We start from the raw sequence: 55,346 nt of genomic DNA on the forward strand, positions 1-55,346 counted from the left end.
GGGCGCCCATGCGATTCCCGTGTGCGACCACTACAGCGGCGTGGAAGTGCGCATGCGCAAGAGCCTGCAACTGCAGCAGGAGCTGCTTGCCGAGTTTGGCCATTGCGTGTTTGACGTGACGCTCGACTGCGAGGACGGCGCGCCCGTGGGGCAAGAGCGCGAGCACGCCATGCTGGTGGCACGCCTGGCGCGCGAAGCCGGGGCCGGCGCGCGTGTGGCGGCACGTGTGCACACGGTTGACCACCCCGCCTTCGCGCAGGACATGGCCATCATCGCCGGTGAGGCGGGGCAGCGCCTGTGCCACATCATGCTGCCCAAGGTGGAAACCGTGGACGAAGTGCTCGCGGCAGAGCGAGCGCTGGAGGCCGCAGGCGCCAGCCATCTGCCGCTGCACGCCCTTATCGAGTCCCCCGCTGCCGTGCACCGGGCCTTCGAGATCGCCGCGCACCCGCGCATCCAGAGCCTCAGCTTCGGCCTGATGGACTTCGTTTCCGCCCATGGCGGTGCGATTCCCGCCTCGGGCATGACGTCCACCGGGCAGTTCGAGCATCCGCTCGTCGTGCGTGCCAAGCTGGAGATCTCCGCCGCCTGCCATGCCAATGGCAAGGTGCCATCGCACTGCGTGGTCACTGAATTCAGCGATCCCGACGCCATGCAGGCCGCGGCCGGCAGGGCCGCGCGCCAGTTCGGCTACACGCGCATGTGGAGCATCCACCCCGCGCAGATCCGGCCCATCCTGGCGGCTTTCGCACCGGAAGGTGCGGAAATCGCGCGGGCCAGCCGCATCATTTCTGCCGCCATCCAGGCTGACTGGGCTCCCATCAGCGAGGAGGGCGTACTGCACGACCGCGCAAGCTACCGCTATTTCTGGCAGGTGCTCGAGCGTGCACACCAGACCGGCCGCATGCTGCCCGCCGAGGCGCAGGGCTGGTTTGCCAAGGCTGAGACCACGTTCACCTGATACGGGTATTCTTGTCGCCCCATCTGCCTTCCATTCATTCTTTCCCCGCAGGAGTCACCATGAAGACCCTCATCGCTTCCGCATTGATACTGTTGGCGCCCGCCCTCACCACGGCGCAGACGGCGACCAAGCCCGCCGCCCCCGCCGAGGCCAAGAAGAGCAGCGCCAAGCCTGCGGCGAAGAGTACCTCCGCCAAGGCGACCAAGCCCAAGGCCGAGAAGAAGAGCGACACCGTCGCCAAGGCGTCGCCCACCAGCAGCCGCACGCGCCTGCACAGCGGTGCCGTGCAGGTGGCGTCGGGCCTGGCCGCAGCCGAGGCGGCGCTCACTCCCGAAGAACTGCAGATCGCCGAGCGCGTGTACACGGGCCGCATGGCGTGCGAACTGGGCGCGTTCGTGAGCATCGAGGCCGATACGCAGTCGCCCGGGCGCTTCCATGTGGAAGGCAAGGGCTTCAAGTACCACATGGCCCCGGTGGCCACCACCACCGGCGCGGTGCGCCTGGAAGACCAGCGCGCGGGTGCCGTGTGGGTGCAGATCGCCAACAAATCCATGCTCATGAACCAGAAGCTGGGCCAGCGCATGGCTGACGAATGCATGAGCCCGCAGCAGGTGGTGGTGGCCGAGGCCATCAAGAAGAACCCGCCGCAAAGCCTGCTGGACAACCCGGCCGCCAAGTAAACCTAAAGCCGCCTGCCGGCGGGGCCACGCAGTGCACGCCTGCCGTGTGCGCTACTGTGGCCGGCCGGTTGTCGCCCCACTTTGAAAACCTAGACTATCCCGGAGAAAGAAGACATGTTGAAAGCCTACCGCGACCATGTGGCCGAGCGCGCTGCATTGGGCATCCCGCCGCTGCCGCTCGATGCCAAGCAGACGGCCGAACTGATCGAGCTGATCAAGAACCCGCCCGCTGGCGAGGAGGCTTTCCTGGTGGACCTGCTGACCCACCGCGTGCCGCCAGGGGTGGACGACGCTGCCAAGGTCAAGGCGTCCTTCCTCGCGGCCGTCGCCCATGGCGACATCACGGTCGGCCTGATTTCCAAGGCCAAGGCCACCGAGCTGCTGGGCACTATGGTGGGTGGCTACAACGTGCACCCGCTGATCGAGCTGCTGGACGACGCCGAAGTCGCTTCCGTGGCTGCCGAAGCGTTGAAGAAGACGCTGCTGATGTTCGACTTCTTCAACGACGTGGCCGCCAAGGCCAAGGCCGGCAACGCCAAGGCCCAGGAAGTCATGCAAAGCTGGGCCAATGCCGAGTGGTTCACCAGCCGCCCCAAGGTCGAGCAAAAGATCACCGTCACCGTGTTCAAGGTGCCCGGCGAGACCAACACCGACGACCTGTCGCCCGCGCCTGACGCCTGGAGCCGCCCCGACATCCCGCTGCACTACCTGGCGATGCTGAAGAACACGCGCCCCGACGCAGCCTTCAAGCCCGAGGAAGACGGCAAGCGCGGCCCGATGCAGTTCATCGAGGACCTGAAGAAGAAGGGCCATCTGGTCGCCTACGTGGGTGACGTGGTGGGTACCGGCTCGTCGCGCAAGTCCGCCACCAACTCCATCATCTGGGGCACGGGCGTGGACATTCCCTTCGTGCCCAACAAGCGCTTTGGTGGCGTGACGCTGGGCGGCAAGATCGCTCCCATCTTCTTCAACACGCAGGAAGACTCCGGCGCTCTGCCGATCGAAGTGGACGTTTCCAAGCTGGAGATGGGCGACGTAATCGATGTGCTGCCCTACGACGGCAAGATCGTGAAGAACGGCGAGACCGTGGCCGAGTTCGCGCTCAAGTCCGACGTGCTGCTGGACGAGGTGCAGGCCGGCGGCCGCATCAACCTGATCATCGGCCGCTCGCTCACCGCCAAGGCGCGTGAGTTCCTGGGCCTGCCCGCCTCGACCGCGTTCCGCCTGCCCCAGGCACCTGCGGCGTCCAATGCCGGTTTCACACTGGCCCAGAAGATGGTCGGCCGCGCCTGCGGCCTGCCCGAAGGCCAGGGCATCCGCCCGGGCACGTACTGTGAGCCCAAGATGACCACCGTGGGTAGCCAGGACACCACCGGCCCCATGACGCGTGACGAACTGAAGGACCTGGCCTGCCTGGGCTTCTCGGCCGATCTGGTGATGCAGTCCTTCTGCCACACCGCTGCCTACCCCAAGCCCGTGGACGTGAAGACGCACCGCGAACTGCCGGCCTTCATCAGCAACCGCGGCGGCGTGGCTCTGCGCCCCGGCGACGGCGTGATCCACAGCTGGCTCAACCGCCTGCTGCTGCCTGACACCGTGGGCACCGGCGGTGACTCGCACACCCGCTTCCCCATCGGCATTTCCTTCCCCGCAGGCTCGGGCCTCGTGGCTTTCGGCGCCGCCACCGGCGTGATGCCGCTGGACATGCCCGAGTCGGTGCTGGTGCGCTTCAAGGGTGAGATGCAGCCCGGCGTGACGCTGCGCGACCTGGTGCACGCGATCCCGCTGTACGCCATCAAGGCGGGCCTGCTGACCGTGGCCAAGGCCGGCAAGAAGAACATCTTCTCGGGCAAGATCCTCGAAATCGAGGGCCTGCCGGACCTGAAGGTGGAGCAAGCCTTCGAGCTGTCCGACGCCTCGGCCGAGCGTTCCGCCGCCGGCTGCACGATCAAGCTCAACCCCGAGCCGATCAAGGAGTACCTGCGCTCCAACATCGTGCTGATGAAGAACATGATCGCCGATGGTTACCAGGACGCGAAGACGCTGCAGCGCCGCATCGAGAAGGTGGAAGCCTGGCTCGCCAAGCCCGACCTGCTCGAAGCCGACAAGGACGCCGAATACGCCGCCGTGATCGAGATCGATCTGGCCGACATCAAGGAGCCCATCGTCTGCTGCCCGAACGATCCGGACGATGCCAAGTTCCTGTCCGAAGTGGCCGGCACCAAGATCGACGAGGCCTTCATCGGCTCGTGCATGACCAATATCGGCCACTTCCGCGCAGCGGCCAAGCTGCTGGGCGGCCAGCGCGACATTCCGGTCAAGCTGTGGGTGGCTCCGCCCACCAAGATGGACCAGAACGAGCTGATCAAGGAAGGCCACTACGCTGCCTTCGGCACGGCCGGCGCGCGCACCGAAATGCCCGGCTGCTCGCTGTGCATGGGCAACCAGGCGCAGGTGCGCGAGGGTGCGACGGTCATCTCGACCAGCACCCGCAACTTCCCCAACCGCCTGGGCAAGAACACTAACGTGTTCCTGGGCTCGGCCGAGCTGGCCGCCATCGCCTCGCGCCTGGGCAAGCTGCCCACCAAGGAGGAATACCTCCAGGAAATGGGCGTGATCGATGCCGACAAGGCCAGCGTGTACCGCTACATGAACTTCGACCAGATCGAGGAGTATGCAGAGGTCGCCAAGGGCGTGACGGCCTGATCGCCGGCTGAGGCCCGGGCCGCGGCGCGGCCCCTCCCGTCAACCCCCGCAGGGCGCATGCCTGGCGGGGGTTTTCTTTTGCTCATTAATTGATAGCTGCTAGCGCTTGCTGGTGCTGCGCTAGCGGTCAATTTCACTTAAATACTCGCGCCCCGTGTGCCGCGCGTCGGGGGATGTCGCACGCCGAGACCGTGGTCACGATCCGGGAGACGGTGCCGTTCAGGCCGCGGCCAGCGCGCGCAGTGCGGCGGCGCTGGCGTCGTCGGCGGGGAAGAACGTTTCCAGCGCCAGCTCCTGCAGCGTCACGTCGACGGGCGAGCCGAACACCGTGGTGGTGCTCACCAGCTGGAGCGTGCCGGCCGGCGTGCGGAACTCGAACGGCATGAGCACGCCCAGGTGCTCGCCCGGCAGCGGCGGGCTGGCAGGCGGCAAAGGGTAGGCCTGCAGTTCCTGCAGCAGGGCGGCCAGCACCGGGTCGCTGCTCTCGTGGATCTGCTGGCGCAACCGCTCCAGCAGGTGCGCGCGCCATTGCTCCAGGTTGGCGATGCGCGGTGCCAGGCCCCCGGGTGCAGGCTGAGGCGCAGCACGTTCACGGGCGGCTGCAGCAGCTCGGCGTCCACGCCGGACAGCAGCAGGGGCACGATGCGGTTGGCCATGAGCAGGTTCCAGTGCCGGTCCATCGCCAGCGCCGGCCAGGGTTCGTGGCAGTCCAGGATGCGCTGCACCGCCGCGCGCGCATCGGCCATCTCGGGCGCATCGAGCGGGCGTTCGCGGTACATCGGGGCATAGCCCGCGGCCACCAGCAGCGCGTTGCGCTCGCGCAGGGGCACGTCCAGGCGATGGGCCAGGCGCAGCACCATGTCGCGGCTGGGGCTGGCGCGGCCCGTTTCCACGCAGCTCAGGTGGCGCGTAGACACCTCGGCCGCGTGTGCCAGGTCCAGTTGGCTCAACCGCCGGTGCTGGCGCCAGTGGCGCAGGCGTTCTCCAAAAGGCGCGGGTGTCGATAGGGCGGGAGCATGGTGCATGGCCTGCATGGTAGGGCCGGCCGCGCGGCGTGGGCATGACCTGCCAGGTCATGGACGCGCAGCCGCCGCGTGCCGACGATGCAGGCCATGTTCAACCCCTCAGGAGATCACACCATGGCCTTCATCGATGCTTTCACGTCCTCCGGCGGCCTGCGCCGCGTGCTCTGGGCCGATGCCGCCGCAGGCGCCGGCATGGCGGCGCTGCACCTGGCGGCGGCAGCGCCGCTGGCTGAATGGCTGGGCATGTCGCCCCGGTTGCTGTTGGCCAGCGGCTGGCTGCTGCTGCCTTTCGTGCTGCTGGCCGGGTCGCTGGCCCTGCGGCGCGAGGCAGCCGGCGGTGCGCTGGCGCTGCTGGTGGCGGGCAATTTCCTGTGGGTGCTGGCCAGCGCAGTGGTGCTGTGGGGCACGACGTGGGTGACCGGCGGCTGGGGCCAGGCCTATGTGGCCGTGCAGGCGGTGGCCGTGCTGGCCCTGGCGGAACTGCAGTGGATGGCGCTGCGCCGCGCACACGTGGCGGTGCAGGGCGTGCGCGCGGCAGTCTCCTGACGGGCGCTCAGCCCTGCTCGGCCAGCAGGTCTTGCAGGGCCTTGACCTGTTGGCGCAGGCGCTCGTTTTCGGCCTCCAGTTCCGCCACGCGCTGCTGCAGCTTTGCGGCGTCGGGGGCGGCCGTCGATTCCGGCACGGCGGTACCGTCTGCCTCCGTTGCGGCGACGTCGGCCTTTGGTTTTTTCTTGCCGTCGCGCACGCGCTTGGCGGCCTGCTTGAGTTCCTGCGCGCCGCCGGCCGCGGCGCTCTTTTGCTCGTCCACCGGCAGGGTGGCCACCACGGCTGCGGCGTTCAAGGACAGTTCGCCCGACTTGACGGCAGCCACCACTTCCGGCGCTGCGTTCTGGTGGATGGTCTCGATGGCCTTGACCTGGGCGGCCGTCAGGCGGGCGGCGCGGGCCAGGGCCTCGCGCGTGTCCAGCGCGTCTTCGGGCACCTTGGGCACGCTGGCCAGCGCCTGGGCGACGACCGGGTCGGTGTCACCCTCCCAGGGGGCCTGCTCGGGTGCCTGGGCGGCCTCGGCCTTGGCAGCCACCACGGCGGCAGCGGCCGCGGCGCGGCGCTCGGCAATGATCTCGCGTTTGCGCAGTGCCAGCACGCCCCGCTGGAACTCCGATACGCTGCGCCGCCCCAGGTGCTGGTCGATCATCCACAGGTGCACGTCCTCCATGTTCTGAAAGCGGGTGTTCTGCACCGTCTGGAAGGGCAGGCCGTGCTTATGGCAGATGCCGAAGCGGTTGTGGCCGTCCACGAGGATGTTGCCCCACAGCACCAGCGCGTCGCGGCAGCCCTCTGCGAGGATGCTGCGCTCCAGCGCGTCGTGCTCTTCGGGCGTGAGCGGGTCGATGTAGGCCTTGAGTTCGGGCAGGACGACGATGTCTTCAGGATTCATGGGTTCTTGGTATGGGGCGGGGCAAGAAATGGGCAAAGGCCCCGCCGGGGCCTTTGCAAAAAGAGGAGCTGCGCGCGCTTGATGGCTGGGCGTTTCGGTATCAAATCTACCTGAAACGCCCTGTGGACGGGCGCTGCCAGCTATGGTTTCAGGAAGGCTGCAGCAGCCGCGCGATGAGCGCGCCTTCCACCGGGCCGTCGATCGGGATGCGCACACGCAGCGGATTGCCCGGCGCCACCTGCACGCTTTCGCCGTCCAGGTTGAACATCTGCGTGAGCTGCACCGTGCGGTTGCCGCTGGGGTGGATCACCTCCAGCGTGTCGCCCACGGCGAAGCGGTTCATGGTCTCGACCTCGGCCATGCCGTCGGCGTAGCCGCGCACCTGGCCGACGAAGTGGGCGCGCTGCAGCACGCTGTTGCCGGTCTCGTAGTTCTGGTAGTCGTTGGCCGGGCGGCGCTCCAGCAGGCCGCCGGTGTAGCCGCGGTTGGCCAGGCCTTCCAGCTCGGTGATCAGGTGCGGGTTGAACGGGCGGCCCGCCACCGCGTCATCGATCGCGCGGCGGTACACCTGGGCGGTACGCGCCACGTAGTACAGGCTCTTGGTGCGGCCCTCGATCTTGAGCGAATCCACGCCGATCTTCACCAGGCGCTCCACATGCTCCACGGCGCGCAGGTCCTTGGAGTTCATGATGTAGGTGCCGTGCTCATCCTCCATGATGGGCATGAGCTCGCCGGGGCGGCCGATCTCCTCGATCAGGTAGACCTGGTCGGCCTTGGGGTGGCGTTGGCCGCTACCGCAGGTGCTGGTGAACTGGCTGTCGGCTTCCTCGCGCGCCTGTTCGAAGTTGAAACCCTGCTCCATGGACGTGGCCAGCGCTTCGCCGGTGTTGGGGTCCACCGCCGCGTCGTGGGTCTTGTATTCCCAGCGGCAGGCGTTGGTGCAGGTGCCCTGGTTGGGGTCGCGCCGGTTGAAATAGCCGCTGAGCAGGCAGCGGCCCGAGTAGGCAATGCACAGCGCGCCGTGCACGAAGACCTCGATCTCCATGTCAGGGCATTCCTGGCGGATCTTCTCGATCTCGTCCAGGCTCAGTTCGCGCGAGAGGATGATGCGCGACACGCCGGCTTTCTGCCAGAACTTCACCGTGGCGTAGTTGGTGGTATTGGCCTGCACCGAGAGGTGGATCTCGGTCTCGGGCCACTTTTCCTTCACCATCATGATCAGGCCGGGGTCGGCCATGATGAAGGCGTCGGGCTTGCACTCGATGACAGGCTCGATGTCGCGCAGGTAGGTGCGCACCTTGTCGTTGTGCGCGATCAGGTTGCTGGTGACGAAAAACTTCTTGCCCCGCGCGTGCGCCTCCTGGATGCCCTGGGCGATCTGCTCCAGGCGGAACTCGTTGTTGCGCGCACGCAGGCTGTAGCGCGGCTGGCCGGCGTAGATGGCGTCGGCGCCGAAGTCGTACGCCGCACGCATCTTGTCGAGCGAGCCGGCGGGCAGCAGCAGTTCGGGGGCTTTGAGGGTCATAGCCTGCAATTTTCGCTGATGTGCGGGGTGAGGGTGGGGCGCGTGGGTAATGACCGGGTTGGGGTCTTTGGGGCGGTTGCTTTGCGTTGTCGGCGGTGGCAGTTGGAAGAATTAGGAGGGGTGTGTGACGTAGGGTCGAGAGGCTGGGGCGAGAGCGGACTGCTCACTGGTGGCGGAGTTTGGCCCCCAGCGGCTTGTGCCGGACGCGAATCCGACGCCACGAACCGTGGCTCGACGCCGCGTGCGCCCGGCCTTCCCTTGGATGCCATGAACAGGTATATCCAAGACGAGGGCCTGTTCACATCCGTGCCAACAGGCCCTAGCTTCGTGGCATCGCCTCGAGATCGCTCGGGGCGGCGGCGCGGAAGGCGGGCAGCGCTTCACAGTGTTCGGCCAGTGAGATCAGCGCGGCGTGGGCGGACGGTGACAGCACTTCATCCATCCGGTCCTGCATGTACCAGATCAGCGTGGTGATCATGACATCGGCATGGGTGAGTGCCGCCCCGCAGGCATACGGTGTGGCAAGGCGTTTGGTCAGTTCGTCGAGACCAGCGCGTGCCTGGCCAAGGCAGCGATCCAGCCAGACGGCGCTGCGGTGTTCGGGGGGGTGAAAGTGCCTCTCGTACACCACAGCCGCGACCTTTTCGAGGGTGCCTTGCGCCAGTGCCGTCATCTGGAGAACGCGCCGGCGTTGGGTGCCGGAGCGGGGGATCAGCGCCGCGTCGCCTGCCTGCTCATCGAGATGATCCAGGATGGATGCGCTGTCGATCAGCACTTCGCCATCGTCGAGGACGAGGGCCGGGATGCGGGTCAGCGGGCTGATCCTACCGATTGCTGCCGCATCGCCAAAGATGGATCGCGTGTCGCGGGTGAAGGGGATGCCGTAGTGATGCAGCGCGATGGCGACACGGCGCGTGACGGGGCTGTCATATTGGCCGACGAGGATCATGGGCAGGTCTTCCATCTCAAACAACGCGCTTCAAGCATCCTGAATGTGTACGGCGACAGCCTCCCCATCAGCCGCCCTTCGTAAAGGCAGGCTCTGGCCGATGACAGGCCATGTGCGCTCAAGGCGCTAAACCCGCCGCTTGTCCAGCTTGCGCGTGAGCGTGCGGCGGTGCATTCCTAGCCGCCGTGCGGCTTCGGAGATGTTGAAGCCCGTCTCGGCCAGCACTTCGTGGATGCGCTCCCACTCCAGCGTCTTGATGGAGCTGGCGCGGTTGGTCAGTTCCACGTCGGCATTGCCTTCGGTAAGGCCGAAGGCGGCCTCGATATCGTCGGTGTTCGATGGCTTGGCCAGGTAGTGGCAGGCACCCAGCTTTACGGCCTCGACGGCGGTGGCAATGCTGGCGTAGCCCGTGAGCACGACGATGAGCATGTCCGGGTTGGCCGCGTGCAATGCCCGAACGCAGGCCAGGCCTGTGGCCTCGCCCTTGAGCTTGAGGTCCACGACGGCATAGTCGGGCGTGTGCCCGGCCAGCAGTGCTTCGGCCTGTGCCAGGCTGTCGGCGTGCAGCACGCGGTAGCCGCGCCGCTCGAACGAACGGGCCAGCGTGCGCGCGAAGGCCTCGTCGTCTTCCACAATGAGCAGCAAGCGTTCAGCGTCCATGGTGCGTGGGTGTCTCCTGCAACGCAATCGCGGCCAGCGGCAGCGTGATCGTGACCTGGGCGCCGCCGCCCGGAAGGTTGCGTGCCTGCACGGTGCCCCCCAGGGTGCGCGCCACGTTCATTGCCAGGAACAGGCCCAGCCCGCCGCCGGGGCGGCCCTTGCTGGACTGGTAGGGCTTGCCGAACTGCGACAGCATGGCCGGCGCGAAGCCGGGGCCATTGTCTGTGACGGTAATGCGCAGCAGGTCTTGATCACGCTCGGCCACCAGGCCGACCCGGTGGGGCGATGCGTCGCGGGCATTGTCCAACACATTGAAAACCATTTGCTGCAGCGTGACATCGGACACCATGGGGGTGTCCTGGCCGAAGCGGTTGTCATAAGTGAATTCGTCAACCGAGCGCGTGGCCTGCCACTCGCTGGCGAGCGTGTCCAGGAACTGGCACACGGTGGTCTGCGCCGATGCCTCGCCGCGCGTCTCGCCGGCGGACATCAGGATGCCGCTGACGATGGTCTTGCAGCGCTGCACCTGCGCCTGCATCTCGGCCACGTCTTCCTGCAGCGCGGCGTTGGCGGCCAATGCAGGATCACGCTTCCAGTCCCCCAGGATCACCGCCATGGTGGCCAGCGGCGTGCCTAGCTCATGGGCAGCGCCTGAAGCCAGCAGCCCCATGCGCACCACGTGCTCTTCCTCGGCGGCGCGTTGGCGTATGGCGGCCAGACGCGCGTCCCGCTGGCGCAGGTTCTGGCCGATGCGGCTGATGAAGATCACCACCAGCGCCGCGTTGAGCATGAAGCACACCAGCAGGCCCAGCACGTAGGGGCTGCCCAGCCCGCGCGCGAAGTCGGGCGCCAGTTGCAATGGCACGCTGTAATGCGCCAGCAGCGCAAAGCAGGCCGCGGTGACGAGCACCATGGTCCAGATGTAGGCGCTGCGCAGCAGCGCCGCGCCCAGCGCCACTTGCAGCAGGTACAAGAAGACGAATGGGTTGCGAATACCCCCGCTCAGATACAGCTGCACGGTGAGCACGGCCACGTCCACCAGCAGCGCCAGGAACAGCTCCACATTGCGCACGCCGCGGCCGGTGCGCCAGCGCACGAAGCTCACCGCGTTGTAGAGCACCAGGCAACCTACGACCATGAGCATCTCGCGCAGGGGCAGGGGAAGTTGCAGCACGTAGTGCGCCACCTCGATGGTGAACACCTGGCCCACCACGGCGATCCAGCGCAACTGGATGAGCTGGTGCAGGTTTTTCAGCCCGGCCGCGGCATCGGCCGAGCGCGCCTTCAGGGCGGGCGGGGAGGAGGGGGTGGAGTTTGCGGATGCGGTCATCGGGAGCGCAAGGTGGCACGCAGGCGAAGCTCGTAGCGTGCCACATACGCAGCCGCTGCCGCCACCATGGCGGCCAGCCCAAACCAGGTGATGGCATACACCAGGTGGCTGTTGTGGAAGCGAACCACCGTCAGTCCCGGGCGGGGCCAGGGACCGGCGGTGGTGGAAATCTCGGCATCCATCGGCGCTGGGGCGTTCGCGTCGGGAATGCCCGCGTCGATGAAAAACGGGGCCGCAGCGTCCAGGCCTTGGGCCTGGGCGATGGCCGCCACGTCGCGCGAATGCCAGCGCTGCGCCCCGGGGTCGTTGCGGCGCAGGAAGCCGCCTCCGGGCTCGCTCATGCGCAACAGGCCCTGCAGCTGTACGGTTTCGCCTTCCTGCATGCCGGGGCCGCCAGCGGCCCACTGGGCGCGCTGCGCCTGGGGGATGAAGCCGCGGTTGACGAGCACCTGGCCGCCGCCGTCCAGCTGCAGCGGGGTCATGACCCAGAAACCCGCGCCGAGCGCCGTGGTGGCCTGGGTGAGTACGGTTTTGCTGGCCAGCCAGTGACCCTCAGCCTGCACAGGCTGGTATTCAAAGCCAGCCGCATCCACGCCAGGCCACTGCGCCCGCGCGGGCAGCGGCGCGGGCGCGGCGTGCAGATGCTGCTCTACGCGTTCCATCAGGGCCAGCTTCCAGGTGCGCCGCTCCACCTGCCACCAGCCGAGGGCACAGAACACAACGAACAAGGCGATGCCCGCCAGAGCGAGCACCGCCATCGTCAGGTTGGAGTGCGCGCGGGTGCGCTGCGGCTCCGGGGCGTGCATGGTCGGAGCGGTCAAGGCGCCTTCGGCTGGTGTGCCTCGCTGCCCTGGTGCTGAGCGGCCATGGGGTTGGCGTGCGCGGGCATCATGTTGGCATTCATGTGGAACATGACCCACAGCGTACCGATGATGGTCACTGCCAGGAACACGATGGTGAAGATGGTGGACAGCATCGTCCAGCCGCCCTGGATCTTGCCGTTCATGTGCAGGAAGTACACCATGTGCACCACCACCTGGACCATGGCGAAGATGCCCAGCACCAGCACGGCGGTGGTGCGGTTCTGGATCACGTCGGCCATGACCAGCCAGAACGGGATCACGGTGAGGATCACGGCGAGGATGAAGCCCTTGACGTAGTCCCCCTTGGTGACGTGCAGGTCGTCATGGTCGTGGCCATGGTCGTCGTGGCCGGCGTGAATTTCGTGTGCGCTCATTTACAGCACCCCCATCAGGTACACAAAGGTGAAGACGCCGATCCAGACCACGTCCAGGAAGTGCCAGAACATGGACAGGCAGTTCAGGCGGCGCTTGTTTTCATGGATCAGGCCGTGCTTGCTGATCTGAATCATCAATGTCACCAGCCAGATCAGGCCGAAGGTCACGTGCAGTCCGTGCGTGCCCACCAGCGTGAAGAAGGCCGACAGGAACGCGCTGCGCTGGGGTGTGGCTCCCTGGTGGATCATGTGCGCGAACTCATACAGTTCCACACCCAGGAAGGCCAGGCCCAGCAGGCCGGTGACGGCCAGCCAGGCCAGCGTGCCGCGCGCGTTGCCCGCCTGCTTTTGCAGCATGGCAAAGCCGAAGGTGATGGACGACGTCAGCAGGAAGGCCGTGTTGATGGCCACCAACGACAAGTCAAACAGCTGCGCGCCCGTGGGGCCCGCGGCGTAGCTGCGGCCCAGCACGCCGTACGTGGCGAACAGCGCTGCGAAGATGAGACAGTCGCTCATCAGGTAGAGCCAGAAGCCCAGGGACGTGCCGTTCTCGGGGTGGGGCTCATGCGCGAGGTGGTACTCGCGCGGTGCCAGGGCGGCGGTGCCGCCCGCTTGGAGGGTGTGCGTATTAGACATGGGCTGCGGCAAGCTGCTTGGTGCGTGCGTCTTCCGTGGCGGCCACTTCGGCTGCCGGAATGTAGTAGTCACGCTTGTAGTTGAAGGTGTGGATGATCGAGGCCAGCACGGTCGCGGCGAACGAGGCGATCGCCAGCGGCCACATGTGCCAGATCATGGCGAAACCGAACACGGTGGACAGCGCGGCGATCACCACGCCAGCGCCAGTGTTGGCGGGCATGTGGACGGGTTGGAAGCCGGTCAGCGGGCGCTTGTAGCCGTGCTTCTTCATGTCCCACCAGGCGTCGATCTCGTGCGCCACGGGCGTGAAGGCGAAGTTGTACTGCGGCGGGGGCGAGGAGGTGGCCCACTCCAGCGTGCGGCCGTCCCAGGGGTCGCCGGTCACGTCGCGCAGCTGGTCGCGCTTAAGGTAGCTCACGAACAGCTGGATGAAGAAGCAGGCGATGCCCGCCGCGATCAGGCATACGCCCACCGCGGAGATGATGAACCAGATGTGCAGCGAAGCGTCTTCCACATGGTTGACGCGGCGCGTGATGCCCATCAGGCCCAGGATGTACAGCGGCGTGAACGTGACCCAGAAGCCAGTCAGCCAGAACCAGAACGATGCCTTGCCCCAGGACTCGATCAGGCGGAAACCGAAGGCCTTGGGGAACCAGAAGTTGATGGCAGCGAACACGGCGAACACCACGCCGCCGATGATCACGTTGTGGAAGTGCGCGACCAGGAACAGGCTGTTGTGCAGCACGAAGTCGGCCGGGGGCACGGCCAGCAGCACGCCAGTCATGCCGCCGATGGCGAAGGTGCACATGAAGCCCACCGTCCACAGCATGGGCACGCTGAAGCGGATGCGGCCCTTGTACATGGTGAACAGCCAGTTGAAGATCTTGGCGCCCGTCGGGATCGAGATGATCATCGTCGTGATGCCGAAGAAGGTGTTCACCGTGGCGCCCGAGCCCATGGTGAAGAAGTGGTGCAGCCACACCAGGTACGACAGGATGGTGATACACACCGTGGCGTACACCATGGAGGTGTAGCCGAACAGGCGCTTGCGCGAGAACGTGGCGACGACCTCGGAGAACACGCCGAAGGCCGGCAGCACCAGGATGTAGACCTCGGGGTGACCCCAGATCCAGATCAGGTTCACGTACAGCATGGAGTTGCCCCCCAGGTCGTTCGTGAAGAAGTTGGTGCCGATATAGCGGTCCAGCGACATCAGCACCAGCGCTGCCGTCAGCACGGGGAACGAGGCGACGATCAGCGCGTTGGTGCACAGCGCGGTCCAGGTGAACACGGGCATCTTCATCAGGTTCATGCCCGGCGCGCGCATCTTGATGATGGTGACGATCAGGTTGATGCCCGACAAGGTGGTGCCCACCCCCGCAATCTGCAGGCCCCAGATGTAATAGTCGAGACCCACGCCAGGGTCCTGCGCCCCGAGGTTGGACAGCGCCAGCCAGCCGGAGGTGGAGAACTCGCCCAGGAACAGCGAGATCATCACCAGCACGGCGCCGCCGGTGGTCATCCAGAAGCTGAAGTTGTTCAGGAAGGGGAACGACACGTCGCGCGCGCCGATCTGCAGCGGCACGAGGTAGTTCATCAGGCCCGTGACGAAGGGCATGGCCACGAAGAAGATCATGATCACGCCGTGGGCCGTGAAGATCTGGTCGTAGTGGTGCGGCGGCAGGTAGCCCATGCTCTCGCCCACAGCCATGGCCTGCTGCAAGCGCATCATCACCGCGTCGGCGAAGCCGCGCAGGAACATGACCAGGCCCAGGATCATGTACATGATGCCGATCTTCTTGTGGTCGATGGAGCAGATCCAGTCGCGCCACAGCGGGCCCCACAGACGGAACTTGGTGAGGCCGGCCAGCATCACGATGCCACCCAGGACCACCGCGATGAAGGTCCACAGCACGATGGGCTCGTGCGCCATCGGGATCGAGTCCCAGGTGATGCGGCCCAACAGCCAGTGGGCTGGGGTAGTTTGTTCAGACAACATATCGAATCTCTTGGCTAATGGGCCCGGCGCCGGCTTGGCGCCCGCGTCGGGTCCGTCAAATTCACTGTTGGGTGGGGGCCTCGGGGAGGGCTAAGCCCGGCTGCAGCGCGGCCAGGATCTGTGGCGCGTTGCCGGCGGTGCATACGTCCTGTGGCAGCGTTAGACCGTTGGCTTTGACGAAGGCTTCGCCGCCGAGCGCGTCGATGGCCATCATGTCGTGCATGCACATCTGGCCGTCTTCCACGCAGCGGTTGAGCACCTTGCCGTACAGGCCGTCTTCCACGGTGGAAAAGCGCTGCACGGGGTCGCGCTGGCTGGGCTTGGCCAGTTGCAGGTAGGTGGTCTTGTCCAGGGGCTTGCCTTCGGTCTTGGCCTTGTCCACCCACTGGGCGAACTCGGCATCGCTCAGGCCGTGGAACTTGAAGGTCATGCCGGAGAAGCCGGGGCCGCTGTAGTGCGAGGCGAGGCCATGGAACACGCCGGGCTTGTTGATGATGGCGTTCAGCTCGGTCTGCATGCCAGGCATGGCGTAGATCATGCCGGCCAGGTCGGGCACGTAGAACGCGTTCATGGTGGATGTGGCGGTGAGCTTGAACAGGATCGGGCGGTCCACAGGCGCGGCCACCTCGTTCACCGTGGCAATGCCCTGCTCGGGGTAGAAGAACAGCCACTTCCAGTCCATGGCGACCACCTGCACTTCCAGCGGTTTGATGTCGGCGGCCAGCGCGCGCTGGGCGTCGATGCGGTCCAGGGGGCGGTAGGGGTCCAGCTTGTGGGTAGCGATCCAGGTCAGCGCGCCCAGGGCAATGATGATCATCAGCGGCACGCTCCAGATCACCAGCTCCAGCGAGGTGGAGTGGTGCCAGTCGGGGTCGTACTCGGCGTCGGTGTTGCCCTGGCGGTACTTCCAGGCGAACAGCAGCGTCAGCAGGATCACCGGCACGATGACGATCAGCATCAGCACCGTGGCAGTCACCACCAGGTTGCCCTGCTGGGCTGCGATATCACCCGCCGGGTTCAATACAACGGCCTTGCTGCAACCAGCCAGGCTGGCTGCGGCCAAAGCCGCGGCGAGCCAGGTGGGCCCGCGGAGTTTCTTCAGTTGGAGCATTGCTAGGCGTGTCAAAAAGCGTGCACGGCCTTGCGTCGCGCGGGCGGGCGCGGCGCTAGGTGTAAACGCGAATTACTGGACGGAGATGAATGTAATACGCCTAGCGCATTTGTCGATTGGACATTTTGTCCAGGGTCAAACTTATGGCGTGATGGCAGGCCGTATGCGGCCTGCGGGCGCGACCATGGCGGCGCGGATGGCCGACTGGGCGTGAGGGTTTTCCCGCGCGGGACCTCAGTGTAAGCGTACTTGTTGACCGCGGGGCTTGCGTGTAGAACGGAGCTGTGTCTGCAAAGCCAAGGAGTACGGTCATGAGTAGCGGTTCCGTCGCATACCCCGTTTACGGCCCCGAGAGCGCGGCATCGCTGTCGCGCGCGCACACCGACGAAGACGTCACCCCGGGCGAGATCGCCGTGGGCGTGATCATCGGGCGCGCGTCGGAGTATTTCGACTTCTTCGTATTCGGGATCGCTTGCGTGCTGGTCTTCCCGTCGCTGTTGTTCCCCTTCATGTCGCGGCTGGACGGCACGCTCATGGCCTTTGCCATCTTTGCCATCGCCTTCATCGCCCGGCCGCTGGGCACCGCCATCTCCATGGCCGTGCAGCGGCGCTGGGGGCGCGGCACCAAGCTGACGCTGGCGCTGTTCCTGCTGGGCGGCTGTACGGTGAGCATGGCCTTCCTGCCCAGTTACCACGTGGCGGGGCTGGCAGCCGCCGGGGCGCTGGCGGTGCTGCGCTTCGGCCAGGGGCTGGCGCTGGGCGGCTCCTGGGACGGGCTACCGTCGCTGCTGGCGATGGCGGCACCGCCGGAGCGCCGCGGCTGGTATTCCATGGTGGGGCAACTGGGCGCGCCCGTAGGGTTTGCATTGGCCGCCGGGTTGTTCGCCTACCTGTACGGCAGCCTCTCCAGCGAAGAATTCCTGGCCTGGGGCTGGCGCTACCCGTTCTGCGTGGCCTTTGCGATCAACGTGGTGGCGCTGTTTGCGCGGCTGCGCCTGGTGGTGGGGCAGTCCTATGCCGAATTGCTGCAAGAGAAGGAACTGGAGCCCGTGGGCGTGGCCCGCGTGATGCGCGAAGAGGGGAGCAATGTGGTGCTGGGCGCCTTTGCGGCACTCGCTAGCTTCGCACTCTTTCACGTGGTGACGGTGTTCCCGCTGTCGTGGTTCGCCCTGTTCTCCGACCGCTCCATGGCCGAGGTGCTGTGCGTGCAGATCGCCGGCGCATTCCTGGCCATCGGCGCGGTGGTGGTGTCGGGGCGGTTGGCCGACCGCATGGGCCGGCGCAACCTGTTGGGCTCCATGGCCGTGCTGATTGGCCTGTTCAGCCTGGCCACGCCCTGGCTGCTGGGCGGTGGCGCGGTGGGCGGCACGGTGTTCCTGCTGCTGGGCTTCGTGCTGCTGGGCCTGTCGTACGGCCAGGCATCGGGCACGGTGACGGCCAACTTCTCCACCCAGCACCGCTACACCGGGGCGGCACTGTCGTCCGACCTGGCCTGGCTGATCGGCGCGGCCTTCGCGCCGTTGGTGGCCTTGGGGCTGTCGGCACGTTTCGGGCTGGGGGCGGTGACGCTGTATCTGCTGTCGGGCGTGGTCTGCACACTCGGCGCGTTGCGTATCAATCGCCTCATCGAGCAGCGCAGCTGAGTTCGACTGGCTGTCGGCTGTTATCGAAAATGATAGCTGCCGGCGCTTGACTCAAATAGGTTTCACAGTGTTTTCAATGTGAAACCGTTGAGGGACAAGCGCAGGCAGCTCTCTTTTTGCTTCAGTCGCGCGGGCGGAAGCCGATCACCAAGGACGACGGCACGCGGCCGTCCACGTCGCGTGGCAGGGTTTCCGTGCGGTGCAGCGCACGAATCACCGCGTCGTCCCACGCCTTGTTGCCGCTGGACTGGGTGATGCGCGCGCCGACGATGGTACCGTCCGGAGCGGCGCGCACCTCGACCTCGGCGCGCGGGTTGCCCGAGATGGTGTCGGGATAGACGATGTTGGGGCGTACCTTGGCGGCCACCTTGCCACCGTAGCTGCCCGAGGGGCCGGAGCTGCGCTGCGCGGTGCCCGTGGCGGTCTCGCCGCCCGTGGCGCCTGCCAGCCCCTGCATGCGGCGCAGGTTCTCCTGGCGGCGCGCCTCGGCCTCTTTGGCTTCACGGGCTTCCTCGGCCTTGCGACGCTTGTCCTCGGCCAGCTTCTTCTGTTTGTCCTGCTCGGCCTTGGCGGCCTTCTCCTTCTCGGCCTTTTCGCGTTCGGCTTTCTCGCGCTCGGCCTTTTGCTGCGCCAGCAGGCGTTCCTTCTTCTCCTGCTCCAGCCGCTCGCGGCGCTCTTCTTCCTTGCGCTCGCGTTCGCGCTTCTCGCGCTCCAGTTGCTGTTCGCGCTTTTTCTTTTCTTCTTCCAGGCGCTTCTTCTGCTGCTGCAGGGCGATATCGGCCTCGCGCGTGTCGGCTTGCTCCGGACGCGGTGGTGGCGGTGGAGGCGGCGGTGCGGGCGCGGGCTCTGGTGCGGGGGTAGGGGCCGGAGCAGGGGGTGGGGGCGGCTCCACGGCGCGCGGCGCCGCTTGCTGGGGGACGGCAGACCAGAGTTCGGCCTCCACCGCCGGTTGGTCGGAACTGCTCTTCCAGTTCACGCCCCAGGTCAGCGCGCCGATCAGCGCGGCATGGGCGAGTACCGCCAGGGCGATGGCCCGCATGCGTCCGGGCGGGCGGGGCGGGGCAAACTGGTCGCGGTCGTTCGTGGCGTGCATTAGATCGTGTGAAAGTTCTCGTCAGCCGCCGCTCTTCACCGCCAGGGCGACGCGTGCCACGCCCGCCTGTTGCAGCGCAGACATGGCCTTCATCACCGCGTCGTACGACACGTTCTTGTCGGCGCTGATGAGCACGGGTGTGTCCTCTGGCTGGTCCTTGAGCCAGTTCTTGGCAGTGGCGCCCAGGTTCTGCAGCGGCACGGTGCGTTCGTTGCCGTCGGCCTTGAAGCGGATGCTGCCGTCCTTGTCGACGATGACGTCCGCGCGCGTCTTGGGCACCTTGGCGCCTTTGCCCACGGAAGGCACGTTCACCGAACTGGGCGTGAGCATGGGCGCGGTCACCATGAAGATGATGAGCAGCACCAGCATCACGTCGATGAACGGCACCATGTTGATCTCGTTCATGGAGCGGCGGCGGGTGCCGCTGCGTGAGGCCATGGCAGGCATATCAGGCTTCCTTTAGTGGCCCGAGGGCGATCCAGGCTGGGCGCCCAGGTTGCGCTGCAGGATGTTGGAGAACTCCTCGATGAAGGTCTCCTGGTGCGTCGCCACGCGGTCGATGTCGCGTGCGAAGCGGTTGTACGCAATCACGGCGGGAATGGCGGCGAACAGGCCGATGGCGGTGGCCACCAGCGCTTCGGCGATGCCGGGCGCCACCGTGGCGAGCGTTACCTGCTCCATGCCGGCGAAGCCGGTGAAGGCGTGCATGATCCCCCAGACGGTGCCGAACAGGCCCACATAGGGCGACACCGAGGCCACCGAGCCAAGGAACGAGAGGCTGGACTCGATCACGTCCATCTCGCGCTGGAAGCTCGCGCGCATGGCGCGGCGCGCGCCGTCCAGCAGTGTGCCGGGGTCGCTGATGCGGCGTTCCCGCAGCTTTTGGTATTCGCGCATGCCGCTGGCGAAGATGCGCTCCATCGGGCCCGCGCTCTTGGCGTTGTGCGTGGCGCTGGCGTACAGGTCATTCAGGCTGGTGCCCGACCAGAAGTCGCGCTCAAAGTCTTCGTTCAGAGCCTTCACGCGCTTGAGCGCGAACAGCTTGCGGAAGATGGCGGCCCAGCTGGCCACGGAAACCGCGAGCAGCAGCAGCATCACCAGCTGCACCACCCAGCTGGCATTGAGCACCAGGCTCAAGATGGACATGTCTTGGGAATTCATGATGAGGAGAGTCGTTCCAAAAGGGACCCCGGAATGCGTGCAGGGCGCATGGTGGCGGCATCCACCCAGCCAATGCGGATGGTGCCTTCGCACAGCAGTGCGGGGGGAGAGTCGGGGATCATCTGCTCTGGTTTCAAGAGCGCCTGCTGCTCGATTGTGAGCGAAGCGCGGCCCCCTTCGCGCAGGCTGGCGGTAACAATCAGTTCATCGTCCAGGCGGGCGGGGCGCAGGTAGCGCAGGCGTGCGTCGGTTACGACAAACATGCCGCCCGTGAGTTCCCGCAATCGTTGCTGGCCCAGGTCCCGCGAGCGCAGCCACTCGGTGCGCGCGCGCTCGAAGAACTTGAGATAGTTGGCATAGAACACGATGCCGCCGGCATCGGTGTCTTCCCAGTAAATGCGAACGGGCCACTCGAAAGCCATGCTGGCATGCCGGGAGGGGTCAGCCGATCAGGCGCTGCAGGCGCGCCACCGCCTCCTGCAACTGCGCCATGGAGTTGGCCGTGGAAAAGCGCACGAAGCGTTGGGTGTCGGCCGTGCCGAAGTCGCGCCCCGGCGTGATGGCCAGATGGGCACGGCGCATCAGCTCGTAGGCGAAGTCCCAACTGCCGGCGACGCCCAGGCGCTCGGCGGCCTGCGTGCAGTCGGCCCAGGCGTAGAAGGCGCCATCGGGCTGCACCGGCACCGTGAGGCCCAGTGCATCGAGTGCGGGGATGAAGTAGTCTCGCCGCGCCTTGAACTCTGCGCGGCGGCGTTCGTACTCGGCGATGCTGTCCGGCTCGAAGCAGGCCAGCGCCGCATGCTGCGACACCGTGCTGGCGCAGATGAACAGGTTCTGCGCCAGACGCTCCACCACGGGCACCATGGCTTCGGGCACCACCATCCAGCCCAGGCGCCAGCCGGTCATGTTGAAGTACTTGCTGAAGCTGTTGATGCTGATGATGTCCTCGCCCAGCGCCAGCGCCGTCTGGCCGAAGGCGTCGTCATAGGACAGGCCGAGGTAGATCTCGTCGATGATCGTGAGCCCACCCTTGCCGCGCACCACATCGTGGATGCGGCGCAGTTCGTCCGGCGCAATCGAGGTGCCCGTGGGGTTGGAGGGCGATGCCAGCAGCACGCCGCGTGTCTTGGTACCCCATGCGGCCTCGACCTTGGCGGCGCTGAGCTGGAAGCGCTCCTCGGCCGTGGTGGGGATCAGCACCGCTTTGCCTTCCGCCGCGCTCACGAAGTGGCGGTTGCAGGGGTAGCTGGGGTCGGGCATCAGGATCTCGTCGCCCGCGTCGATCAGCGCCAGGCAGGCCAGCTGCAGCGCGGCCGATGCGCCGGCCGTGACCACGATGCGCCGCGCCGGCACATCGACGCCAAAGCGCTCGGCATACCAGCCGCTGATGCGCTCGCGCAGCGCCTCCAGGCCCAGGGCGTTGGTGTACTGCGTGGCCCCGCTGCGCACCGCGCGGTCGGCCGCCTCCACCACCAGGGGGGGCGCGGTGAAGTCGGGCTCGCCGATGTTCAGGAAGATCATCGGCTCGCGGGTGCCGGCGACCTCGCGCGCCAGGGCCTGGGCGGCCTTGGCCACTTCCATCACGTAAAAGGGTTCGATGCGCTCGGCGCGGGTGGAAAACTTCATGGCGATGCAACGTGCAGGCACCCGCCGGCTGAGGCCAGCGGCGCTGAGGGAAAGAACAATGCGAAGCGGCGCAAGAGGGCGGGGCCTTCAGCCGCGGGCGCCGGCCTTGTCGGCCGCGACCTCGGTGGCGCGTAATTGCGGCGCCAGGCCGTTGAGCACGCCGTTGACGTACTTGTGGCCGTCGGTGCCGCCGAACTCCTTGGCCAGCTCGATGCACTCGTTGATGACCACGCGCCAGGGCACGTCCTGGCAGTGCTGGAATTCGTATACGCCGATCCACATCACCGCATGCTCGATGGGCGAGATCTCGCTCATCTTGCGGTCCAGCTGGGGCGCGATCAGCTCGTCCATGTACTGGGCGGTGGTGATGCAGCCGTGCAGGAGCGCGTCGTAGTGCGCCGCGTCGGCCTTGTGAAAGCCCGACAGGTCGCGCGTGAACACGTCGATGGCTGTGGCATCGTTGCCTCCTACCAGGTGCTGGTAGAGCGCCTGCAGGGCGAATTCGCGCGCGCGGCTGCGGCCCGACTTGGAGCCGGCCTTGCGCGCGCCGGTGCCGGTGGTGCCGGTGCGCGGCTGGCGCGGCGGCCGCGCGGATGGCGTGGGGTTGGCGGAATCGGTCACGACAGCTCCTCCAGCAAGTTGGCCATTTCCACGGCCACGCGGGCCGCGTCCACGCCCTTTTCGGTCTGGCGGGCGAGGGCCTGTTCCAGGTTTTCGGTGGTGATGATGGCGTTGGCGATCGGTACCTGGTAGTCCAGGGCCAGGCGGGTCACGCCCGCGCCAGATTCGTTGGCCACCAGCTCGAAGTGGTAGGTCTCGCCGCGGATGATGCAGCCCAGCGCGATCAGCGCGTCGTACTCGTCGCGCTCGGCCAGGGCCTGCAGCGCCACGGGCACTTCCAGCGCGCCGGGCACCAGCACGTGGCGGATGTGCTTTTCCTGCACGCCCAGGCGCAGCAGCTCTGCACGGCAGGCCGCGGCGAGGGTGTTGGTGATGTTCTCGTTGAAGCGGGCCTGCACGATGCCGATGTGCAGCTTCTTGCCATCGAGCTTGTCCGCGGTTCCTTTGTCTGCGCCAAACATGTCTTATTCCTTGGGGATGTAGCCGGTGATTTCGAGTCCATAGCCCACCATGCTGGGCATGCGGCGCGGCTGGCCCATGAGCTGCATCTTGGCCACGCCCACTTCGCGCAGGATCTGCGCGCCCACGCCGTAAGTGCGCAGGTCCATGCGACCGCGCTCGGGCGCCTGGGCGGCGCGGGCCGTGCCTTCGAACTGCTCCAGCAGTTGCTCGGCACTCTCGCCGCAGTTCAGCAGCACGGCCACGCCCTGGCCGTGGTGGTGGATGTATTGAAGGCTGGCGTCCAGGCTCCACGAGTGCATGCTGCGGCCCACTTCCAGCAGGTCCAGCACCGACAAGGGCTCGTGCACGCGCACGGGCACGCTCTCTGCGGCGTCCCACTGGCCCTTGACCAGGGCCAGGTGCACGGCCTGGCTCGGCTCGTCGCGGAAGGCGTGCATGGTGAACTCGCCGAACGCTGTGGTGATCTGGCGCGAAGCCACCTTGTGCACCAGCGACTCGGTGCGGCTGCGGTATTCGATCAGGTCGGCGATCGTGCCGATCTTGATGCCGTGCTCGGCCGCAAACAGCTGCAGGTCGGGCAGGCGGGCCATGGTGCCGTCGTCCTTCATCACCTCGCAGATCACGGAGGAGGGGCTGCAGCCGGCCATGGCGGCCAGGTCGCAGCCGGCCTCGGTGTGGCCGGCGCGCATGAGCACGCCGCCATCCACCGCCTGCAGCGGGAAGATGTGGCCGGGCTGCACCAGGTCGGCAGCCTGGGCGTTGGCGGCCACGGCGGCCTGCACGGTGCGCGCGCGGTCGGCGGCGCTGATGCCGGTGGTCACGCCCTCAGCCGCCTCGATGGAGACGGTAAAGGCGGTGCCCATCTTGGTGCCGTTGCGCGCCACCATGGGCGGCAGGCGCAGGCGCTCGCAGCGTTCGCGCGTGAGGGTCAGGCAGATCAGGCCGCGGCCGAAGCGCGCCATGAAGTTGATGGCCTCGGGCGTGACATGGTCCGCGGCGATCACGAGGTCGCCTTCGTTCTCGCGGTCTTCTTCATCGACGAGGATCACGATGCGGCCGGCGCGCAACTCGGCCACGATGTCCTGGACGGGCGAGATGGGCGCGGGCGTGAGGGGGGTGGTCATGCAGGGCTTTCGGATGGGCCATGCGGGCCGGGGCGGTGTGCGTTCCCCGGCGGGCGGGCAACGGGCGTGCCCCCAAAGAACGGCGATGCGGCCCCTGCCGCACGGAGGAGGGACGCGCGGTCCCGAAGCGGCCAATTCTAGTCGCGCCGCCGGGCCGTTGTCCGCGCGCCGCCGCGGTAAGTCTGCCGCAGGTGGGGGCAAGCGGGCCGCAGGTTGCGCTGCCTCAACCGTACCGGTGCGCGGAGCGCGGCACAGGGCTCAGATGGCGGGGGCCTCCAGCTTCACGTCGCTCACGGGATAGGCCACGCAGGGCAGCACGCAGCCCTCGGCCTTTTCTTCTGCCGTCAGGCCCGGCCAGTCGATGGCATAGCGCACCTCGCCCTCCGCCAGCACGCCGATGCAGGTGCGGCAGGTGCCGTTGCGGCAGGAGCTGGACCAGTCGATACCGCCTTGCTCCAGCGACAGCAGCAGCGGCTGCTCGGGCCAGGCATCGCACTGGGTGCCGTCGTCGCCCACGCGGGCCGTGAAGAAGGGGCTACGGGGGAATTCATGCGAAGTTCTAAGCGAAAAGTGGCTCCAGCGCTTGTGGGGTGAGCGCTGGTAGCTATAAAAAAAGAGCGAAAGCGTTGGGTCAGCTGCGCTGCTGCGTCTGGATCATCTTCATGGCCGAACTGACGAGTGCGGATACCTCGGTCATGTTGCTGGGCACGATGAGCGTGGTGGTGGCGTCCGCGGCCACCTTGCCATACGCCTCCACGGCCTTTTCGGCGACCTTGAGCTGCACGGCCTGCTCGCCGCCCGGCTGGCGGATGGCGGCGGCAATGCGCTCGATGGCCTGGGCGGTGGCGTCGGCCACGGCGGTGATGGCGGCTGCCTCGCCCTGGGCGTTGTTGATGGCGGCTTGCTTTTCACCTTCGGAGCGGGCGATGAAAGCCTCACGCTCGCCGGTGGCGATGTTGATCTGTTCCTGGCGGCGGCCTTCCGAAGCGGCGATCAGCGCGCGCTTTTCACGCTCGGCGGTGATCTGGGCCTGCATGGCGCGCAGGATCTCGGCGGGCGGCGTCAGGTCCTTGATCTCGTAGCGCAGTACCTTCACGCCCCAGTTCAGCGCCGCCTCGTCGATGGCCTGCACCACCTGGGCGTTGATCATGTCGCGCTCTTCGAACGTTTTGTCCAGCTCCAGCTTGCCGATCACGCTGCGCAGCGTGGTCTGGGCCAGCTGCGAGATGGCGGTGATGTAGTTGGACGAACCGTAGCTGGCGCGCATGGGGTCGGTCACCTGGAAGTACAGGATGCCGTCCACCTGCAGCTGGGTGTTGTCCTTGGTGATGCAGACCTGGCTGGGCACGTCCAGGGGGATTTCCTTCAGGCTGTGCTTGTAGGCGATGCGGTCGACGAAGGGGATGATGAACTTCGGCCCCGGCGTGAGCGTGCCGGCGTACTTGCCCAGGCGCTCCTTCACCCAGGCATGCTGCTGCGGCACGATCTTGACGGCGCGCGCGATGAAGATCACCGCGATGACGAAGAGGATGATGGCGATTTCCATGAGGTTTTTTCTTTCTGTGCCGCGTGCGGCGGTGAAGGGCAGGGCGGATGGTAGCGAGGCCGCCCTCGGTTCCGGATGACTACAGCGGATCCACCAGCAGGCGGTTGCCCACCAGTTCGGCCACGCGGTGCGGGCCAGTGGCGGGCGTGATGCCCGGGCGGTGGATGGCGGTCCAGCTCGCGCCGCGGTACTTCACGACGGCCGTGCCGTCGGGCTGCCAGGCGTCGATGAACACCGTCTCGCCCACGTCCAGGTTCACGCTGCGGTCGGCCCGCGCGGACGGCTCGCCCGGCCGGCTGCGGCGCTTGACGTAGGCCCCCAGCACGGTGCCGGCCCCGACCAGTGCGCTCACCAGGATCTGCGCCGTGTTGCCCAGGCCCGCGTGGGCCGCGAGTGCGCCGGCCGCCAGGCCCACGGCCAGCATCAGCAGGTAAAAGGTGCCGGTGAGCAGCTCGGCCACCACGGCCACCCCGGCCATGAGCCACCAGAGCGTGGATGCGTCCAGATTCATGCGTGTTTTCTCCTTCCCTCTCTGTCGGGTGCGCGCCGGCGGGCGGCGCGGTGTTGTTTCCAGGTCGATGGATTCTGGGCGAAATGCTGCGGTGTTCATAGGGATAGCACGCATATTCCTTACACTGCGCGCCTCTTTCGTTTTTTTGGCCCGGTCATCGGAGGCAGCGCATGAAATTTCGCTTTCCCATCGTCATCATCGACGAGGACTATCGTTCAGAGAACACCTCCGGCCTGGGGATTCGGGCGCTGGCGCAAGCCATCGAGGCGGAAGGGTTCGAGGTCCTGGGCGTGACCAGCTACGGCGACCTGTCGCAGTTCGCCCAGCAGCAAAGCCGCGCCAGCGCGTTCATCCTGTCGATCGACGACGAGGAATTCACGCTGGGCACGGGCCAGGATCCCATCGTGCACAGCCTGCGCACCTTCATCGAAGAGGTGCGCCGCAAGAACGCCGATGTGCCGATCTACGTGCACGGCGAGACCAAGACCGCGCGCCACCTGCCCAACGACATCCTGCGCGAGCTGCACGGCTTCATCCACATGTTCGAGGACACCCCCGAATTCGTGGCCAAGCACATCATCCGCGAGGCCAAGAGCTACCTGGAGGGCGTGCAGCCGCCATTCTTCAAGGCGCTGCTGGACTACGCGGAAGACGGCTCCTACAGCTGGCACTGCCCGGGCCACTCGGGCGGCGTGGCGTTCCTCAAGAGCCCCGTGGGCCAGATGTACCACCAGTTCTATGGTGAGAACATGCTGCGTGCGGACGTCTGTAATGCCGTGGAAGAACTGGGCCAGCTGCTGGACCACAACGGCGCCATCGGCGAGAGCGAGCGCAACGCCGCGCGCATTTTCAACGCCGACCACTGCTTCTTCGTGACCAACGGCACGTCTACCTCCAACAAGATGGTGTGGCACCACACCGTGGCACCGGGCGACGTGGTGGTGGTGGACCGCAACTGCCACAAGTCCATCCTGCACAGCATCATCATGACCGGGGCGATCCCCGTGTTCCTGAAACCCACGCGCAACCACTTCGGCATCATCGGGCCCATTCCGCAAAGCGAATTCGAGCCCGCGACCATCCAGGCGAAGATCAAGGCCAACCCGCTGCTCAAGGGCGTGGACGCCAAGAAGGTCAAGCCGCGCGTGCTGACCCTCACGCAGTCGACCTACGACGGCGTGCTCTACAACACCGAGACCATCAAGGGCATGCTCGACGGCTACGTCGAGAACCTGCACTTCGACGAGGCCTGGTTGCCGCATGCGGCCTTCCACCCGTTCTACGGCAGCTACCACGCCATGGGCAAGAAGCGCGCGCGGCCCAAGCAGTCGGTGGTGTACGCCACGCAGTCCATCCACAAGCTGCTGGCCGGCATCAGCCAGGCCAGCCATGTGCTGGTGCAGGACAGTCAAACGACCAAGCTGGACCGTCACCTGTTCAACGAGGCGTACCTGATGCACACCTCGACCAGCCCGCAGTACAGCATCATCGCCAGCTGCGACGTGGCTGCAGCCATGATGGAGCCGCCCGGCGGCACCGCCCTGGTGGAGGAAAGCCTGGTCGAAGCGCTGGACTTTCGCCGCGCCATGCGCAAGGTGGAGGACGAGTTCGGCAAGGACGACTGGTGGTTCAAGGTCTGGGGCCCCGACAAGCTCGCCGACGAGGGTGTCGGCCGTGCAGATGACTGGATCATCCGCGGCGACGCCAAGGGCAAGAAGAACGGCCCGAGCAAGTGGCATGGCTTCGGCGCGCTGGCCGACGGCTTCAACATGCTGGACCCGATCAAGTCCACCATCGTCACGCCCGGCCTGAACCTGGACGGCAAGTTCGACAAGACCGGCATTCCGGCCAGCATCGTCACGAAATACCTGTCGGAGCACGGCGTGGTGGTGGAGAAGACGGGCCTGTACTCGTTTTTCATCATGTTCACCATCGGCATCACCAAGGGCCGCTGGAATACGCTGCTGGCCGCGCTGCAGCAGTTCAAGGACGACTACGAGAAGAACCAGCCCATGTGGCGCATCCTTCCCGAGTTCTGCCAGCAGCACAAGCGCTACGAGCGCATGGGCCTGAAGGACCTGTGCCAGCACGTGCACCAGCTGTACGCCAAGTACGACATCGCCCGCCTGACGACCGAGATGTACCTCTCGGACCTCACGCCCGCCATGAAGCCCAGCGACGCCTACGCCCACATTGCGCAGCGCAAGACCGAGCGCGTGGAGATCGACCAGCTGGAAGGCCGCATCACCACCAGCCTGATCACGCCGTACCCGCCCGGCATTCCGCTGTTGATCCCCGGCGAGGTCTTCAACAAGAAGATCGTGGACTACCTCAAGTTCTCGCGCGAGTTCTCCAAGCTCTGCCCGGGCTTCGAGACCGACATCCACGGCCTTGTGGAGATCGAGGACGACAACGGCAACGTGCGTTATTACGCCGACTGCGTGGCGCAGGGTACGGGCGGCAGCCGCAAGCCCCGCGCCAACGACCCTGAGTCGCTGGTGCAGGTGGGCAGCGACGGCCCGTTTGGCCGCACCATCTGAAGTGCCGGCAGCGCCTCTCGCAGGAGGGGCGGGCTGAAAAGGGGCGGGCGACCGCCCCTTTTGCTTTTGTTCTGATAGCTGGCAGCGCTTGCTGGGTATGCGCTAGGACCTCATTTGCCTCTGTTTCTTGCTGGGCCGGGCTCCAGATTGGCCTGCCCGCCGGCAGCGGCTGCGTTGGCCGCGGAGGGCGCGGAGGGCGCGTCGGCGCGCACTCGCCAGAAGCGCGCAAACCGCGGCAAGCCGCTTGCGTGGGTGCCGTTGAAGCGGTAGGTCACCACGGTGCCCGCCGGCGGTGGATTGCGCCGCACCGCATCCGGCAGGCCGCTGCCCAAGCGCAGGCGCCGGCCGTCGGGCAGCGCCACCAGCAGCGCGCCGGTCTGGCCCGCGTATTTGCCGCGTCCGGGCTCTTGCCCTACCACCACGGCCTCCGCATCCTCGAAGGTCTTGAGCTTGAGCAGATCATCGCTGCGCCCGCCACGGTAGGGCGCGTCGTCCCGGCGCAGCATCAGTCCCTCGGCGCCGGCCTTCTCCAGCCGGTGCAACTGCCCCATCAATTCCGTGTGGCTGGACACCCGCCATTGCGCGGCAGGCTGGACCCACGGCTGGCCCAGATGGGCCACGGTGCGGCGCAGCAGGGGCAGGCGCTCGCCGAAACCGCCCGGCACGCGCGGCAGGTCGAACACCATGTACCGCAGCGCGCGCCACCGGGCATCGTCGGGCGTGGCCTGCGCCACGGCCGCCTGCGCGGCGGCAAACTGGCCGCGGCCGGCCCACAGTTCGCCATCCATCGGTACCGGCGGCCAGCCGGCGGTGAACCACGCTGGCGCCCGGATGGGCAGGCCCTGCCGGCTGATCAGTTGCTGACCGGTCCAGAGGGCGCGTACGCCGTCGTATTTTTCGCTCACCCAATAGTCCGCGACCACCACGCCCGGGTGGTAATGCTGCGCCAGCGTGGGCGAGGGCGCCGCCGGGTCCGCGGAGGAGGGCGACTCCAGGGCAGCAGCCGGCTGCGCGTTTGCTGCTCCTACACAAGCAGCGACGACCAGCACCCAGGCCCGGCGCCGGAGGGCCAACAGTGCGAAGTGCGTTGCAGGGAGCATGGCAGAGTCCGGGTTCAGGGACTCTGGATTGTCGGTGCTGGAAGCAATATGCAAAAAAGATAGCGGCCAGCGCTTGCTGGATGGTCGCTAGAGGTCGAAGGGATCTTTAAGTCGGCTTTGCGGTGCGGTGGGTGGATGGCAGAGAAGCCGCAACGCATGGTTCAAAGCTCCCGAGAGCGGCGGACTTCCCATGCACTCCGCAAAGCAAAAGCCCCTGACTCTTGCGAATCAGGGGCTTTCATTGTGGTGCCGGAGACATGAATCGAACACGCGACCTTCTCATTACGAATGAGCTGCTCTACCGACTGAGCTACACCGGCGAAGACTCACATTATATACCGGAGTGGTAACTTGTCACGCGATCGACCTCATTCTTTGAGCCCAGGATCACGCTCACGCGTTCGTGCAACTGGGCGGGCTGGATGTCCAGGATGCGCTGGCGGCCGTTGGTGGCGGCGCCGCCTGCCTGCTCGACCAGCCAGCCCATGGGGTTGGCCTCATACATCAGGCGCAGCTTGCCGGGTTTGTTTGGCTCGCGCTTGTCCCAGGGGTACATGAAGATGCCGCCGCGCATCAGTATGCGGTGCACGTCGGCGACCATGCTGGCGATCCAGCGCATGTTGAAGTCCTTGCCGCGCGGGCCTTCCTTGCCCTGCAGGCATTCGTCGATGTAGCGGCGCACGGGCGCATCCCAGTGGCGCATATTGCTCATGTTGATCGCGAATTCCTTGGTGTCTTCGGGAATACGGATGTTCTCGCGCGTGAGCACGAAGGAGCCCTGTTCGCGGTCCAGCGTGAACATGGCCACGCCGTCGCCCACGGTCAGCACCAACGTGGTCTGCGGACCATAGATGCAGTAGCCTGCTGCGACCTGCTGGTGGCCGGGTTGCAAGAAGTCGGCTTCGGTGACGGGTTCGTCGGTGGTGGGATCGTCATGGTGCTTGTGCAGCACCGAGAAAATGGTGCCAATGCTCACGTTGACGTCGATGTTGGACGAACCGTCCAGGGGGTCGAACATCAGCAGGTACTCGCCCTGGGGAAAGCGGTTAGGCACCACATAGATCCCATCCATTTCCTCAGATGCCATCGCAGCCAGATGCCCGCCCCATTCGTTGGCTTCGATCAACACCTCGTTCGCAATGATGTCCAGCTTCTTCTGCACCTCACCCTGAACGTTCTCGGTTCCGGCGGTGCCCATCACGTCGCCGAGATCGCCCTTGTTCACGGCGAAGCTGATGCGCTTGCAGGCGCGCGCAACCACCTCCACCAGCAGGCGCAGCTGCGGGGGGATGCGGCCATGGACGCGCTGCTGCTCGACAAGGTAGCGGGTGAGGCTGATACGTTCGGTCATGGAGGCCTTTCTTAATCGGCAAGGGCGCGGGTGACGACTTCGCGCACGTCGTTGGAGAGGTCGGACTTGGCGGCCACGCGGGAGATGGCTTCGTGGGCGGCCGTGCGGTAAGGCTCGGCGAGCTTCTTCCAGCGGTCCAGCGCACGCGCCAGGCGGGCGGCCACCTGGGGGTTGAGACTGTCCAGCTCCAGCACGCGGTCGGCCCAGAAGACGTAGCCGGCGGCGTCGGTGCGGTGAAAGCCCCCGGGGTTGCCGTTGCAGTAACTGAAGATCACGCTGCGCGCGCGGTTGGGGTTCTTGATGTGGAAGTCCGGGTGCTTCATGAGCTGGCGCACGGCCGGCAGCACCTGGCCGCCGCGGTCGGGCGCGCCCGCCTGCAGCGCGAACCACTTGTCCAGCACCAAGGCGTCGTCCTTGAACAGCGCATGAAAGCGCGCCAGCGCGGGCGCTGCCAACTCGTGGCCGCTGCCGACCAGCGCCGCCAGCGCGTTGAAGCGGTCGGTCATATTGCCCGCGTCCTTGAAGCGCTGGTAGGTCTTGCCGGGCCACACGATGTCGCCGCTGGAACGCGCGGCCAGGCACAGCATGCCCAGGGCCAGGCCGGCCAGGGCGCGGCGGCCCGCCGACACGGCATCCGGGCGGTAGCCGCCCGTGGCGTGGTGCTCCTCCCAGGCCCAGACCCAGTCGTCACGCAGGGCCAGGGCCAGCTGCTCGCGCAGCGCCTCGCGCACGGCATGCACGCGCTGCGGGTCCACCGTGTCCAGCTGCTCGGCGATGTAGCCCTCGGACGGCAGGGTCAGCACCAGTTCCTTGAAGGCCGCGTCCAGCGTGGGGTGGCGCAGTACGTCGCGCATGGCCTGCACCAGCGGCTGGGGCAGGAGGTTCTGGCCGATTTGGCCGTTTACGCCCGCCAGTAAAGCGCCATCAGCTATCGCATTGATAGCGATGCGCAGCATCAGGCGCTGGCCGGCTTCCCAGCGGTTGAAGGCATCGCTGTCGTGCGCCAGCAGGGTGAGCAGCTCGGCGTCGCTGTATTCGCAGTCCAGGACCACCGGTGCGCTGAAGGAGCGCAGCAGCGAGGGCACGGGCGGCACGTCCACCCCTGTGAAGGTGAGCGTCATCTCGCCCTCGGTCAGCACCACGGTGCGCTCCGGAGCGCCCGCCGCGGCTTCGCTGTCCAGCTGCAGTGCCAGGGCGCGGCCGTCGGTGCCCACCAGGCCCAGCGTCACGGGGATCACAAAGGGCAGCTTGTCGGGCTGGCCCGGCGTGGCGGGGCAGCTTTGGGACAGCGTGAGCGTGTAGCGGCGTGCGTCGGCGTCGTACTGGCCAACGGCCTTCACGCGCGGCGTGCCTGCCTGGGAGTACCAGCGCTTGAATTGCTCCAGGTGCTGGGCCAGCGGGCTGCCGGGGTTGGCGTCGGCCATGGCCTGGGCGAAGTCGTCGCAGGTCACGGCCTGGCCGTCGTGGCGCTCGAAGTACAGCTTCAGCCCCTTGGCAAAACCGTCGCGCCCGACCAGGTTGTGCTGCATGCGCACGACCTCGGAGCCCTTCTCATAGATCGTGACGGTGTAGAAGTTGTTGATCTCGACATAGCTGTCGGGCCGCACGGGGTGCGCCATGGGGCCCGCATCCTCGGGGAACTGCACGGTGCGCAGCACGCGCACGTCCTCGATGCGCTTGACGGCGCGCGCGGACGGGCTGCCAGCCATGTCCATGCTGAATTCCTGGTCGCGAAAGACGGTGAGGCCTTCCTTGAGCGACAGCTGGAACCAGTCGCGGCAGGTGACGCGGTTGCCTGTCCAGTTGTGGAAGTACTCGTGGCCCACTACGGACTCGATGTTGGCGAAGTCCACGTCCGTCGCCGTGGCCTGGCTGGCCAGAACGTACTTCGTGTTGAAGATGTTCAGGCCCTTGTTTTCCATGGCGCCCATGTTGAAGTCGCTGGTGGCGACGATCATGAAGCGGTCCAGGTCCAGGCTCAGGCCGAAGCGCGCCTCGTCCCACGCGATGCTGGCCATGAGGGAGTTCATGGCGTGCTCGGTCTTCTCCAGGTCGCCCGGGCGCACGTACACCTGCAGCAGATGCTCGCGCCCCGCGCGGCTCTTGATCTTCTGCTCGCGCGCGACCAGCTTGCCGGCCACCAGGGCGAACAGGTAGCTGGGCTTCTTGTGCGGGTCCACCCACTTGGCGAAGTGGCGGCCGTCTTCCAGCTCGCCGCTGTCCACCAGGTTGCCGTTGGACAGCAGCACGGGGTAGTCGGCCTTGCTGGCGCGCAGCAGCACGCTGTAGCTGGCCATGACGTCGGGGCGGTCCAGGAAGTAGGTGATGCGCCGAAAGCCCTCGGCCTCGCACTGCGTGAAGAAGGTGCCCTGGCTCACGTACAGGCCCGATAGCTGGGTGTTCTTGGCGGGCGCGCAGGTGGTGAAAATCTCCAGCTCGAAGGGCTCGGTGCCCTCCGGCAGGTTTTCCAGCACCAGCTGGCCGCCGTCCAGCTTGAACGAGGTGCCGGCGCCGTTGACCATCACGCGCGCCAGGTTCAGCTCGTCGCCATCCAGGCGCAACGGCTGCGCGGGTACGTCGGCATTGCGGCGCACGCGCAGGCGGCTCAGCACGCGGGTCTTGGCCGGGTCCAGGTCAAAGGTGAGATCCACCGTGTCGATCCAGTACGCGGGGGCCGCGTAGTCGGCACGGTGGATGGCGATGGCTTGTCCTTCTCTCATCATGGCGATGGGCTTTCCAATCTGTGCGGGCGCGTTTGCACGCCCTGTTTAGACACCCTGCTTGAGCGAGGCTTCGATGAACACGTCCAGGTCGCCGTCCAGCACCTTCTGCGTGGCGGAGACTTCGACGTTGGTGCGCAGGTCCTTGATGCGGCTGTTGTCCAGCACGTAGCTGCGGATCTGGTGGCCCCAGCCCACGTCGGTCTTGGTGTCTTCCAGCTTCTGCTGCTCTTCCATGCGCTTGCGCATTTCGAAGTCATACAGGCGCGAGCGCAGGCGCTGCCAGGCCACGTCGCGGTTGCTGTGCTGGCTGCGGCCATCCTGGCACTGCACCACGATCCCCGTGGGAATGTGTGTCAGACGGACGGCCGAATCGGTCTTGTTGATGTGCTGGCCGCCCGCGCCCGAGGCACGGTAGGTGTCGGTGCGCACGTCGGACGGATTGATGTTGATCTCGATGGAGTCATCGATCTCGGGGTAGACGAACAGCGAGGCGAACGATGTGTGGCGCCCGCCCGATGAGTCGAACGGCGACTTGCGCACCAGGCGGTGCACGCCGGTCTCGGTGCGCAGCAGGCCGTAGGCGTACTCGCCCTCGATCTTGATCGTGGCGCTCTTGATGCCGGCCACGTCGCCCGGGGTTTCTTCTTCCACCGTGGCCTTGAAGCCCTTGCGCTCGGCGTACTTCAGGTACTGGCGCAGCAGCATGCTGGCCCAGTCGCAGGCCTCGGTGCCGCCGGCGCCGGCCTGGATGTCCACGAAGCAGTTCAGCGGGTCGGCCTCATTGCTGAACATACGGCGGAATTCCAGCTCCTCGATGAGCGGGCGCAGCTTCTCGGCCTCAGCTTCGATGGTCGTCAGGCCGGCCTCGTCGCCTTCTTCCTTGCTCATTTCGTAGAGCTCGGCGTTGTCGGCCAGCTCGGTGGTGAGCTTTTGCAGCGTCAGCACCACGGCGTCGAGCGACTTCTTTTCCTTGCCGAGCTCCTGGGCCTTCTTGGGGTCGTTCCAGACAGCCGGGTCTTCTAGCGATGCGTTGACGGTGCGCAGGCGTTCAAACTTGGCATCGTAGTCAAAGATACCTCCGTAGCTCTTGGGTCCGCTCGGTCAGGTCTTCGAGGGTGGTGCCGATGAGGTTGATGCGTTCTGCTTCCATGGTGCGGGTGTCCTGGTGGTGTCTTGTGAATAACGCGCGATTTTCTCATGGCGGGCTGATGCCCCCGCTAACGCACCCTGCAGCGCCGGGAACCGGCCGGGGTTATATGTGGTTGCTATCTTTACAATAGCTATCTGCGATTGTTGGGTGGGCGCTAGAGGCTGTTTTGGCCTGATACCCGCGGGGCTTACAGGAACTGCTCGCGCAGTTCCGCCGCGCTCTTGGCCGACAGCAGGGCGGGCGCCACGTCCAGCACGGTCTTGCAACCGAACTGACCCGCCGCGTGCATGCGGTGCACCGCGCGTGCATAGGCCACCAGCACGCTGGCGGTGAACTCGGGGTTGCTGTCCAGCTGCAGCCGGTATTCGATGACCTGCCTGCTGGACGCCGAGGTGTTGCCGCTGCGGATCACGAACCCGCCGTGCGGCATGGCGCCATGGTCGCGCGCCAGTTCCTCGGCGCTGATGAACTGCACCGTGGTGTCGTACTGGTCAAAGTAGTGCGGCATGCCGACGATGGCCCGGCGCACCGCGTCAGCGTCGGCACCGTCCTGCAGCACCACGAAGCACTCGCGCCGGTGCTTCTCGCGCGTGGACAGCTCGGGACGCACGCCGCTGCGCACCTTGTCCACTGCCTCGGGCACGGGGATGGTGTACTGCACGCCACCCGCCACGCCGGGCACGCGGCGCACCGCGTCGGAGTGGCCCTGGCTCAGGCCCTTGCCCCAAAAAGTGTAGGTGGCCCCGTCGGGCAGCAGGGCCTCGCCCACCACGCGGTTGATGGAGAACAGGCCCGGGTCCCAGCCGGCCGAGATCAGTGCGGTGGTCTGGCCGGCCTGGGCCGCGGCGTCCACGGCGGCGAAATGCCCGGGGATGCGCGCATGGGTGTCGAAGCTGTCCACCAGGTTGAAATGCGCGGCCAGCTCGGGGCTTTGCCAGGGCAGGTCGTCCTTGGAGCCGCCGCACAGCACCAGCACATCGATAGCGCCCTTGTGGCGCAACAGGCTGTCCATGCCGTGCACCGGAACGCTTGCGCCCAGCGGCTGGAGCTGCGCGGGGTCGCGGCGCGTGAAGATGCCGGCAATCGCCATGTCGGGGTTCTTGGCGATTGCGGCCTCGACGCCGCGCCCCAGATTGCCGTAGCCGACGATGCCGATGCGGGTGGCGGGAGGGTGGGCGTCGCGGTTCTGGTCCATGCGGTGGGGCTACCTTTCGAGGGCTGACAACAAAGCGGCAAAGCGCGGTTGCCCGATTGTCGGCCACGGGCGGCAGCGCCTGCCACGACACCGCGCTGCGCGGCGGGGATATCTGCAGTGGGGCCGCCCGTGAGCAGCGGCCGCGCCCGTTGCACGACGCACAGGCGAGCGTGGGCAGCGCGAGCGCCGCGTGCGCAAGGCGTCGACTCAGGCTGCGGGCGCCGGCCCGGCCACGAACGCCTCGATCAGCGCCGCCACGGCCCGCGGCTGGTCGTGGTGCAGCATGTGGCCTGCGTTCTCGACGACGGCATGCCGCACGTCGCGCACCTGGGTCAGGCGCTGGTGGTATTCCTGCAGCGTGTAGCGGCCCTTCCACCACTGGCCCAGGCTGTCGTCGCTGGCATGCACCGAGAGCACCGGCGCGGTGATGGCCTGGTACAGCGCCAGCACCTCGTCCACCCGGTACAGCTGCGGGTTCACGATCTTGTGTGCCGCATCGCCCTGGATGTGCCAGCGGCCCTGGGCATCTTGCGCCGCCCAATGGCGGGCGAGCCATGCGGCCTTGTCCGAGGGCAGGCGCGGGTTGGTCTTCATCAGCCGCAGGGCCACGCCATCGGCGCTGTCGTAGTGCTTCAGGGCCAGGTCGCCGCGCTCGAATTGGCGGATCTCGTCCATCCACTGCGCCAGCCGCTGGGGGGCCTGCGCCGGCTGGGTGGCGGGCAGGCCGAAGCCCTCCAGGTTGACCAGGCGGCGGATGCGCGATGGCCGCGCGCCGGCATACAGCATGGCCACGTTGCCGCCCATGCTGTGGCCCACCAGGTCCACCGGCTGCTCGCCGGCATAATGGTCCAGCAGCTGGTCCAGGTCGGCCAGGTAGTCCACGAAGTGGTAGCTGTCGCTCGGTGCGGGCGTGCGCGTGTGGCCGAAGCCGCGCCAGTCCGGCGCGATGATCTGGCGGCCCGCGGCAAAGGCGGCGCTGAAGGCGTCCACCACGAACTGGTAGGACGCGCCCACGTCCATCCAGCCATGCAGCAGCACGAGGGGCGGCGCATCGGCGGGGCGCTCGCCCCAGACCCGCACGTGGTAGTGCAGCGTGCGAACGGGAACGGTCTCGGTGCGGCAAGGGCGTTGGGCTTGGTACATGGGTGGATTATTTCGCGGTGAACCGTCCGCGGCGCGTCGTGGCCGCGACAACGCGGCGGAGTGGGCGCGGCCTGCGCGATGTGACGCGAATCCGTAAACTCGGGCGCAACTGTCTTTCGGAGCCTGCATGCATACCCTTCCCCTTGGCCACAGCGACCTGCACGTCACGCCGATCTGCCTGGGCACCATGACCTTTGGCGAGCAAGTGGCGGAGCCGGCGGCGCACGCCATCCTCGACCGCGCGCTGGAGCGCGGCGTGAACTTCATCGACACGGCCGAGATGTATGCCGTGCCCGCGCGCGAGGCCACCTGTGGCGCCACCGAATCCATCATCGGCCGCTGGTTTGCCAGCCGCCCGGGCATGCGCGGCAAGGTGGTGCTGGCCACCAAGGTGGCGGGCCCGTCGCGCGGCATGCCGTGGATCCGCAAGGGCCAGGGCATGACGGCGGCGGACATCGTCGACTCGTGTGAGGGCAGCCTGCGCCGGCTGCAGACCGACGTGATCGACCTGTACCAGATCCACTGGCCCGAGCGGCACGTGCCCGCGTTCGGCACGCTGTACTACGACCCGTCCAAGGAAGTCAGCACCACGCCCATCCACGACCAGTTGGAAGCACTGGCCGGCCTGGTGCGTGCGGGCAAGGTGCGCTATGTCGGCCTGTCCAATGAGACGCCCTACGGCGTGCACGAGTTCGTGCGCCTGGCGGAGCAGCACGGGCTGCCGCGCGTGGCGTCGGTCCAGAACCCGTACTGCCTGCTCAACCGCAGCTGGGAAAACGCCATGGACGAGACGTGCCACCGCCTGGGCGTGTCGCTGCTTGCGTATTCGCCGCTGGCGTTCGGCCTGCTCACCGGCAAGTTCGACCAGTACGCGCCCGCCGACGCGGGTGCGCCGCAACAGGCGCGCATCGCGCGCTATGAGTCGGTGCGCAAGCAGCGCTGGGGCCGTCCCGAGGCGCTGGCTGCGGCGCGCCGCTACAACCAACTGGCGCGTGACCACGGCCTGTCGCCCACGCAGATGGCGCTGGCCTTCTGCTACCACCAATGGCGCGTGAGCAGCACCATCATCGGCGTGACATCCCTTGCGCAACTGGACGAAGACCTGGATGCGTGGGACACGCGCCTGTCGCCCGAACTGCTGGCTGCCATCGATGCGGTGCGCTGGGAGATGCGCGATCCGGCGCAATGAGTTTTAGATCGAATCGGCCTGTAACGCTTGACTGGTAAGCGCGGGCAGCTATTGTTTTTGAGTTTATGGCCAAGAAGGACAAGACCGCCCACGTGAGCGAAACCCCTGCCACGCAACTGCTGCGCGCGCACAAGGTCGCCTTCACGGAGCACCCGTACGACTACGTGGAGCATGGCGGCACCGAGGAGTCGGCGCGCCAGCTGGGATTGGACGAACACGTGGTGGTCAAGACGCTGGTGATGCAGGACCAGGACGCCAAGCCGTTGATCGTGCTCATGCATGGCGACTGCAAGGTGTCCACCAAGAACCTTGCGCGCCAGATCGGCGCCAAGAGCGTGGAGCCCTGCAAGCCCGAGGTGGCCAACCGCCACAGCGGCTACCTGGTGGGCGGCACTTCGCCGTTCGGCACGCGCAAGCAGATGCCGGTGTTCATCGAGGAGAGCATCCTGCAGCTGCCGCGCATTGCCATCAACGGCGGGCGCCGCGGCTTCCTGGTGCAGCTGGACCCGCAGGCCTGCGTGCAGCTGCTGGGTGCGCGGCCGGTGCAGTGCGCGCTGGCAGAATAGGGCGGTTTTGCTTTTGTCATTCACCTTCCCTGAGCGCCCCTTGTCGTGAGCACTGTCCTTTTGCCCCTTGCCGCTGCCGTGGCCGCCTACCTGCTGGGCTCCCTGTCGTTTGCCGTCATCGTCAGCCGCGTGATGGGGCTGTCCGACCCGCGCACCTACGGCAGCAAGAACCCCGGCGCCACCAACGTGCTGCGCTCGGGCTCCAAGGCGGCGGCGGCCGTCACGCTGCTGTTCGATGCGCTCAAGGGCTGGCTGCCCGTGGTGCTGGTGCGCTGGTTCGGCGCGCCCTACGGTCTGGAGGAGGGCACCATGGCGCTGGTCGGCCTGGCGGCGTTCCTCGGCCACCTGTGGCCGGTGTTCTTCCGCTTTGAAGGCGGCAAGGGCGTGGCCACGGCGCTGGGAGTGCTCATAGGCATCAGCGGCTGGCTGGGCCTGGCCACGCTGCTCACCTGGGTGATCATTGCGTTCTTCTTCCGCTACTCGTCGCTGGCCTCTCTGGTGGCCGCGGTGTTCGCGCCGTTCTTCTACGTGCTGGGCGGTGGCGTGGCGTGGTACACCGATGCGCGCGTGGGCGTGGCCATCGCCGTGATGTCGGGCCTGCTGGCCTGGCGCCACAAGGAAAACATCCAGCGCCTGCTGCAGGGCAAGGAATCGCGCCTGGGCTCCAAGAAGAAAGCCTAAAAGCCGGGCACGCGCCTGTCCGCACCCGGCAGGCGGCACGCAGTGCCGTGTGTTTCCTGATGCCGTAGGCCCGGCTTTTCAGCGGGACAGGGTCTGTGTGCGCTGGGCCGCATAAAGCCCCAGGCGCACCATGGTGCGGTTGTGCAGTTCCACCGTCACCGCCGACCGCGCCAGCGCCGACTGGATGCGCGGCTGTCCGCGCACCGTGTGGTAGAGCGCGGGCGAGGCCAGCGGCTCGCCCTTGGCATCCAGCACGCTGGCCACCAGCGGGAAGTTCGCCCGCTCGCTGCGGCGCAGCACCACGGCCGTCTCGCCGTTGTCCAGGCGTACGAACGTGCCCGGCGGGCACAGGCCCACGGTGCGCACCAGCATGAGGCTGGCTTCGTCGCGCGCGTCGCTGTCCTGGCCCACGATGGCGCGTACCGAGTCGGTGGCGCTGCGGCCGGCGCGGGACTTGCGCGGGCTGATCAGGGCCGCGTAGCGGTCGATGGTGCTCAGGATGCGCGTGAGCCGCTCCCGTACGGGCAGGCTCGCCAGGGGGACGGCCGCATCGGATGAGGGCGCATGGTGCGTCGCCACGATCTCCAGCCACAGGTCGTTGGTGACCTGCAGATCTTCCAGCATGTCCAGTCCAAGCCGAGGGTGGCTGGCCACGACCTGCTGCTGCTCGGCCGAGAGCGGCTCGCGCTGCACGGCCAGCGCATCCTGCAGCGCCGTCATGCCGATGTTCATGGTGAACGCCGCGCGCACCAGGCTGTCGCGCTCCTGCGGCGGCAACTGCAACTCCTGCGCCAGGATGTGGCACAGCGTGCCGCACACAAGCGCATGCGATGCGCTGTAGCCCACGGTGGAGGTGGCGGCGAGCTGGAACATGAGGTACAGCGCGGCGTCGATGTCGTGCGCCACCAGGTCCTGAAGCCAGCGGTCGCACTGGCGCACCTTGGCCACGAAGTCGCGCGCCTGCCGTGGCCGCGCGAGCAGCGCCGACAGGGCGGACTCCAGGTCGGACCACTGGCCCAGCAGGTCTTCGTAGTCGCTGCCCGACGGATCGGTGCCACTGGGTTGGGGCTGTGCGGACATGGGGGCCTGAGGGCGACGCGCGTCAGCGGCGGCGTTGCAGCACCATCTCGTCGCCGCTGCGGTTCATGTGGAATTCGCGCAGGAAGCTGTTGCCCAGCAGCACATAGGGCATGGCCTCCGCGGTGACGATGGCGTCCACGCTGCGCAGTTCCACATCGCCCACCCGCACGGACTCCAGCCGCATGCGCCAGCCCTGCGCCGTGCCGTTGGCGGTGTTCATCATCACGGGCTGGCCCTGTTCGAACTTCAGGCCCATGCGCTGCGCGTCGGGCCGGCCGATGGCCACGGTGGTGGCGCCCGTGTCCACCATGTACTGCATCACGCGACCGTTGATGAAGCCGCTGTTGATGAAATGCCCACGCGCGTCGGCCTTGAGCACGATACGCTGGCCGGCCGCGCTGCCGCCAATGCTCACGGGCGACTCGCCCAGCTGGATCGCGCGCTGCGCGCCCGCGACCTCCAGCACCACGCCGTCGCGGCCCACCGAGACCACGCGCACGCCCATGTGGGAGCCGCCCGGTGCCACGCTGCGCGGCGCGCTGCCGTCCACCACCAGCAGGGCCTTGCCGCCCAGGATGCCGGCCAGCGCCACGCTTTGCGCATAGGCGGCGGGCAGGCCGGTGGCTGCCAGCAGGGCGGCGGCCAGGCGCAGGGTCAGGCGGTGCATGGGCGGCGGGCGGTCATCAGTCGCGGAAGTTGTCGAACGTCAGCGGCAGGTCGGCGATGTCCTTGCGGATCAGCGCCATGGCGGCCTGCAGGTCGTCGCGCTTGGCGCCGGTGACGCGCACCTTGTCTTCCTGGATGGCAGCCTGCAGTTTGAGCTTGCTGTCCTTGATCAGGCGCTGGATCTTCTTGGCCTGCTCGCTGTCAATGCCGTTCTTGACCTTCACCACCTGCTTGAGCTTGTCGCCGCCGATCTTCTGGGGCTTTTGCACGTCCAGGAAGCGCACGTCCACGTTGCGCTTGGTGAGCTTGTTGCGCAGGATGTCCTCGACTTGCTGCAGCTGGAAGTCGGCGTCGCCGAACAGCGTGATTTCCTTGTCTTTCAGCTCGACGGCGGCAGAGGTGCCCTTGAAGTCAAAGCGCGTGCCGATCTCCTTGGCGGTGTTCTCCACGGCGTTTTTCACTTCAACGAAGTTGGCTTCACAGACGGTATCAAAAGAAGGCATGGCATCACTCGCGGCTAACTCGGTACAAACCCGCGCCCGCCTGGGGGCGGGTGCGACAATCCGGTCGATGTTAGTCGAGAAAAATGTTCCCCTGCAGACTTACAACACCTTCGGCATCGCCGCACGTGCGCACACCCTGGTGCGCGTGCGCTCGGCCAAGGACGTGCACGACCTGCTGGGCGACCACCGCTTGGAGCGCCAGCCGGTGTTCGTGCTGGGGGGCGGCAGCAACATCGTGCTGACCGGCGACGTCAAGCCCCTCGTGCTGAAGATGGAGATCAAGGGCCTGCGCCTGCTGGAAGAGACCGACAAGGCCTGGATCGTGGAGGCCGGCGCGGGCGAGGTCTGGCACGAGGCCGTGGCCTGGACGCTGGCCCAGGGCTACCCCGGCCTGGAGAACCTGGCGCTGATTCCCGGCACCGTGGGCGCAGCGCCCGTGCAGAACATCGGCGCCTACGGCGTGGAACTGCAGGACCGCTTTCATTCCCTGGTGGCCATCGACCTGGCCACGGGCCGCCCCTTCACGCTGGACGCAGCCCAGTGCGCCTTCGGCTACCGCGACTCGGTGTTCAAGCATGCCGCGCCCCAGGCCCCGCACGAGGGTGGGGGGCTGCACCGCGGCATGGGGCTGGCCGGGCGCGCGGTCATCACCCATGTGCGCTTTCTGCTGCGCAAGGACTGGGCGCCTGAGCTGGGCTACCTGGACCTGGAGCGCAAGCGCCAGGAGGCGGGCGTGGAGCGGCCCACGGCGCAGCAGATCTTTGACTGGGTGTGCGAGATCCGCCGTGCCAAGCTGCCCGACCCGGCCGTGATCGGCAACGCCGGCAGCTTCTTCAAGAACCCCACGGTCACGCCCGAGCAGTGCCAGGACATCATCGCGCGCGACCCGAAGATCGTGCACTACCCCATGCCCGACGGCACCATCAAGCTGGCGGCGGGCTGGCTCATCGACGCCTGCGGCTGGAAGGGCAAGACGGTGGGCAAGGCCGGCGTGTACGACAAGCAGGCGCTGGTGCTGGTCAACCGCGGCACGCCCGACGACAGCGTGACCGGCGGCGAGGTGATGACGCTGGCGCGCGCCATCCAGACCAGCGTGTACGAGCGCTTCGGCATCCGGCTGGAGCCGGAGCCGGTGGTGGTCTAGCAGGCGGTAGCTGCTAACCTTTTGATAGCTGCTACCGCTTATCAGTAAAGGGCTACAGGCCAAAATGCCTGTAATCGCATGGGCCATAGGCCGGCGAAGGGGCCTCAGCGCGCCGGCAGGGTCATGTAGCCCATCCAGGGCCAGTAGGTCAGCGCAAACACCACCAGCAGCGCGATGGCCACGGCGGTGAGCACCAGGCCCGTGCGCACATAGTCCTTGATGTCGAAGGTGTCGGTGCCGTAGGCCAGCATGCCCTGGGGCGAGTTCACCGGCAGGATGAAGCCGATGCTGACCACGAACTGCAGCAGCATGGTCATGCCGATGGGGTTGATGCCCGGCGTCTGCACCGCCTGCATCACGCTGATGATGATCGGAATCATGGTCGAGGCCAGGCCCGTGGCGCTGGCAAACCCCAGGTGGATCACGATCAGGAACAGCGCCAGCAGCATGAAGATGGCGAATGCCGTGGCGTTGGCCAGGCCGAGGCTGTCCACGATCAGGCGTGCCAGCCAGGGCGCGGCCTCGGTCTTGAGCAGGGCTGCACCCATGGCGATGCCCACGGCGAACAGCAGCACCGTACCCCAGGGGAAGCCCCTTTGCGACTCCTTCCAGCCCATCACGCCCAGGCGCGGCAGCAGCATCAGTGCGATGGCCACGATGGTGGAGGTGGTGGTGTCCACGTCGTGCAGCACACCCTCGGTCGCCCAGAAGCCCAGCAGCACCAGCGTGATGCCCAGCAGCTTCCACTGGTTGGCGGTCATGGGGCCCAGCTCGGCCAGTTGGCGATGGATGGCCTCGCGCCCGCCGGCGATGTGGTCCATCTCGGGCCTGAGCATGCGCGTCATGACGAAGTACAGCGCGATGGTCAGCACGACGGAGTACGGCGCCCCGGCCACGAACCACTGGCCCCAGGTGATGGTCTGGCCGAACTGCTTCTCGATGAAGCCGATGGCCACCATGTTCTGCGCGGCGGCGGTCTTGATGCCGATGTTCCACACGCTGGCGGTCTGCGCGGCGGTGATCACCACCAGCGCCGCGAACTTGCTGCGCCGCTCCGCCCCGAAGGCCGACAGGAAGCCCAGCATGATCGGCATCAGGCAGGCCACGCGCGCCGTGGCGCTGGGAACGATGAACGACAGCAGAAAGCCCACCAGGATCGCGCCCATCGCCACGTGGTTGGCGCGCGCGGGTACGTACGACAGCACCTGCAGCGCGATGCGTTTGTCCAGCTGCGTCGCCGTCATGGCCGCGGCGATGAAGCAGGCGGCCGCCACCAGCACCACGGCGCTGTTGCTGAAGCCCCCCAGGGCATAGGGCAGCGCGGCGCGCGTGCCCATCATGGCGCCTGCCGCCTCCTTGCCCGGCACGGGGCTGATGGCCAGCAGGACGATCATCAGCGCGCCGATGACGACGGCGCTCACCGCATAGTCCAGCGCCTCGGTCATCCACAGGATCACCGCGAACGCGAGGACGGCCAGCATCATCTGCCCGGCCTGCGGCAGGCCCGGCAGCGCGGGCATGAAGGCGATGAGCAGCAGCACGGCGATGGCCACCCACAGGCCGGCACGTTGGGTGAGCGTGGAGCCGCCCGCGGGTGCGGGCGACGAGGGCAGCGCGGAGGCCGGGGATGACGTCATGGCAGCTTCCTTTCCTTGCAGTGCCCCAGCCTGGCCAGGGCTTGCGGTCATTGTGCGCCGCTGCCCCCATGCCTGGCGGGCAGGGCGGCCGCCTCCGTCGCGCGTGCATGACCTGGGTCAAGGTTGCCGTCTGCGGCGCCAGTTCACGCCGGCGTGTAGCGCCCGGGCGGGGTGCGGAACGCTACATTGAGCCGGTTCCAGCCATTGATCGTGACGATGGCCATCGACAGCTCCACGATCTCCGCTTCGCTGAACTGCGCGCGCACCTCGTCGTACACGGCGTCGGGCACCTGCGACTGCTCCAGACGCGTGAGGGCCTCGGTCCAGGCCAGTGCGGCACATTCGCGCGCATCGAACACGCCGCTCTCGCGCCAGGCGCTGAGCAGGTGCAGCCGCCGGTCGCTTTCGCCATGCTCGCGCGCCTCGCGGGCGTGCATGTCGATGCAGAACGCGCAGCCATTGATTTGCGAGGCGCGCATCTTCACCAGCTCGTGCAACTGGACGGGCAGTTGCCCCGCATCGACGTGTTTTTGCAGGCCGTACATGGCGGCATAGCTTGCGGCGTGGCGAGGGAGGTTGATGCGGGGGGCTGAGGACATGGAAGGCTCCTTGCAGGGGGGTGAGAAAAAAGGGGTGAACGCGGCGCCGCCGCGCAGACGGTGCCGGGCGAAGCGCGCAGGCCTACAGGCCGCGCAGCTTGTCGGGGTTGAGGACGGAATACACCGCGTGGATGTGTACGCCGTCGGTCTCGAAGGCCATGACGGCGCGCACGCCGCCCGCGTCGCGCAGCAGCAGCCCGGGGCCGCCGTTGACGTCCACCGCCTCCATGGTCTGGTGGCTCAGGTAGAGGCGCCACACCGACGCGGCCAGGCGTGCGATCGCACGCGGCCCGTGCAGCAGCTTGGCGGCTGCGCGCACCTTGCCGCCGCCGTCGGCGGTCCACTGCGCATCCTCGGCGAACAGTGCCAGCAGCGCCGCATGGTCCTGCGTGCGCATGGCCTGCACGAAGCGCTCCACCAGCGCACGCGACGCCTCGGGTGTGGCCGTGAAGCGCGCCCTGCGCTGGCGCACCTGGGCGCGCGCGCGGTGCACCAGCTGGCGGCAGGCGGCCTCGCTCTTGCCCAGCACGCTCGCCACCTCGGGGTAGTCGCTGTCGAACACGTCGTGCAGCAGGAAGGCGGCGCGCTCGTCGGGAGTGAGGCGCTCCAGCACCACGAGCAGCGCCACGGACAGGTCGTTGGCCAGTTCGGCGCGTGCATCGGCGGCCGGGGCGCTGTCGCCGGCGATCCACGGTTCCGGCAGCCAGGGCCCGTCATAGGCCGTGCGTTCGATGCGCGCGGCGCGCAGCCGGTCCACGCACAGCCGGGTGACAGTGGTGATCAGCCAGGCCTCGGCCGTCTGCACGCGCTCCAGGGCCGTCGCCTGCCAACGCAGCCAGGCGTCCTGCAGCACGTCCTCGGCATCGGTGCGGCTGCCCAGCATGCGATAGGCCACGCCCGCCAGGCGTGGGCGGTGCTGCTGAAAGGCGGCGAGATGCTGGTCCATGGCGAGTGAGGTTGTCGCGTTCATGCCCCTAAGACGTGCGGCGCATGCATTGTGTGACGGGTGCCTTGAAAAAAATACGCGGCGCAACCCTGTGCGCGGGTGGGATGCGCAAATGTGCCTACAATCGCGCCCCGGCTCTGTTGCCACCATGGGTTCCCTCGCCCCCATCCAGGAACCTCCGCAACACCTGTAGTGCCGCACGCCTCTGTGGGCTCGGTGGCCTGCGTCGATGCAAATCCTCGGGGTGGCCCTGCCACCGCTGTGGTTTGCGCTTCGCGTCCCATACCGATTCGCAGCGTGCTGATCCCTACAGGTATTGCAGAGGTCCCATCCAAAAAGGACTGCCATGACCTCGCTGAAGGCACCATCGCGCGTGCCGTTGTACCTCTCCCTCCTGGTGGCGTTCCATATCGCCATCGTCATCGCCAGCAACTACCTGGTGCAACTGCCCATCAATTTGCTGGGCTTTCACAGCACCTGGGGGGCGTTCAGCTTCCCGTTCATCTTTCTGGCCACCGACCTGACGGTGCGGCTCATCGGCAAGGCCGAGGCGCGCCGCGTCATCACCCGCGCCATGCTGCCGGCGCTGGTGGCGTCGTATGTGGTGGGCGTGCTGTTCCATGAAGGCCGCTTCAACGGCTGGGCGGCGCTGGGTGACTTCAACACCTTCGTGTTCCGCATCGCCTTTGCCAGCTTTGCCGCCTACGTGCTGGGGCAACTGCTGGACATCCAGGTGTTCGACCGTATCCGCCAGAGCAGCCGCTCGTGGTGGCTGGCGCCTGCGGCGGCGTCGGTGTTCGGCCAGGCGCTGGATACGGCGGCGTTCTTCTCCATCGCCTTCTGGCGCAGCCCTGACGCATTTATGGCCGCCCACTGGGGCGAAATCGCCGTGGTGGACTATGTCATCAAGCTGGCCGTGAGCCTGCTGTTCTTCGTGCCGGCCTACGGCGTGGCGCTGGCCGCCATCGTGCGCAGCATGCGCGAGGGCGCGGCCCCGCTCGCGACCGCGCCATGAGCCGCCTGCCGCAGCGGCGCGCGCTGGTGCTGCTGTCGGGCGGGCAGGACTCCGCGACCTGCCTGGCCTGGGCGCTGGCGCGCTATGGGCATGTGGAAACCCTGGGCTTTGACTACGGGCAGCGCCACCGCGTCGAGCTGGACTGCCGGCAGCGGCTGATCGACGGTGTGCGCGCCCTGCCGTGGCCGGGACAGTTGGGGCCGGACCACATGCTGACGGTGGACGTGCTCGCGCAGTTGGGCGGCAGCGCCATGACCGAAGACGTGGCCATCGCCATGCAGGCGGACGGTTTGCCCAACACCTTCGTGCCCGGGCGCAACCTGCTGTTCTTCACCCTGGCGGCGGCGCTGGCCTATCGGCGCGGGCTGGATGTGCTGGTGGGCGGCATGTCCGAGACCGACTATTCCGGCTACCCCGACTGCCGCGACAGCACGCTGAAGGCGCTGCAGGTGGCGCTGAGTCTGGGCGTGGACCGCCCGCTGACGCTGGAAACTCCGCTGATGTGGCGCAGCAAGGCCGACACCTGGGCCCTGGCGCAGCGGCTGGGCGGCGACGCCCTGGTCGAACTGATCCGGTGCGAGTCACACACCTGCTACCTGGGCCAGCGCGGCGACCTGCACGCCTGGGGCCACGGCTGCGGCGGCTGCCCCGCCTGCGAACTGCGCGCACAGGGGTGGGAGCAGTGGACCGCGCAGCGCTCTTTGAACGGCGCATAAAAAAACCACCCGGCAGGCCTGCCGGGTGGTTGCTTCTGTTTTTATAGCTGCTAGCGCACGTCCATCAAGCGCTAGAGGCCTGTTTGATGCTTATTTTTTCTTCGCGCCGCCGTCTTCCAGCTGCGCCAGCGCGGCATTGCCGCCCAGCGACAGCAGGCCGGCGCGTGCATACACGCCCAGCTTGCCGCGCGTGTCGGAGATGTCCAGGTTGCGCATGGTCAACTGGCCGATGCGGTCCAGTGGGCTGAACGGCGCGTCTTCCACCTTTTCCATCGACAGGCGCTCGGGCGCGTAGGTCAGGTTGGGCGACTCGGTGTTCAGGATGGAGTAGTCGTTGCCGCGACGCAGCTCGAGCGTCACGGTGCCGGTCACGGCGCGCGCCACCCAGCGCTGGGCGGTCTCGCGCAGCATGATGGCCTGGGGGTCGAACCAGCGGCCCTGGTACAGCAGGCGGCCGAGCTTCAGGCCGTTCAGGCGGTACTGCTCGATGGTGTCTTCGTTGTGGATGCCGGTGACCAGGCGCTCGTAGGCGATGTGCAGCAGCGCCATGCCGGGGGCTTCGTAGATGCCGCGGCTCTTGGCTTCGATGATGCGGTTCTCGATCTGGTCGCTCATCCCTAAGCCGTGGCGGCCGCCGATGCGGTTCAATTCCAGGAACAGCTCCACAGGGTCGGCGATCTCCTTGCCGTTCACGGCCACGGGTTGCCCCTCGTCGAAGGTGACCGACACTTCTTCGGCCGGCACGTCGACTTCGGGCTTCCAGAACGCCACGCCCATGATGGGGTTGACGATGCGGATGCCGCTGCTGAGGAACTCCAGGTCCTTCGCCTCGTGCGTGGCGCCCAGCATGTTGCTGTCGGTGCTGTAGGCCTTCTCGGCGCTCATCTTGTAGCCGAAGCCTTCCTTGGTCATGAAGGCCGACATCTCGGCGCGCCCGCCCAGCTCGTCGATGAACTTCTGGTCCAGCCAGGGCTTGTAGATCTTCAGCGCGGGGTTGGTGAGCAGGCCGTAGCGGTAGAAGCGCTCGATGTCGTTGCCCTTGAAGGTGGAGCCGTCGCCCCAGATGTGGACGTCGTCCTCCTTCATCGCGGCCACCAGCATGGTGCCCGTCACGGCGCGACCCAGCGGCGTGGTGTTGAAGTAGGTGATGCCACCGGTGCTGATGTGGAACGCTCCGGCCTGGATGGCGGCAATGCCCTCGTGCGCCAACTGCGTGCGGCAGTCGATCAGGCGGGCCTTCTCGGCGCCGTATTCCATGGCCTTGCGGGGAATCTCATCGTAGTCGGCTTCGTCAGGCTGGCCCAGGTTGGCGGTGTAGGCGTAGGGCAGGGCGCCCTTGTTCTTCATCCAGCGCAGCGCGGCGCTGGTGTCGAGGCCGCCCGAGAAGGCGATGCCGACCTTCTGGCCGACGGGGAGGTGTTGCAGGATGGTTGCCATGGGATTCTCTTGAAAATTAATAGCTGCCCGCGCTTGCCTGGTAAGCGCCAGAGGCCTAAAACATGCTCAGCCGTAGTGGCAGATGTAGTGGAAAGCCTCGGTCACGCGGATGTTGAATTTGGAATTGCCCGGCACGCTGAACTTCTCGCCCGCGCCCACCTTGACCCAGGCGTCGGTGCCGTCCAGCTGGTATTCGCAGGATCCGCCCACGCATTCCATGATCTCGGGTGCGCCCGTGCCGAAGGTCAACGTGGCCGGCAGCACCACACCCACCGACTTCTTCGTGCCATCGGGGTACGTGAGGTTGTGGCTCACGCACTTGCCGTCAAAGTACACATTGGCCTGGGTGGTGACGGAAACACCGTCGATTTTTTCGGTGGTCATGGATGGGGGACGCAGAGGATGGGACAAACCATCAATTCTAGAGCCTGCGCGTGCCGGCGCGCCCCGTGCGGGCGCGGGGCGGCGTTTGCCCCGCAGCAACGAAAAAGGGCTCCGAAGAGCCCTTTGGCATGTGCCGTCTGCGTGCTGGCCGCCAGGCCGTGGCGCTCTGCTCAGCGCCAGTAACGGTCGTGGTAGCGGGGCGGGCGGTAGGGATGGCCATAGTTGTCGCGGTATTCGATCACGGTGACGGGCGGCTCCACGATGTAGGCCGGCGGGCCCGGCTGGGTGGACACCACCACGCCCGGCTGCGCATAGCCGCCGGAATAGGTAGGAGAGTAGGTGGGGGCGTAGGTGGGCGGGTATCCGGCGGGAGCGCGCGACACTCCCGGCACCGCCGGCTGCACGGTGAGTGGAATCCACGCGCCTGGGTCGGTCTGCGTGCGCGTGTTGTAGTGCCGGCCGGCGTATTCGTAGACCACGTCGTAGCCGACGATCTGGTTGTCGTAGTAGGTTTCGGTCGTGCAGCGCTGCACGTTCTGGTAGCCGGGGCGGCCACCCTCGATCTGGTTGCCCAGCACCGCGCCACCAATCACACCCAGGGCCGTGGCCGCGGCGCGGCCGCTGCCGCCGCCGATGGCGTTGCCCGCGGCGCCGCCGGCAATCGCGCCCAGCACCGCGCCCGCGCCGGAGGTGGGGCGAGCGCCGCTGTAGATGGTCTCGTTGCCGCAGACCTGCTGCGGAATCGCGATCTGCTCGGTGATGGGCGTGGCCGACAGCACGCGGCCCTGTTCCTGCGCCTGGGCGGCCAGCGCGGCCGTGGCCAGGGCCGCGAGGACAAAAATCTTGTTCATGGGCAAAAAGCTCCTTTCGGTCGGCCTACAACGCGCCGAACCTGCGGGAAGTTTCAGCCCGGCGCGTCAACACACCCGCGCCGACCCGTAAATCTGCGTAAAGATGTGTTGCCTCATGCCTTGGACTGGCTGGCCGCGCGTGCGTTCCATGCCTCGGGGCTGAAGCCCACCGTCACGTCACCCGCGGGGCCGCCCCGCCACTCGACCACGGGCCGCTTGATGACCGAGGGCTGCTCGCACATCAGCGCGGCCGCGCTGGGGGCGTCCGTCACGCCGGCCTGCACGGCCGTGTCCAGCTTGCGCCAGGTCGTGCCCTGGCGGTTGAGCAGCTTCTCCCAGCCCACGGCAGCCATCCACGCGGGCAGGCGCTCGGCGGGCACGCCTTGCTTCTTGAAGTCGTGGAACTGGTAGGCCAAGCCTTGCTCCTGCAGCCAGGCGCGGGCCTTCTTGACGGTGTCGCAGTTGGGAATGCCGTAGACGATGATCGTGGGGGTACTCATGGCCCGGGATCATCGCGCAAGCCCGGCTCGGCGACAATTCATGGGCTATGCACATTCCTCCGCAGACACTGGAAGGCTGGCTTCGCCACTGCGAGCAGCTGCACCCAAAGAACATCGACATGGGCCTGGAGCGCGTGGGCGAGGTGGCGCGCCGCCTGGGGCTGCGCTTCAACTGCCCCGTGATCACCGTGGCGGGCACCAACGGCAAGGGCTCGACCTGCGCCATGCTGGAGGCCGTGGCCCTGCAGGCTGGCTACCGTACGGGGGTCTATACATCGCCCCATCTGGTGCATTTTGAAGAGCGTTGCCGCATCCGTGGCGAGATCGTCGATGCCGCGTCGTTGGTGGCCAGCTTCGAGGCGGTGGAGCGGGCGCGCACGCAGAACGGCAACGAGGTCACGCTGACCTACTTCGAATTCACCACGCTCGCCATCCTGCGGCACATGAGCCTGTCGCTGCTGGACGTGGCCATCCTGGAGGTGGGGTTGGGCGGGCGGCTGGATGCCACCAACATCATCGACGCCGACTGCGCGGTGATCACCAGCGTGGACATCGACCATGTGGAGTTCCTCGGGTCTGACCGCGAAACCATCGGCCGCGAGAAGGCCGGCATCATGCGCACCGGCCGCCCCGTGGTGGTGAGCGACCCCATGCCGCCGCAGAGCGTGATCGACCATGCGCGCGAGATCGGCGCCGACCTGTGGCGCTTCGGGCAGGACTTCAACTTCTCGGGCGACAAGCAGCAGTGGGCCTGGGCCGGGCGCGGGCGCCGCTATGCCGGCCTGGCGTATCCGGCGCTGCGGGGCGCCAACCAGCTGGTCAATGCCTCGGGCGCACTCGCTGCGCTGGAGGCAGTGCGCGAACGCCTGCCCATCACCGCGCAGGCGGTGCGCGCCGGCCTGGCGCTGGTGGAACTGCCGGGGCGCTTCCAGATCGTGCCGGGCCAGCCCACGCTGGTGCTGGACGTGGCACACAACCCGCACTCGGTGGCGGCGCTCACGGCCAATCTGGACGCCATGGGCTACTTCCCGACCACGCACGCGGTGTTTGGCGCCATGGCCGACAAGGATCTGGCGCCCATGCTGGCCAAGGTGGGGCCGGTGATCGACCGCTGGTATTTCACCGACCTGCCCACGCCGCGCGCCGAGACGGCCGCCAGCCTGCAGCAGAAATGGAATGCGCTGCAGATGGTGGCCGGAGGGCGCCGTGAGGTCGCCACCAGCCTGCACGCCAACCCCGAGGAGGCGCTGCGCGCGGCCGTGGAGGCCGCGGACCCCGCTGATAGAATTGTGGTCTTTGGCTCGTTCTACACGGTGGGTGGCGTGCTCCAGCATGGGGTGCCGCGCCTGCAGGCCAAGCATCTGGGCGCATAACGAGTCCGCACTCCATGGCATTTTTCAAGTTTCGTTGGCCTGGCCGGCAGGAGCCGTCGGGCGACACCAACAAACCCGCCAAGCGCTCACGCACTCCGCAGGCCGAGAGCATCGAGGAAATGCGCCGACGCGCGCGCCACCGCCTGCTGGGCGCTGCAGTACTGGTGCTGGTGGGCGTGGTGGGCTTCCCCCTGCTGTTCGACACCCAGCCGCGGCCGGTCCCGGTGAATGTGGCGATGGACATTCCCGATCGCCACAAGGTGGCTCCGCTGGTGGTGCCGCAGCAAGAGGCCAACACCCCCCGCGCCGCGGAGCCGGCGACTTCCGGCCTGGATGCGGGCGAGGAAGTGGTGGCGTCCCGCCCACGCAGTGCGCCAGCGGCCTCGCAGCCCGCTGCGCGCGTGGAACCCAAAGTGCCGGCTAAGGCGGAAACCCCGGCGGAATCCAAGCCCGAGCCCAAACCGGAGCCCAAGCCCGCTCCCAAGGCAGAGGCCAAACCGGAATCCAAACCAGAACCCCGGCCCGATCCCAAGCCTGCGCGCCAGGACGATGCTGCGCGCGCCCGCGCACTGCTCGAAGGCCGCAACCCGCAACCCAGCGCCGCGCCCGCCGCTGCGCGCGAGGAGCAAGGCCGCTTCATCGTGCAGGTAGGCGCCTTCGCGGACGCCGACAAGGCGCGCGAGGTGCGCGATCGGTTGGAGCGCTCTGGCCTCAAGACCTATACCCAGGTGGTGGACACCAAGGATGGCAAGCGCACGCGCGTGCGAGTGGGTCCGTTCACCAGCCGTGCGGACGCCGACAAGGCGGCCGGCCGCGTCAAGGGCGCGGGGCTGTCCGCGTCGGTGTTGGCGCTGTAGGCCGGCTGGCGGCGCGGGACGGCGGTTTCAAAGGTTGCGCATGGCGGCGCTGGACTGGATCTTCCTGGTGGTGCTGTGCGCGTCGCTGCTGATCGGTGCATGGCGCGGGCTGGTGTTCGAGTTGCTGTCGCTGGCCGGCTGGGTGGTGGCGTTCTTTGCCGCGCAATGGTTCGCGGACGATATGGGCGCGCTGCTGCCCATGGGGCAGGCGGATGCCACCTGGCGCCATGTGGCGGGCTTCGCGGTGGTGTTCGTCGGTGCGGTGTTTGCGTGTGGGCTGGTGGCGTGGCTGCTCAAGAAACTGGTCGAGGCGGTGGGCCTGCGGCCCGCGGACCGGGCGCTAGGGGCACTGTTTGGCATGCTGCGCGGCCTGGTGCTGCTGCTGGCCGTGGTGCTGGTGGCCGGCTGGACGCCGATGCAGGATGCGCCGTGGTGGAAGGAATCGCAGGCCGCCCCCCTGTTGCAGGGAGCGCTCAAGGGGTTGAGGCCCGCGCTGCCGGATGAACTGGGCCGCCATCTGCCTTCCTAGCGGGCTTGGCGGCGTGGCCGCGGTGAGTGATGTGTGTGATCGGCGGGAAACCCCGCCGCCAAAACTGGAACGAAACTATGTGTGGAATTGTCGGCGTGGTCAGCACGGCCCCCGTGAATCAGCTGATCTATGACGCCTTGCTGCTGCTGCAGCACCGGGGACAGGACGCCGCGGGCATCGTCACGCAGGAAGGGCGCAAGTTCTTCATGCACAAGGCCAAGGGCATGGTGCGCGACGTGTTTCGCACGCGCAACATGCGCGCACTGCCCGGCACCATCGGCCTGGGGCAGGTGCGCTATCCCACGGCGGGCAATGCCTCCAGCGAGGAGGAGGCCCAGCCGTTCTACGTGAACGCGCCGTTCGGCATCGTGATGGTGCACAACGGCAACCTCACCAACGCCAAGCAACTGCGCGGCGAACTGGCCGACACCGACCACCGCCACACCAACACCGAGAGCGACTCCGAAGTGCTGCTCAACGTGCTGGCGCATGAGCTGGCGCGCGCCACCAGCGGCGCGCCGCTGCAGTCCGAGGACGTATTCAAGGCCGTGCGCGCGGTGCACAAGCGCGTCAAGGGCTCCTATGCCGTGATCGCGCTGATCGCAGGCTATGGCCTGCTGGCATTCCGCGACCCGTTCGGCATCCGCCCGCTGTGCATGGGCCGCGGCGCGGACGGCACCGTGATGCTGGCGAGCGAATCCGTGGCGTTGGAGGGCACGACCCAGGTGCTGGACCGTGACGTCGCGCCCGGCGAGGCCGTGTTCGTGCACACCGACGGCCGCGTGGAAACCCAGCAGTGCGCCGAGAACCCGCACCTCAACCCCTGCGTGTTCGAGTACGTGTACCTCGCGCGTCCCGACTCGGTGATGGACGGCATCTCGGTCTACCAGGCGCGGCTGAACATGGGCGAGACGCTGGCCAAGCGCGTGATCTCCACCGTGCCTCCCAGCGAGATCGACGCCATCATCCCCATCCCCGAATCCAGCCGCCCCAGCGCCATGCAACTCGCGCAGCTGCTGGGCATTCCGTACCGCGAGGGCTTCGTCAAGAACCGCTACGTGGGCCGCACCTTCATCATGCCGGGGCAGGGCGTGCGCAAGAAGTCGGTGCGCCAGAAGCTCAACGCTATCGGCAGCGAGTTCAAGGGCCGCAAGGTGCTGCTGGTAGACGACTCCATCGTGCGTGGCACCACCTCGAAGGAGATCGTGCAGATGGCGCGCGACGCCGGCGCGGTGAAGGTCTACCTGGCTTCTGCCGCGCCGCCGGTGCGCCACCCCAATGTCTATGGCATCGACATGCCCACGCGCTCCGAGCTGGTCGCGCACGGCCGCACGGTGGAGGAGATCCGCCAGCTGATCGGCGCCGACGCACTGATTTACCAAGACGTCGAGGCCATGAAGCAGGCCGTGGGCAAGATCAACCGCAAG

At 67.1% G+C, this 55,346-nt stretch carries 53 protein-coding genes, 1 tRNA gene and 1 pseudogene (2 of these 55 only partly in view); 16 read left to right on the top strand and 39 right to left on the bottom strand.

Annotated features, from left to right (window positions below; all coding sequences use genetic code 11):
- The 3 genes from BA022_RS02340 to acnB all read left to right on the top strand — a co-directional run.
- Positions 1-961 carry the 3' portion of an HpcH/HpaI aldolase/citrate lyase family protein gene (locus BA022_RS02340; protein WP_088886437.1) on the top strand. The gene continues 50 nt to the left of window position 1, outside the view, so 961 of the gene's 1,011 nt are visible here — the last part of the coding sequence; the start codon falls outside the window, past its left edge; the stop codon is at positions 959-961.
- Between the two features lie 59 nt (positions 962-1,020).
- The gene (locus BA022_RS02345; RefSeq protein WP_011805944.1) at positions 1,021-1,641 is read left to right on the top strand and encodes a hypothetical protein; all 621 of its coding nucleotides are present in this window, start codon (positions 1,021-1,023) and stop codon (positions 1,639-1,641) included.
- A gap of 114 nt (positions 1,642-1,755) precedes the next feature.
- Positions 1,756-4,347, top strand: coding sequence for a bifunctional aconitate hydratase 2/2-methylisocitrate dehydratase (gene acnB, locus BA022_RS02350; RefSeq protein ID WP_015913697.1), 2,592 nt, complete (start codon positions 1,756-1,758; stop codon positions 4,345-4,347).
- A gap of 219 nt (positions 4,348-4,566) precedes the next feature.
- Here the strand turns inward: acnB and BA022_RS02355 are convergent.
- Positions 4,567-5,381, bottom strand: a pseudogene (locus tag BA022_RS02355) (helix-turn-helix domain-containing protein).
- 105 nt (positions 5,382-5,486) lie between these two features.
- Between BA022_RS02355 and BA022_RS02360 the strand changes: the two are divergent.
- Positions 5,487-5,918, top strand: coding sequence for a hypothetical protein (locus BA022_RS02360; protein ID WP_088888493.1), 432 nt, complete (start codon positions 5,487-5,489; stop codon positions 5,916-5,918).
- A gap of 7 nt (positions 5,919-5,925) precedes the next feature.
- On the opposite strand, the gene BA022_RS02365 is transcribed toward BA022_RS02360, so the two are convergent.
- From BA022_RS02365 to cyoA, 10 genes are all read right to left on the bottom strand, one after another.
- Positions 5,926-6,810: a plasmid replication/partition related protein gene (locus BA022_RS02365; RefSeq protein WP_088886438.1), complete on the bottom strand. Its 885-nt coding sequence runs from the start codon at positions 6,808-6,810 to the stop codon at positions 5,926-5,928.
- A gap of 148 nt (positions 6,811-6,958) precedes the next feature.
- The gene (gene trhP / locus BA022_RS02370) at positions 6,959-8,335 is read right to left on the bottom strand and encodes a prephenate-dependent tRNA uridine(34) hydroxylase TrhP (RefSeq protein WP_015913693.1); all 1,377 of its coding nucleotides are present in this window, start codon (positions 8,333-8,335) and stop codon (positions 6,959-6,961) included.
- 319 nt (positions 8,336-8,654) lie between these two features.
- Positions 8,655-9,284, bottom strand: coding sequence for a glutathione S-transferase family protein (locus BA022_RS02375; protein WP_088888494.1), 630 nt, complete (start codon positions 9,282-9,284; stop codon positions 8,655-8,657).
- Between the two features lie 126 nt (positions 9,285-9,410).
- Positions 9,411-9,944, bottom strand: coding sequence for a response regulator transcription factor (locus BA022_RS02380; protein ID WP_011805937.1), 534 nt, complete (start codon positions 9,942-9,944; stop codon positions 9,411-9,413).
- Complete coding sequence (locus BA022_RS02385) at positions 9,934-11,274, bottom strand: ATP-binding protein (RefSeq protein ID WP_088886439.1); 1,341 nt, start codon at positions 11,272-11,274, stop codon at positions 9,934-9,936. Before BA022_RS02385 ends, BA022_RS02380 begins: the two co-directional genes overlap by 11 nt.
- Positions 11,271-12,080, bottom strand: coding sequence for an SURF1 family protein (locus tag BA022_RS02390; protein ID WP_088886440.1), 810 nt, complete (start codon positions 12,078-12,080; stop codon positions 11,271-11,273). Before BA022_RS02390 ends, BA022_RS02385 begins: the two co-directional genes overlap by 4 nt.
- Before the next feature lie 11 nt (positions 12,081-12,091).
- The gene (cyoD, locus tag BA022_RS02395) at positions 12,092-12,511 is read right to left on the bottom strand and encodes a cytochrome o ubiquinol oxidase subunit IV (protein ID WP_015913689.1); all 420 of its coding nucleotides are present in this window, start codon (positions 12,509-12,511) and stop codon (positions 12,092-12,094) included.
- Complete coding sequence (gene cyoC, locus BA022_RS02400; protein WP_088886441.1) at positions 12,512-13,147, bottom strand: cytochrome o ubiquinol oxidase subunit III; 636 nt, start codon at positions 13,145-13,147, stop codon at positions 12,512-12,514.
- Complete coding sequence (cyoB, locus tag BA022_RS02405; protein ID WP_088886442.1) at positions 13,140-15,146, bottom strand: cytochrome o ubiquinol oxidase subunit I; 2,007 nt, start codon at positions 15,144-15,146, stop codon at positions 13,140-13,142. The genes cyoC and cyoB overlap by 8 nt, the downstream gene beginning before the upstream one ends.
- 61 nt (positions 15,147-15,207) lie before the next feature.
- Positions 15,208-16,257 (bottom strand): ubiquinol oxidase subunit II, encoded by a 1,050-nt coding sequence (gene cyoA, locus BA022_RS02410; protein WP_088886443.1) that lies wholly within the window; start codon positions 16,255-16,257, stop codon positions 15,208-15,210.
- A 311-nt stretch (positions 16,258-16,568) separates the two neighbouring features.
- Here cyoA and BA022_RS02415 point away from each other — a divergent pair, with 311 nt between their 5' ends.
- Complete coding sequence (locus tag BA022_RS02415) at positions 16,569-17,900, top strand: MFS transporter (RefSeq protein ID WP_088886444.1); 1,332 nt, start codon at positions 16,569-16,571, stop codon at positions 17,898-17,900.
- A gap of 121 nt (positions 17,901-18,021) precedes the next feature.
- Here BA022_RS02415 and tolA read toward each other — a convergent pair whose 3' ends face one another.
- From tolA to BA022_RS02470, 11 genes are all read right to left on the bottom strand, one after another.
- Positions 18,022-18,993 (bottom strand): cell envelope integrity protein TolA, encoded by a 972-nt coding sequence (gene tolA / locus BA022_RS02420; RefSeq protein ID WP_011805929.1) that lies wholly within the window; start codon positions 18,991-18,993, stop codon positions 18,022-18,024.
- A gap of 21 nt (positions 18,994-19,014) precedes the next feature.
- A complete protein-coding gene (locus BA022_RS02425; RefSeq protein WP_011805928.1) occupies positions 19,015-19,440 on the bottom strand; it encodes an ExbD/TolR family protein in 426 nt (141 codons plus the stop codon).
- Between the two features lie 12 nt (positions 19,441-19,452).
- Positions 19,453-20,154, bottom strand: a complete 702-nt coding sequence (tolQ, locus tag BA022_RS02430) for a protein TolQ (RefSeq protein WP_088886445.1) — start codon at positions 20,152-20,154, stop codon at positions 19,453-19,455.
- Positions 20,151-20,576 (bottom strand): YbgC/FadM family acyl-CoA thioesterase, encoded by a 426-nt coding sequence (locus BA022_RS02435; RefSeq protein WP_011805926.1) that lies wholly within the window; start codon positions 20,574-20,576, stop codon positions 20,151-20,153. The genes tolQ and BA022_RS02435 overlap by 4 nt, the downstream gene beginning before the upstream one ends.
- A gap of 19 nt (positions 20,577-20,595) precedes the next feature.
- Positions 20,596-21,780 (bottom strand): pyridoxal phosphate-dependent aminotransferase, encoded by a 1,185-nt coding sequence (locus tag BA022_RS02440; protein WP_088886446.1) that lies wholly within the window; start codon positions 21,778-21,780, stop codon positions 20,596-20,598.
- An 87-nt stretch (positions 21,781-21,867) separates the two neighbouring features.
- Complete coding sequence (gene nusB, locus BA022_RS02445) at positions 21,868-22,401, bottom strand: transcription antitermination factor NusB (protein WP_088886447.1); 534 nt, start codon at positions 22,399-22,401, stop codon at positions 21,868-21,870.
- Positions 22,398-22,862: a 6,7-dimethyl-8-ribityllumazine synthase gene (ribH, locus tag BA022_RS02450; RefSeq protein ID WP_047350450.1), complete on the bottom strand. Its 465-nt coding sequence runs from the start codon at positions 22,860-22,862 to the stop codon at positions 22,398-22,400. Before ribH ends, nusB begins: the two co-directional genes overlap by 4 nt.
- Positions 22,863-22,865: 3 nt before the next feature.
- Positions 22,866-23,987 carry a bifunctional 3,4-dihydroxy-2-butanone-4-phosphate synthase/GTP cyclohydrolase II gene (ribBA, locus tag BA022_RS02455; protein WP_088886448.1) on the bottom strand — a complete coding sequence of 374 codons (1,122 nt, stop codon included), beginning with the start codon at positions 23,985-23,987 and terminating at the stop codon, positions 22,866-22,868.
- Between the two features lie 258 nt (positions 23,988-24,245).
- Positions 24,246-24,503, bottom strand: a complete 258-nt coding sequence (locus BA022_RS02460) for a 2Fe-2S iron-sulfur cluster-binding protein (RefSeq protein ID WP_088886449.1) — start codon at positions 24,501-24,503, stop codon at positions 24,246-24,248.
- Positions 24,504-24,618: 115 nt separating this feature from the next.
- The gene (locus tag BA022_RS02465) at positions 24,619-25,533 is read right to left on the bottom strand and encodes an SPFH domain-containing protein (RefSeq protein ID WP_011805920.1); all 915 of its coding nucleotides are present in this window, start codon (positions 25,531-25,533) and stop codon (positions 24,619-24,621) included.
- Between the two features lie 79 nt (positions 25,534-25,612).
- On the bottom strand, positions 25,613-26,044 hold the full coding sequence (locus BA022_RS02470) for an NfeD family protein (protein ID WP_011805919.1): 432 nt from the start codon (positions 26,042-26,044) through the stop codon (positions 25,613-25,615).
- Positions 26,045-26,214: 170 nt separating this feature from the next.
- On the opposite strand from BA022_RS02470, the gene BA022_RS02475 reads away from it, so the two are divergent.
- A complete protein-coding gene (locus tag BA022_RS02475) occupies positions 26,215-28,584 on the top strand; it encodes an arginine/lysine/ornithine decarboxylase (protein WP_088886450.1) in 2,370 nt (789 codons plus the stop codon).
- Between the two features lie 110 nt (positions 28,585-28,694).
- Here BA022_RS02475 and BA022_RS02480 read toward each other — a convergent pair whose 3' ends face one another.
- The 7 genes from BA022_RS02480 to BA022_RS02510 form a co-directional block, all read right to left on the bottom strand.
- Positions 28,695-29,684, bottom strand: coding sequence for a DNA ligase (locus tag BA022_RS02480; protein WP_088886451.1), 990 nt, complete (start codon positions 29,682-29,684; stop codon positions 28,695-28,697).
- Between the two features lie 244 nt (positions 29,685-29,928).
- Positions 29,929-30,004, bottom strand: a tRNA-Thr gene (locus BA022_RS02485).
- A gap of 11 nt (positions 30,005-30,015) precedes the next feature.
- Positions 30,016-31,035: a class 1 fructose-bisphosphatase gene (locus BA022_RS02490; RefSeq protein WP_015913677.1), complete on the bottom strand. Its 1,020-nt coding sequence runs from the start codon at positions 31,033-31,035 to the stop codon at positions 30,016-30,018.
- A gap of 11 nt (positions 31,036-31,046) precedes the next feature.
- Positions 31,047-33,755: an aminopeptidase N gene (pepN, locus tag BA022_RS02495; RefSeq protein WP_088888495.1), complete on the bottom strand. Its 2,709-nt coding sequence runs from the start codon at positions 33,753-33,755 to the stop codon at positions 31,047-31,049.
- A gap of 48 nt (positions 33,756-33,803) precedes the next feature.
- Positions 33,804-34,908, bottom strand: a protein-coding gene (gene prfB / locus BA022_RS02500) for a peptide chain release factor 2 (RefSeq protein ID WP_011805914.1) whose coding sequence is annotated in 2 segments (ribosomal slippage) — positions 33,804-34,826 and positions 34,828-34,908 — 1,104 coding nt in all. Because the reading frame shifts where the segments join, the coding sequence is not laid out codon by codon here.
- Positions 34,909-35,095: 187 nt separating this feature from the next.
- On the bottom strand, positions 35,096-36,103 hold the full coding sequence (locus BA022_RS02505) for a diaminopimelate dehydrogenase (RefSeq protein WP_088886452.1): 1,008 nt from the start codon (positions 36,101-36,103) through the stop codon (positions 35,096-35,098).
- A 207-nt stretch (positions 36,104-36,310) separates the two neighbouring features.
- Complete coding sequence (locus BA022_RS02510) at positions 36,311-37,246, bottom strand: alpha/beta fold hydrolase (RefSeq protein ID WP_088886453.1); 936 nt, start codon at positions 37,244-37,246, stop codon at positions 36,311-36,313.
- Between the two features lie 127 nt (positions 37,247-37,373).
- On the opposite strand from BA022_RS02510, the gene BA022_RS02515 reads away from it, so the two are divergent.
- The 3 genes from BA022_RS02515 to plsY all read left to right on the top strand — a co-directional run bounded on the left by BA022_RS02515 (position 37,374) and on the right by plsY (position 39,682).
- Entirely contained in the window at positions 37,374-38,435 is a 1,062-nt protein-coding gene (locus tag BA022_RS02515; protein WP_088886454.1) for an aldo/keto reductase, read from the top strand.
- Between the two features lie 65 nt (positions 38,436-38,500).
- The gene (ybaK, locus tag BA022_RS02520) at positions 38,501-39,001 is read left to right on the top strand and encodes a Cys-tRNA(Pro) deacylase (protein ID WP_088886455.1); all 501 of its coding nucleotides are present in this window, start codon (positions 38,501-38,503) and stop codon (positions 38,999-39,001) included.
- 45 nt (positions 39,002-39,046) lie between these two features.
- A complete protein-coding gene (plsY, locus tag BA022_RS02525) occupies positions 39,047-39,682 on the top strand; it encodes a glycerol-3-phosphate 1-O-acyltransferase PlsY (protein ID WP_088886456.1) in 636 nt (211 codons plus the stop codon).
- A gap of 78 nt (positions 39,683-39,760) precedes the next feature.
- On the opposite strand, the gene BA022_RS02530 is transcribed toward plsY, so the two are convergent.
- From BA022_RS02530 to BA022_RS02540, 3 genes are read right to left on the bottom strand one after another with little or no spacing between them, the layout of a single operon-like run.
- The gene (locus tag BA022_RS02530; RefSeq protein WP_088886457.1) at positions 39,761-40,762 is read right to left on the bottom strand and encodes an HD-GYP domain-containing protein; all 1,002 of its coding nucleotides are present in this window, start codon (positions 40,760-40,762) and stop codon (positions 39,761-39,763) included.
- Positions 40,763-40,784: 22 nt separating this feature from the next.
- Positions 40,785-41,429, bottom strand: a complete 645-nt coding sequence (locus BA022_RS02535; RefSeq protein ID WP_011805907.1) for a retropepsin-like aspartic protease family protein — start codon at positions 41,427-41,429, stop codon at positions 40,785-40,787.
- Between the two features lie 16 nt (positions 41,430-41,445).
- Positions 41,446-41,931, bottom strand: a complete 486-nt coding sequence (locus tag BA022_RS02540; protein WP_015913669.1) for a YajQ family cyclic di-GMP-binding protein — start codon at positions 41,929-41,931, stop codon at positions 41,446-41,448.
- Between the two features lie 67 nt (positions 41,932-41,998).
- On the opposite strand from BA022_RS02540, the gene murB reads away from it, so the two are divergent.
- Positions 41,999-43,075: a UDP-N-acetylmuramate dehydrogenase gene (murB, locus tag BA022_RS02545; RefSeq protein WP_015913668.1), complete on the top strand. Its 1,077-nt coding sequence runs from the start codon at positions 41,999-42,001 to the stop codon at positions 43,073-43,075.
- Positions 43,076-43,179: 104 nt separating this feature from the next.
- On the opposite strand, the gene BA022_RS02550 is transcribed toward murB, so the two are convergent.
- The 3 genes from BA022_RS02550 to BA022_RS02560 all read right to left on the bottom strand — a co-directional run bounded on the left by BA022_RS02550 (position 43,180) and on the right by BA022_RS02560 (position 46,257).
- Complete coding sequence (locus tag BA022_RS02550) at positions 43,180-44,712, bottom strand: DASS family sodium-coupled anion symporter (RefSeq protein ID WP_088886458.1); 1,533 nt, start codon at positions 44,710-44,712, stop codon at positions 43,180-43,182.
- 143 nt (positions 44,713-44,855) lie between these two features.
- The gene (locus BA022_RS02555) at positions 44,856-45,311 is read right to left on the bottom strand and encodes a carboxymuconolactone decarboxylase family protein (RefSeq protein ID WP_047350461.1); all 456 of its coding nucleotides are present in this window, start codon (positions 45,309-45,311) and stop codon (positions 44,856-44,858) included.
- A gap of 82 nt (positions 45,312-45,393) precedes the next feature.
- Positions 45,394-46,257, bottom strand: a complete 864-nt coding sequence (locus BA022_RS02560) for an RNA polymerase sigma-70 factor (protein ID WP_228403688.1) — start codon at positions 46,255-46,257, stop codon at positions 45,394-45,396.
- Positions 46,258-46,603: 346 nt separating this feature from the next.
- Between BA022_RS02560 and BA022_RS02565 the strand changes: the two genes are divergently transcribed.
- Positions 46,604-47,272 carry a 7-cyano-7-deazaguanine/7-aminomethyl-7-deazaguanine transporter gene (locus BA022_RS02565; RefSeq protein ID WP_015913664.1) on the top strand — a complete coding sequence of 223 codons (669 nt, stop codon included), beginning with the start codon at positions 46,604-46,606 and terminating at the stop codon, positions 47,270-47,272.
- The gene (gene queC, locus BA022_RS02570) at positions 47,269-47,988 is read left to right on the top strand and encodes a 7-cyano-7-deazaguanine synthase QueC (protein ID WP_088886460.1); all 720 of its coding nucleotides are present in this window, start codon (positions 47,269-47,271) and stop codon (positions 47,986-47,988) included. The genes BA022_RS02565 and queC overlap by 4 nt, the downstream gene beginning before the upstream one ends.
- 90 nt (positions 47,989-48,078) lie before the next feature.
- On the opposite strand, the gene argG is transcribed toward queC, so the two are convergent.
- The 4 genes from argG to BA022_RS02590 form a co-directional block, all read right to left on the bottom strand.
- Positions 48,079-49,425 carry an argininosuccinate synthase gene (gene argG / locus BA022_RS02575; protein ID WP_011805899.1) on the bottom strand — a complete coding sequence of 449 codons (1,347 nt, stop codon included), beginning with the start codon at positions 49,423-49,425 and terminating at the stop codon, positions 48,079-48,081.
- Positions 49,426-49,491: 66 nt separating this feature from the next.
- Positions 49,492-49,809, bottom strand: coding sequence for a pyrimidine/purine nucleoside phosphorylase (gene ppnP / locus BA022_RS02580; protein ID WP_011805898.1), 318 nt, complete (start codon positions 49,807-49,809; stop codon positions 49,492-49,494).
- Positions 49,810-49,979: 170 nt separating this feature from the next.
- Positions 49,980-50,660, bottom strand: coding sequence for a glycine zipper 2TM domain-containing protein (locus tag BA022_RS02585; protein WP_088886461.1), 681 nt, complete (start codon positions 50,658-50,660; stop codon positions 49,980-49,982).
- A 113-nt stretch (positions 50,661-50,773) separates the two neighbouring features.
- Complete coding sequence (locus BA022_RS02590) at positions 50,774-51,160, bottom strand: ArsC family reductase (RefSeq protein ID WP_088886462.1); 387 nt, start codon at positions 51,158-51,160, stop codon at positions 50,774-50,776.
- Positions 51,161-51,207: 47 nt separating this feature from the next.
- On the opposite strand from BA022_RS02590, the gene folC reads away from it, so the two are divergent.
- From folC to purF, 4 genes are all read left to right on the top strand, one after another.
- Positions 51,208-52,533, top strand: a complete 1,326-nt coding sequence (folC, locus tag BA022_RS02595; RefSeq protein ID WP_088886463.1) for a bifunctional tetrahydrofolate synthase/dihydrofolate synthase — start codon at positions 51,208-51,210, stop codon at positions 52,531-52,533.
- A gap of 14 nt (positions 52,534-52,547) precedes the next feature.
- Positions 52,548-53,390 (top strand): SPOR domain-containing protein, encoded by an 843-nt coding sequence (locus BA022_RS02600; protein WP_011805894.1) that lies wholly within the window; start codon positions 52,548-52,550, stop codon positions 53,388-53,390.
- A 40-nt stretch (positions 53,391-53,430) separates the two neighbouring features.
- Complete coding sequence (locus tag BA022_RS02605; RefSeq protein WP_088886464.1) at positions 53,431-53,919, top strand: CvpA family protein; 489 nt, start codon at positions 53,431-53,433, stop codon at positions 53,917-53,919.
- Positions 53,920-53,996: 77 nt separating this feature from the next.
- Positions 53,997-55,346, top strand: partial view of an amidophosphoribosyltransferase gene (gene purF / locus BA022_RS02610; RefSeq protein WP_015913660.1) — the 5' portion only. Its footprint extends 159 nt past the window's final position; the window shows 1,350 of its 1,509 coding nt (coding positions 1-1,350); its start codon is at positions 53,997-53,999; its stop codon lies beyond the right edge, outside the window.

Origin of the sequence: Diaphorobacter nitroreducens, from assembly GCF_002214645.1 — a bacterium.
Lineage (GTDB): Bacteria > Pseudomonadota > Gammaproteobacteria > Burkholderiales > Burkholderiaceae_C > Diaphorobacter > Diaphorobacter nitroreducens.

What these genes read in the sequence shown, in the direction of transcription:
- BA022_RS02345 (WP_011805944.1), top strand. Translation starts at nt 1,021, where the DNA reads ATGAAGACCCTCATCGCTTCCGCATTGATACTGTTGGCGCCCGCCCTC.
- acnB (WP_015913697.1), top strand. Translation starts at nt 1,756, where the DNA reads ATGTTGAAAGCCTACCGCGACCATGTGGCCGAGCGCGCTGCATTGGGC.
- BA022_RS02360 (WP_088888493.1), top strand. Translation starts at nt 5,487, where the DNA reads ATGGCCTTCATCGATGCTTTCACGTCCTCCGGCGGCCTGCGCCGCGTG.
- BA022_RS02365 (WP_088886438.1), bottom strand. Translation starts at nt 6,810, where the DNA reads ATGAATCCTGAAGACATCGTCGTCCTGCCCGAACTCAAGGCCTACATC.
- trhP (WP_015913693.1), bottom strand. Translation starts at nt 8,335, where the DNA reads ATGACCCTCAAAGCCCCCGAACTGCTGCTGCCCGCCGGCTCGCTCGAC.
- BA022_RS02375 (WP_088888494.1), bottom strand. Translation starts at nt 9,284, where the DNA reads ATGATCCTCGTCGGCCAATATGACAGCCCCGTCACGCGCCGTGTCGCC.
- BA022_RS02380 (WP_011805937.1), bottom strand. Translation starts at nt 9,944, where the DNA reads ATGGACGCTGAACGCTTGCTGCTCATTGTGGAAGACGACGAGGCCTTC.
- BA022_RS02385 (WP_088886439.1), bottom strand. Translation starts at nt 11,274, where the DNA reads ATGACCGCATCCGCAAACTCCACCCCCTCCTCCCCGCCCGCCCTGAAG.
- BA022_RS02390 (WP_088886440.1), bottom strand. Translation starts at nt 12,080, where the DNA reads ATGCACGCCCCGGAGCCGCAGCGCACCCGCGCGCACTCCAACCTGACG.
- cyoD (WP_015913689.1), bottom strand. Translation starts at nt 12,511, where the DNA reads ATGAGCGCACACGAAATTCACGCCGGCCACGACGACCATGGCCACGAC.
- cyoC (WP_088886441.1), bottom strand. Translation starts at nt 13,147, where the DNA reads ATGTCTAATACGCACACCCTCCAAGCGGGCGGCACCGCCGCCCTGGCA.
- cyoB (WP_088886442.1), bottom strand. Translation starts at nt 15,146, where the DNA reads ATGTTGTCTGAACAAACTACCCCAGCCCACTGGCTGTTGGGCCGCATC.
- cyoA (WP_088886443.1), bottom strand. Translation starts at nt 16,257, where the DNA reads ATGCTCCAACTGAAGAAACTCCGCGGGCCCACCTGGCTCGCCGCGGCT.
- BA022_RS02415 (WP_088886444.1), top strand. Translation starts at nt 16,569, where the DNA reads ATGAGTAGCGGTTCCGTCGCATACCCCGTTTACGGCCCCGAGAGCGCG.
- tolA (WP_011805929.1), bottom strand. Translation starts at nt 18,993, where the DNA reads ATGCACGCCACGAACGACCGCGACCAGTTTGCCCCGCCCCGCCCGCCC.
- BA022_RS02425 (WP_011805928.1), bottom strand. Translation starts at nt 19,440, where the DNA reads ATGCCTGCCATGGCCTCACGCAGCGGCACCCGCCGCCGCTCCATGAAC.
- tolQ (WP_088886445.1), bottom strand. Translation starts at nt 20,154, where the DNA reads ATGAATTCCCAAGACATGTCCATCTTGAGCCTGGTGCTCAATGCCAGC.
- BA022_RS02435 (WP_011805926.1), bottom strand. Translation starts at nt 20,576, where the DNA reads ATGGCTTTCGAGTGGCCCGTTCGCATTTACTGGGAAGACACCGATGCC.
- BA022_RS02440 (WP_088886446.1), bottom strand. Translation starts at nt 21,780, where the DNA reads ATGAAGTTTTCCACCCGCGCCGAGCGCATCGAACCCTTTTACGTGATG.
- ribH (WP_047350450.1), bottom strand. Translation starts at nt 22,862, where the DNA reads ATGTTTGGCGCAGACAAAGGAACCGCGGACAAGCTCGATGGCAAGAAG.
- ribBA (WP_088886448.1), bottom strand. Translation starts at nt 23,987, where the DNA reads ATGACCACCCCCCTCACGCCCGCGCCCATCTCGCCCGTCCAGGACATC.
- BA022_RS02465 (WP_011805920.1), bottom strand. Translation starts at nt 25,533, where the DNA reads ATGGAAATCGCCATCATCCTCTTCGTCATCGCGGTGATCTTCATCGCG.
- BA022_RS02470 (WP_011805919.1), bottom strand. Translation starts at nt 26,044, where the DNA reads ATGAATCTGGACGCATCCACGCTCTGGTGGCTCATGGCCGGGGTGGCC.
- BA022_RS02475 (WP_088886450.1), top strand. Translation starts at nt 26,215, where the DNA reads ATGAAATTTCGCTTTCCCATCGTCATCATCGACGAGGACTATCGTTCA.
- BA022_RS02480 (WP_088886451.1), bottom strand. Translation starts at nt 29,684, where the DNA reads ATGCTCCCTGCAACGCACTTCGCACTGTTGGCCCTCCGGCGCCGGGCC.
- BA022_RS02490 (WP_015913677.1), bottom strand. Translation starts at nt 31,035, where the DNA reads ATGACCGAACGTATCAGCCTCACCCGCTACCTTGTCGAGCAGCAGCGC.
- pepN (WP_088888495.1), bottom strand. Translation starts at nt 33,755, where the DNA reads ATGAGAGAAGGACAAGCCATCGCCATCCACCGTGCCGACTACGCGGCC.
- BA022_RS02505 (WP_088886452.1), bottom strand. Translation starts at nt 36,103, where the DNA reads ATGGACCAGAACCGCGACGCCCACCCTCCCGCCACCCGCATCGGCATC.
- BA022_RS02510 (WP_088886453.1), bottom strand. Translation starts at nt 37,246, where the DNA reads ATGTACCAAGCCCAACGCCCTTGCCGCACCGAGACCGTTCCCGTTCGC.
- BA022_RS02515 (WP_088886454.1), top strand. Translation starts at nt 37,374, where the DNA reads ATGCATACCCTTCCCCTTGGCCACAGCGACCTGCACGTCACGCCGATC.
- ybaK (WP_088886455.1), top strand. Translation starts at nt 38,501, where the DNA reads ATGGCCAAGAAGGACAAGACCGCCCACGTGAGCGAAACCCCTGCCACG.
- BA022_RS02530 (WP_088886457.1), bottom strand. Translation starts at nt 40,762, where the DNA reads ATGTCCGCACAGCCCCAACCCAGTGGCACCGATCCGTCGGGCAGCGAC.
- BA022_RS02535 (WP_011805907.1), bottom strand. Translation starts at nt 41,429, where the DNA reads ATGCACCGCCTGACCCTGCGCCTGGCCGCCGCCCTGCTGGCAGCCACC.
- BA022_RS02540 (WP_015913669.1), bottom strand. Translation starts at nt 41,931, where the DNA reads ATGCCTTCTTTTGATACCGTCTGTGAAGCCAACTTCGTTGAAGTGAAA.
- murB (WP_015913668.1), top strand. Translation starts at nt 41,999, where the DNA reads ATGTTAGTCGAGAAAAATGTTCCCCTGCAGACTTACAACACCTTCGGC.
- BA022_RS02550 (WP_088886458.1), bottom strand. Translation starts at nt 44,712, where the DNA reads ATGACGTCATCCCCGGCCTCCGCGCTGCCCTCGTCGCCCGCACCCGCG.
- BA022_RS02555 (WP_047350461.1), bottom strand. Translation starts at nt 45,311, where the DNA reads ATGTCCTCAGCCCCCCGCATCAACCTCCCTCGCCACGCCGCAAGCTAT.
- BA022_RS02560 (WP_228403688.1), bottom strand. Translation starts at nt 46,257, where the DNA reads ATGGACCAGCATCTCGCCGCCTTTCAGCAGCACCGCCCACGCCTGGCG.
- BA022_RS02565 (WP_015913664.1), top strand. Translation starts at nt 46,604, where the DNA reads ATGACCTCGCTGAAGGCACCATCGCGCGTGCCGTTGTACCTCTCCCTC.
- queC (WP_088886460.1), top strand. Translation starts at nt 47,269, where the DNA reads ATGAGCCGCCTGCCGCAGCGGCGCGCGCTGGTGCTGCTGTCGGGCGGG.
- argG (WP_011805899.1), bottom strand. Translation starts at nt 49,425, where the DNA reads ATGGCAACCATCCTGCAACACCTCCCCGTCGGCCAGAAGGTCGGCATC.
- ppnP (WP_011805898.1), bottom strand. Translation starts at nt 49,809, where the DNA reads ATGACCACCGAAAAAATCGACGGTGTTTCCGTCACCACCCAGGCCAAT.
- BA022_RS02585 (WP_088886461.1), bottom strand. Translation starts at nt 50,660, where the DNA reads ATGAACAAGATTTTTGTCCTCGCGGCCCTGGCCACGGCCGCGCTGGCC.
- BA022_RS02590 (WP_088886462.1), bottom strand. Translation starts at nt 51,160, where the DNA reads ATGAGTACCCCCACGATCATCGTCTACGGCATTCCCAACTGCGACACC.
- folC (WP_088886463.1), top strand. Translation starts at nt 51,208, where the DNA reads ATGCACATTCCTCCGCAGACACTGGAAGGCTGGCTTCGCCACTGCGAG.
- BA022_RS02600 (WP_011805894.1), top strand. Translation starts at nt 52,548, where the DNA reads ATGGCATTTTTCAAGTTTCGTTGGCCTGGCCGGCAGGAGCCGTCGGGC.
- BA022_RS02605 (WP_088886464.1), top strand. Translation starts at nt 53,431, where the DNA reads ATGGCGGCGCTGGACTGGATCTTCCTGGTGGTGCTGTGCGCGTCGCTG.